Annotated in this window: 57 protein-coding genes, 1 rRNA gene and 1 riboswitch (2 of these 59 running past the window's edge); of the genes, 37 read left to right on the top strand and 21 right to left on the bottom strand. The window is 69.9% G+C overall.

Annotation, left to right across the window (positions count from 1 at the left end; genetic code table 11):
* From rrf to AB0N07_RS28045, 11 genes are all read left to right on the top strand, one after another.
* A 5S ribosomal RNA gene (rrf, locus tag AB0N07_RS27995) occupies positions 1-95 on the top strand; the annotation flags it as partial.
* A 109-nt stretch (positions 96-204) separates the two neighbouring features.
* On the top strand, positions 205-813 hold the full coding sequence (locus tag AB0N07_RS28000) for a CDP-alcohol phosphatidyltransferase family protein (protein ID WP_365839639.1): 609 nt from the start codon (positions 205-207) through the stop codon (positions 811-813).
* A gap of 115 nt (positions 814-928) precedes the next feature.
* Positions 929-3,424, top strand: coding sequence for a mannose-1-phosphate guanyltransferase (locus AB0N07_RS28005; protein WP_365839641.1), 2,496 nt, complete (start codon positions 929-931; stop codon positions 3,422-3,424).
* Positions 3,425-3,531: 107 nt separating this feature from the next.
* Positions 3,532-4,437: a DUF881 domain-containing protein gene (locus tag AB0N07_RS28010; protein ID WP_365839643.1), complete on the top strand. Its 906-nt coding sequence runs from the start codon at positions 3,532-3,534 to the stop codon at positions 4,435-4,437.
* Positions 4,434-4,766, top strand: a complete 333-nt coding sequence (locus AB0N07_RS28015) for a small basic family protein (RefSeq protein WP_003988855.1) — start codon at positions 4,434-4,436, stop codon at positions 4,764-4,766. Before AB0N07_RS28010 ends, AB0N07_RS28015 begins: the two co-directional genes overlap by 4 nt.
* A gap of 5 nt (positions 4,767-4,771) precedes the next feature.
* The gene (locus AB0N07_RS28020; protein ID WP_365839645.1) at positions 4,772-5,626 is read left to right on the top strand and encodes a DUF881 domain-containing protein; all 855 of its coding nucleotides are present in this window, start codon (positions 4,772-4,774) and stop codon (positions 5,624-5,626) included.
* Between the two features lie 61 nt (positions 5,627-5,687).
* Positions 5,688-6,593 carry an FHA domain-containing protein gene (locus tag AB0N07_RS28025; protein WP_365839647.1) on the top strand — a complete coding sequence of 302 codons (906 nt, stop codon included), beginning with the start codon at positions 5,688-5,690 and terminating at the stop codon, positions 6,591-6,593.
* Positions 6,594-6,637: 44 nt separating this feature from the next.
* Positions 6,638-7,375 carry a MerR family transcriptional regulator gene (locus tag AB0N07_RS28030; RefSeq protein WP_365839649.1) on the top strand — a complete coding sequence of 246 codons (738 nt, stop codon included), beginning with the start codon at positions 6,638-6,640 and terminating at the stop codon, positions 7,373-7,375.
* Between the two features lie 85 nt (positions 7,376-7,460).
* Complete coding sequence (locus AB0N07_RS28035) at positions 7,461-7,934, top strand: bifunctional nuclease family protein (protein ID WP_004002801.1); 474 nt, start codon at positions 7,461-7,463, stop codon at positions 7,932-7,934.
* 203 nt (positions 7,935-8,137) lie between these two features.
* Entirely contained in the window at positions 8,138-8,821 is a 684-nt protein-coding gene (locus AB0N07_RS28040; RefSeq protein ID WP_365839652.1) for a MerR family transcriptional regulator, read from the top strand.
* 79 nt (positions 8,822-8,900) lie between these two features.
* Positions 8,901-10,265, top strand: a complete 1,365-nt coding sequence (locus AB0N07_RS28045; protein WP_365839654.1) for a DNA polymerase IV — start codon at positions 8,901-8,903, stop codon at positions 10,263-10,265.
* Positions 10,266-10,405: 140 nt separating this feature from the next.
* On the opposite strand, the gene AB0N07_RS28050 is transcribed toward AB0N07_RS28045, so the two are convergent.
* On the bottom strand, positions 10,406-10,783 hold the full coding sequence (locus tag AB0N07_RS28050; protein ID WP_344405270.1) for a PRC-barrel domain-containing protein: 378 nt from the start codon (positions 10,781-10,783) through the stop codon (positions 10,406-10,408).
* A gap of 113 nt (positions 10,784-10,896) precedes the next feature.
* Positions 10,897-10,992, top strand: a riboswitch (glycine riboswitch).
* 176 nt (positions 10,993-11,168) lie between these two features.
* On the opposite strand from AB0N07_RS28050, the gene gcvP reads away from it, so the two are divergent.
* Positions 11,169-14,054, top strand: a complete 2,886-nt coding sequence (gene gcvP, locus AB0N07_RS28055) for an aminomethyl-transferring glycine dehydrogenase (RefSeq protein ID WP_365839656.1) — start codon at positions 11,169-11,171, stop codon at positions 14,052-14,054.
* A gap of 46 nt (positions 14,055-14,100) precedes the next feature.
* On the opposite strand, the gene AB0N07_RS28060 is transcribed toward gcvP, so the two are convergent.
* Together AB0N07_RS28060 and AB0N07_RS28065 are read right to left on the bottom strand one after the other, a co-directional pair.
* Positions 14,101-14,520: a TOBE domain-containing protein gene (locus AB0N07_RS28060; protein WP_365839754.1), complete on the bottom strand. Its 420-nt coding sequence runs from the start codon at positions 14,518-14,520 to the stop codon at positions 14,101-14,103.
* Between the two features lie 189 nt (positions 14,521-14,709).
* Positions 14,710-15,105 carry a molybdopterin-binding protein gene (locus AB0N07_RS28065; protein ID WP_123963776.1) on the bottom strand — a complete coding sequence of 132 codons (396 nt, stop codon included), beginning with the start codon at positions 15,103-15,105 and terminating at the stop codon, positions 14,710-14,712.
* A 104-nt stretch (positions 15,106-15,209) separates the two neighbouring features.
* On the opposite strand from AB0N07_RS28065, the gene AB0N07_RS28070 reads away from it, so the two are divergent.
* Complete coding sequence (locus AB0N07_RS28070; protein WP_365839658.1) at positions 15,210-15,809, top strand: DUF1707 domain-containing protein; 600 nt, start codon at positions 15,210-15,212, stop codon at positions 15,807-15,809.
* A gap of 72 nt (positions 15,810-15,881) precedes the next feature.
* Here the strand turns inward: AB0N07_RS28070 and AB0N07_RS28075 are convergent, their stop codons facing one another.
* A complete protein-coding gene (locus AB0N07_RS28075; RefSeq protein ID WP_365839660.1) occupies positions 15,882-17,831 on the bottom strand; it encodes an amino acid transporter in 1,950 nt (649 codons plus the stop codon).
* Positions 17,832-18,128: 297 nt separating this feature from the next.
* Positions 18,129-19,703 (bottom strand): Na+/H+ antiporter, encoded by a 1,575-nt coding sequence (locus tag AB0N07_RS28080; RefSeq protein ID WP_365839662.1) that lies wholly within the window; start codon positions 19,701-19,703, stop codon positions 18,129-18,131.
* A gap of 249 nt (positions 19,704-19,952) precedes the next feature.
* Between AB0N07_RS28080 and AB0N07_RS28085 the strand changes: the two genes are divergently transcribed.
* Complete coding sequence (locus AB0N07_RS28085; protein WP_365839664.1) at positions 19,953-21,866, top strand: NAD-binding protein; 1,914 nt, start codon at positions 19,953-19,955, stop codon at positions 21,864-21,866.
* 13 nt (positions 21,867-21,879) lie between these two features.
* On the opposite strand, the gene AB0N07_RS28090 is transcribed toward AB0N07_RS28085, so the two are convergent.
* Entirely contained in the window at positions 21,880-22,335 is a 456-nt protein-coding gene (locus AB0N07_RS28090) for a GPR1/FUN34/YaaH family transporter (RefSeq protein ID WP_365839666.1), read from the bottom strand.
* 283 nt (positions 22,336-22,618) lie between these two features.
* Here AB0N07_RS28090 and AB0N07_RS28095 point away from each other — a divergent pair, with 283 nt between their 5' ends.
* The 4 genes from AB0N07_RS28095 to AB0N07_RS28110 are packed head-to-tail and all read left to right on the top strand — an operon-like array spanning position 22,619 to position 26,851.
* On the top strand, positions 22,619-23,914 hold the full coding sequence (locus AB0N07_RS28095; RefSeq protein WP_365839668.1) for an extracellular solute-binding protein: 1,296 nt from the start codon (positions 22,619-22,621) through the stop codon (positions 23,912-23,914).
* A gap of 6 nt (positions 23,915-23,920) precedes the next feature.
* On the top strand, positions 23,921-24,928 hold the full coding sequence (locus tag AB0N07_RS28100; RefSeq protein ID WP_365839670.1) for a sugar ABC transporter permease: 1,008 nt from the start codon (positions 23,921-23,923) through the stop codon (positions 24,926-24,928).
* The gene (locus AB0N07_RS28105; RefSeq protein ID WP_365839672.1) at positions 24,925-25,746 is read left to right on the top strand and encodes a carbohydrate ABC transporter permease; all 822 of its coding nucleotides are present in this window, start codon (positions 24,925-24,927) and stop codon (positions 25,744-25,746) included. The genes AB0N07_RS28100 and AB0N07_RS28105 overlap by 4 nt, the downstream gene beginning before the upstream one ends.
* A gap of 52 nt (positions 25,747-25,798) precedes the next feature.
* Complete coding sequence (locus tag AB0N07_RS28110; RefSeq protein ID WP_365839674.1) at positions 25,799-26,851, top strand: endo-1,4-beta-xylanase; 1,053 nt, start codon at positions 25,799-25,801, stop codon at positions 26,849-26,851.
* Positions 26,852-26,903: 52 nt separating this feature from the next.
* On the opposite strand, the gene AB0N07_RS28115 is transcribed toward AB0N07_RS28110, so the two are convergent.
* The 3 genes from AB0N07_RS28115 to AB0N07_RS28125 form a co-directional block, all read right to left on the bottom strand.
* On the bottom strand, positions 26,904-27,950 hold the full coding sequence (locus AB0N07_RS28115) for a LacI family DNA-binding transcriptional regulator (RefSeq protein WP_365839676.1): 1,047 nt from the start codon (positions 27,948-27,950) through the stop codon (positions 26,904-26,906).
* Between the two features lie 142 nt (positions 27,951-28,092).
* Complete coding sequence (locus AB0N07_RS28120) at positions 28,093-28,299, bottom strand: DUF5999 family protein (RefSeq protein ID WP_365839678.1); 207 nt, start codon at positions 28,297-28,299, stop codon at positions 28,093-28,095.
* A gap of 385 nt (positions 28,300-28,684) precedes the next feature.
* Positions 28,685-29,269 (bottom strand): hypothetical protein, encoded by a 585-nt coding sequence (locus AB0N07_RS28125; RefSeq protein ID WP_365839680.1) that lies wholly within the window; start codon positions 29,267-29,269, stop codon positions 28,685-28,687.
* Positions 29,270-29,823: 554 nt separating this feature from the next.
* Between AB0N07_RS28125 and AB0N07_RS28130 the strand changes: the two genes are divergently transcribed.
* Positions 29,824-31,341 carry a glutamate-cysteine ligase family protein gene (locus AB0N07_RS28130; protein WP_365839682.1) on the top strand — a complete coding sequence of 506 codons (1,518 nt, stop codon included), beginning with the start codon at positions 29,824-29,826 and terminating at the stop codon, positions 31,339-31,341.
* Here AB0N07_RS28130 and AB0N07_RS28135 read toward each other — a convergent pair.
* A complete protein-coding gene (locus AB0N07_RS28135) occupies positions 31,338-31,781 on the bottom strand; it encodes a hypothetical protein (RefSeq protein WP_365839684.1) in 444 nt (147 codons plus the stop codon). The genes AB0N07_RS28130 and AB0N07_RS28135 overlap by 4 nt on opposite strands.
* 199 nt (positions 31,782-31,980) lie before the next feature.
* Here AB0N07_RS28135 and AB0N07_RS28140 point away from each other — a divergent pair, with 199 nt between their 5' ends.
* Complete coding sequence (locus tag AB0N07_RS28140; protein ID WP_365839756.1) at positions 31,981-32,781, top strand: type II CAAX endopeptidase family protein; 801 nt, start codon at positions 31,981-31,983, stop codon at positions 32,779-32,781.
* A gap of 28 nt (positions 32,782-32,809) precedes the next feature.
* Here the strand turns inward: AB0N07_RS28140 and AB0N07_RS28145 are convergent, their stop codons facing one another.
* On the bottom strand, positions 32,810-33,619 hold the full coding sequence (locus AB0N07_RS28145; RefSeq protein WP_365839686.1) for a PhzF family phenazine biosynthesis protein: 810 nt from the start codon (positions 33,617-33,619) through the stop codon (positions 32,810-32,812).
* 144 nt (positions 33,620-33,763) lie between these two features.
* Between AB0N07_RS28145 and AB0N07_RS28150 the strand changes: the two genes are divergently transcribed.
* Together AB0N07_RS28150 and AB0N07_RS28155 are read left to right on the top strand one after the other, a co-directional pair.
* Positions 33,764-34,549, top strand: a complete 786-nt coding sequence (locus tag AB0N07_RS28150) for a cyclase family protein (RefSeq protein WP_365839688.1) — start codon at positions 33,764-33,766, stop codon at positions 34,547-34,549.
* A complete protein-coding gene (locus tag AB0N07_RS28155) occupies positions 34,546-36,186 on the top strand; it encodes a thiamine pyrophosphate-binding protein (protein ID WP_365839690.1) in 1,641 nt (546 codons plus the stop codon). The genes AB0N07_RS28150 and AB0N07_RS28155 overlap by 4 nt, the downstream gene beginning before the upstream one ends.
* A 59-nt stretch (positions 36,187-36,245) precedes the next feature.
* On the opposite strand, the gene AB0N07_RS28160 is transcribed toward AB0N07_RS28155, so the two are convergent.
* Positions 36,246-37,142, bottom strand: coding sequence for an aminoglycoside phosphotransferase family protein (locus AB0N07_RS28160; RefSeq protein ID WP_365839692.1), 897 nt, complete (start codon positions 37,140-37,142; stop codon positions 36,246-36,248).
* A gap of 144 nt (positions 37,143-37,286) precedes the next feature.
* Between AB0N07_RS28160 and AB0N07_RS28165 the strand changes: the two genes are divergently transcribed.
* Complete coding sequence (locus AB0N07_RS28165; protein WP_344399177.1) at positions 37,287-37,922, top strand: PadR family transcriptional regulator; 636 nt, start codon at positions 37,287-37,289, stop codon at positions 37,920-37,922.
* Between the two features lie 65 nt (positions 37,923-37,987).
* On the opposite strand, the gene AB0N07_RS28170 is transcribed toward AB0N07_RS28165, so the two are convergent.
* Both AB0N07_RS28170 and AB0N07_RS28175 read right to left on the bottom strand, forming a co-directional pair.
* A complete protein-coding gene (locus AB0N07_RS28170; RefSeq protein ID WP_365839694.1) occupies positions 37,988-38,416 on the bottom strand; it encodes an SRPBCC family protein in 429 nt (142 codons plus the stop codon).
* A gap of 116 nt (positions 38,417-38,532) precedes the next feature.
* On the bottom strand, positions 38,533-38,700 hold the full coding sequence (locus tag AB0N07_RS28175) for a hypothetical protein (protein WP_365839696.1): 168 nt from the start codon (positions 38,698-38,700) through the stop codon (positions 38,533-38,535).
* A gap of 219 nt (positions 38,701-38,919) precedes the next feature.
* Between AB0N07_RS28175 and AB0N07_RS28180 the strand changes: the two genes are divergently transcribed.
* The 3 genes from AB0N07_RS28180 to AB0N07_RS28190 all read left to right on the top strand — a co-directional run bounded on the left by AB0N07_RS28180 (position 38,920) and on the right by AB0N07_RS28190 (position 41,645).
* Positions 38,920-39,465, top strand: coding sequence for a Clp protease N-terminal domain-containing protein (locus AB0N07_RS28180; RefSeq protein WP_365839698.1), 546 nt, complete (start codon positions 38,920-38,922; stop codon positions 39,463-39,465).
* A 52-nt stretch (positions 39,466-39,517) separates the two neighbouring features.
* The gene (locus tag AB0N07_RS28185; RefSeq protein ID WP_365839700.1) at positions 39,518-40,516 is read left to right on the top strand and encodes an EamA family transporter; all 999 of its coding nucleotides are present in this window, start codon (positions 39,518-39,520) and stop codon (positions 40,514-40,516) included.
* Positions 40,517-40,685: 169 nt separating this feature from the next.
* Complete coding sequence (locus AB0N07_RS28190) at positions 40,686-41,645, top strand: EamA family transporter (protein WP_365839702.1); 960 nt, start codon at positions 40,686-40,688, stop codon at positions 41,643-41,645.
* 53 nt (positions 41,646-41,698) lie between these two features.
* On the opposite strand, the gene AB0N07_RS28195 is transcribed toward AB0N07_RS28190, so the two are convergent.
* Positions 41,699-42,385, bottom strand: a complete 687-nt coding sequence (locus AB0N07_RS28195) for a pyridoxamine 5'-phosphate oxidase family protein (protein WP_365839758.1) — start codon at positions 42,383-42,385, stop codon at positions 41,699-41,701.
* A 35-nt stretch (positions 42,386-42,420) separates the two neighbouring features.
* On the opposite strand from AB0N07_RS28195, the gene AB0N07_RS28200 reads away from it, so the two are divergent.
* Positions 42,421-43,752, top strand: coding sequence for an aminotransferase class I/II-fold pyridoxal phosphate-dependent enzyme (locus AB0N07_RS28200; protein WP_365839704.1), 1,332 nt, complete (start codon positions 42,421-42,423; stop codon positions 43,750-43,752).
* A 37-nt stretch (positions 43,753-43,789) separates the two neighbouring features.
* Here AB0N07_RS28200 and AB0N07_RS28205 read toward each other — a convergent pair whose 3' ends face one another.
* Entirely contained in the window at positions 43,790-44,779 is a 990-nt protein-coding gene (locus AB0N07_RS28205) for a DMT family transporter (protein WP_365839706.1), read from the bottom strand.
* Positions 44,780-44,852: 73 nt separating this feature from the next.
* Between AB0N07_RS28205 and AB0N07_RS28210 the strand changes: the two genes are divergently transcribed.
* Positions 44,853-45,755: a LysR family transcriptional regulator gene (locus AB0N07_RS28210; protein ID WP_365839708.1), complete on the top strand. Its 903-nt coding sequence runs from the start codon at positions 44,853-44,855 to the stop codon at positions 45,753-45,755.
* Here the strand turns inward: AB0N07_RS28210 and AB0N07_RS28215 are convergent.
* On the bottom strand, positions 45,752-46,219 hold the full coding sequence (locus AB0N07_RS28215; RefSeq protein WP_365839710.1) for a pyridoxamine 5'-phosphate oxidase family protein: 468 nt from the start codon (positions 46,217-46,219) through the stop codon (positions 45,752-45,754). The two genes, AB0N07_RS28210 and AB0N07_RS28215, sit on opposite strands and share 4 nt — an antisense overlap.
* A gap of 143 nt (positions 46,220-46,362) precedes the next feature.
* On the opposite strand from AB0N07_RS28215, the gene AB0N07_RS28220 reads away from it, so the two are divergent.
* Positions 46,363-47,019 (top strand): cysteine hydrolase, encoded by a 657-nt coding sequence (locus tag AB0N07_RS28220; protein WP_365839712.1) that lies wholly within the window; start codon positions 46,363-46,365, stop codon positions 47,017-47,019.
* Here AB0N07_RS28220 and AB0N07_RS28225 read toward each other — a convergent pair.
* Positions 47,006-47,491 (bottom strand): Rieske (2Fe-2S) protein, encoded by a 486-nt coding sequence (locus tag AB0N07_RS28225; protein ID WP_365839714.1) that lies wholly within the window; start codon positions 47,489-47,491, stop codon positions 47,006-47,008. The two genes, AB0N07_RS28220 and AB0N07_RS28225, sit on opposite strands and share 14 nt — an antisense overlap.
* Before the next feature lie 155 nt (positions 47,492-47,646).
* On the opposite strand from AB0N07_RS28225, the gene AB0N07_RS28230 reads away from it, so the two are divergent.
* The 7 genes from AB0N07_RS28230 (at position 47,647) to AB0N07_RS28260 (ending at position 53,778) form a co-directional block, all read left to right on the top strand.
* Positions 47,647-48,411, top strand: coding sequence for a HipA family kinase (locus tag AB0N07_RS28230; RefSeq protein WP_365839716.1), 765 nt, complete (start codon positions 47,647-47,649; stop codon positions 48,409-48,411).
* Positions 48,408-48,857, top strand: coding sequence for a DUF3037 domain-containing protein (locus AB0N07_RS28235; RefSeq protein WP_365839718.1), 450 nt, complete (start codon positions 48,408-48,410; stop codon positions 48,855-48,857). Before AB0N07_RS28230 ends, AB0N07_RS28235 begins: the two co-directional genes overlap by 4 nt.
* A 156-nt stretch (positions 48,858-49,013) precedes the next feature.
* Positions 49,014-49,775: a 3-oxoacyl-ACP reductase FabG gene (gene fabG, locus AB0N07_RS28240; protein ID WP_344399191.1), complete on the top strand. Its 762-nt coding sequence runs from the start codon at positions 49,014-49,016 to the stop codon at positions 49,773-49,775.
* A 13-nt stretch (positions 49,776-49,788) separates the two neighbouring features.
* Positions 49,789-50,550 carry an SDR family oxidoreductase gene (locus AB0N07_RS28245; protein ID WP_365839720.1) on the top strand — a complete coding sequence of 254 codons (762 nt, stop codon included), beginning with the start codon at positions 49,789-49,791 and terminating at the stop codon, positions 50,548-50,550.
* A gap of 212 nt (positions 50,551-50,762) precedes the next feature.
* Positions 50,763-52,346, top strand: a complete 1,584-nt coding sequence (locus AB0N07_RS28250; RefSeq protein ID WP_365839722.1) for an ABC transporter substrate-binding protein — start codon at positions 50,763-50,765, stop codon at positions 52,344-52,346.
* A 104-nt stretch (positions 52,347-52,450) separates the two neighbouring features.
* Positions 52,451-53,134 (top strand): uracil-DNA glycosylase, encoded by a 684-nt coding sequence (gene ung, locus AB0N07_RS28255; protein WP_365839724.1) that lies wholly within the window; start codon positions 52,451-52,453, stop codon positions 53,132-53,134.
* Between the two features lie 122 nt (positions 53,135-53,256).
* A complete protein-coding gene (locus AB0N07_RS28260) occupies positions 53,257-53,778 on the top strand; it encodes a hypothetical protein (RefSeq protein WP_365839726.1) in 522 nt (173 codons plus the stop codon).
* Between the two features lie 27 nt (positions 53,779-53,805).
* Here the strand turns inward: AB0N07_RS28260 and AB0N07_RS28265 are convergent, their stop codons facing one another.
* On the bottom strand, positions 53,806-54,267 hold the full coding sequence (locus AB0N07_RS28265) for a hypothetical protein (RefSeq protein WP_365839728.1): 462 nt from the start codon (positions 54,265-54,267) through the stop codon (positions 53,806-53,808).
* Positions 54,268-54,378: 111 nt separating this feature from the next.
* Positions 54,379-54,891, bottom strand: a complete 513-nt coding sequence (locus AB0N07_RS28270; protein WP_365839730.1) for a DinB family protein — start codon at positions 54,889-54,891, stop codon at positions 54,379-54,381.
* A gap of 184 nt (positions 54,892-55,075) precedes the next feature.
* Between AB0N07_RS28270 and AB0N07_RS28275 the strand changes: the two genes are divergently transcribed.
* Positions 55,076-55,909: the 5' portion of a Gfo/Idh/MocA family oxidoreductase gene (locus AB0N07_RS28275; RefSeq protein ID WP_365839732.1), read on the top strand. The gene runs 72 nt beyond the window's last position; only the first 834 of its 906 coding nucleotides appear in the window; it begins with the start codon at positions 55,076-55,078; the stop codon falls past the right edge of the window.
* Positions 55,905-55,909 carry the 3' end of an apolipoprotein N-acyltransferase gene (gene lnt / locus AB0N07_RS28280; protein WP_365839734.1) on the bottom strand. The gene runs 1,585 nt beyond the window's last position, so the window shows 5 of its 1,590 coding nt (coding positions 1,586-1,590); its start codon lies beyond the right edge, outside the window; the stop codon is at positions 55,905-55,907. The genes AB0N07_RS28275 and lnt overlap by 77 nt on opposite strands.

Below are 55,909 nucleotides of genomic sequence, written 5' to 3' on the forward strand. Positions count from 1 at the left end.
AAACGCCCGGTTACATTCCGAACCCGGAAGCTAAGCCTTACAGCGCCGATGGTACTGCAGGGGGGACCCTGTGGGAGAGTAGGACGCCGCCGAACTCCTTTTAGAGCTCTGGCTCTTGGGTAACAAGCCCAAGAGCCAGAGCTTTTTTGCGTTGAGGTAAGGTCAGGGGGCATCGTTGGCACGTTTCCCACAGGAGGCTCCCGGGTGGAGGTCCAGGAGACCCGCGTCCAGACGGACCGGGTCCTCACCATCCCCAACATCCTCAGCATGGCGCGTCTCGTCGGCGTGCCGGTCTTTCTGTGGCTGATCCTCAGGCCTGAGTTCGGGGGCCCCAAGAGTGACACATGGGCGCTGCTGGTGCTGGCTCTGAGCGGAGTCAGCGACTACCTCGACGGCAAGCTCGCGCGGCGTTGGAACCAGGTCAGCAGCCTCGGCCGGCTGCTCGACCCCGCGGCCGACCGGCTCTACATTCTCTCGACGTTGGTCGGCCTCACCTGGCGTGAGATTCTGCCATTCTGGTTGACCGCTGTACTTCTGGCGCGCGAGCTCGTCCTGCTGGTGATGGTGGGCATCCTGCGCCGGCACGGCTATCCGCCGCCGCAGGTGAACTTCCTGGGCAAGGCGGCCACCTTCAACCTGATGTACGCCTTCCCCTTGCTCCTGCTCAGTGACGGAACCGGATGGATCTCGTCACTCGCTGCTATTTTCGGATGGGCGTTCGCTGGATGGGGTACAACGCTCTACTGGTGGGCAGGAGTCCTCTACGTGGTACAAGTCCGCCGCCTCGTCCGCGCGGACGCCATGGCCGATTGAACTCGCCCATTGCTGCGGCCGTAGTGGCTGGATGGCCCTCGGCGGAAAAGTGCGGGACAATTTGGGCGGGTGAAGTCGGCTAGACCGTCGTCTTTTTGAGGAGGACGCTTCCGACATGAAGGCCGTCGTGATGGCCGGAGGTGAAGGCACACGCCTTCGCCCCATGACCTCAAGCATGCCCAAGCCGCTCCTGCCCGTGGCCAACCGCCCGATCATGGAGCATGTGCTACGGCTGCTCAAAAGGCATGGGCTGAACGAGACCGTCGTAACTGTCCAGTTCCTGGCCTCATTGGTCAAGAACTACTTCGGTGACGGCGAAGAGCTCGGAATGGAGCTCTCCTATGCCAACGAGGAGAAGCCACTCGGTACCGCAGGAAGCGTCAAGAACGCCGAAGAGGCGTTGAAGGACGATGCCTTCCTCGTCATCTCCGGTGACGCCCTGACCGACTTCGACCTCACCGAGCTGATCAATTTCCACAAGGAAAAGGGTGCGCTCGTCACTGTTTGCCTGACGCGTGTGCCGAACCCGCTGGAATTCGGTATCACGATCGTCGACGAAGAAGGAAAGGTCGAGCGCTTCCTGGAGAAGCCCACCTGGGGGCAGGTCTTCTCCGACACGGTGAACACGGGCATCTACGTGATGGAGCCCGAAGTCTTCGACTATGTCGAGCCCGATGTGCCTGTGGACTGGTCCGGGGATGTCTTTCCGCAGCTGATGAAGGAAGGCAAGCCGATCTACGGCTATGTCGCGGAAGGGTACTGGGAGGACGTCGGTACTCACGAGAGCTATGTGAAGGCGCAGGCCGACGTTCTGGAGGGCAGGGTCGACGTCGAGATCGACGGCTTCGAGATGTCCCCGGGGGTGTGGGTGGCCGAGGGTGCCGAGGTGCATCCCGACGCCGTGCTGCGCGGCCCGCTCTACATCGGCGACTACGCCAAGGTCGAATCCGGCGCCGAAATTCGTGAGCACACCGTCGTCGGATCGAACGTCGTCGTGAAGAGCGGTGCGTTTCTGCACAAGGCCGTTGTACACGACAACGTGTACGTGGGGCAGCACAGCAATCTGCGTGGATGCGTCGTCGGAAAGAACACCGACATCATGCGTGCCGCTCGGATCGAGGACGGCGCGGTCATCGGCGACGAGTGCCTCATCGGTGAAGAATCGATCGTTCAGGGCAATGTGCGGGTCTACCCGTTCAAGACCATCGAGGCCGGCGCCTTCGTCAACACCTCGGTCATCTGGGAGTCCAGGGGCCAGGCGCATCTGTTCGGTGCTCGCGGGGTGTCCGGCATCCTGAACGTGGAGATCACGCCCGAACTCGCCGTGCGCCTGGCCGGTGCCTATGCGACGACTCTGAAGAAAGGCTCCACGGTCACCACGGCCCGCGACCACTCCCGTGGCGCCCGTGCGCTGAAGCGGGCGGTCATCTCCGCCCTGCAGGCCAGCGCCATCGACGTACGGGACCTGGAGAACGTACCGCTGCCCGTTGCCCGCCAGCAGACGGCGCGGGGCAGCGCCGGCGGGATCATGATCCGGACCACGCCCGGGGTGCCCGACTCCGTGGACATCATGTTCTTCGACGGGAACGGCGCCGACCTGTCGCAGGGCAGTCAGCGAAAGCTGGACCGGGTGTTCGCGCGGCAGGAGTACCGGCGTGCATTCCCCGGGGAGATCGGAGACCTGCACTTTCCTGCCAGCGTCTTCGACTCGTACACCGGCTCGCTGTTGCGCAATGTCGACACGACCGGGATCACCGAGTCCGGGCTGAAGGTCGTCGTCGACGCGTCGAACGGCAGCGCCGGGCTTGTCCTGCCCAGCCTGCTGGGCAAGCTCGGTGTGGACTCGCTGACCATCAATCCCGGTCTCGACGAGTCGCGGCCCACGGAGTCCGCCGATGTGCGGCGGTCGGGGCTGGTGCGGCTCGGTGAGATCGTGGCTTCGTCGCGGGCCGCCTTCGGGGTGCGGTTCGACCCGGTTGGCGAGCGGTTGTCGCTGGTTGACGAGAAGGGGCGGATCGTCGAGGACGACCGGGCGCTGCTCGTCATGCTGGATCTGGTGGCCGCGGAGCGGCGCAGTGGGCGGGTGGCGCTGCCGGTGACCACGACGAGGATCGCCGAGCAGGTTGCGGCGTACCACGGGACGCAGGTCGAGTGGACGACGACCTTGCCCGACGACCTGACGAGGGTGGGAGGCGACGACTCGACCATCTTCGGCGGTGACGGCAAGGGCGGCTTCATCGTCCCGGAGTTCAGCAGCGTCTTCGACGGTACGGCGGCCTTCGTACGGTTGATCGGGCTGGTGGCGCGGACGCAGCTCACCCTCAGCCAGATCGATGCCCGGATTCCGCGGGCACACGTTCTCAAGCGGGATCTTGCGACTCCCTGGGCCGTCAAGGGACTTGTGATGCGGCGTGTGGTGGAGGCGGCCGGAGACCGCTTCGTGGACACCACCGACGGTGTGCGGGTGGTGGAGACGGACGGGCGTTGGGTGATGGTGCTGCCCGACCCGGCCGAAGCGGTCACCCACCTGTGGGCGGAGGGGCCGGACGACGCCTCCGCCCAGGCCCTGCTCGACGAGTGGTCGGGGGTCGTGGACAGCGCCGGCCGCTGAAAAACGCAGCACGCGCGCGTGCCGGACAGGTGTCCCCAAGGGGGCCTGTCCGGCACGCCGGTGGGGCCATTCGGAGGTAGTGGTCGCGACATGCGACGATGTGCGGCATGCCGCAGCAGCCCCCCATTCGGAGCACACCCACGCGACCCTCGCGTCCGGACGCCTCCATGTCGCTGCTCACCAACGTCATGGACCACAGCCTGGACGACGGCTACGCCGAGGCGTCCGCCAGGAAGAAGGCCGCGGGCGACGGCGCTCTGCCGAAGACTCTTCGGGCCAGGCTCGGCCTGGCCGGCGGGCTGGTGCTCGCGGCCCTCGTCGTGACCGTAGGAGCGGCACAGGCTCGGGTGGCGGCTCCCGTCGTCGCCAAGGAGCGCGAGGAACTGATCAACCGCATCGACCGGGAGACCACGGCGGCGGACAAGCTGGAGGGCTCCGTCGACAAGCTGCGCGACGATGTGAGCGCGCGCCAGCGGGAGGCCCTCAAGAAGAGCGGCAGTGGAGACCGGTCGGAGCTGGTGGGGGTTTTGTCGGGCGCCGTCGAAGTACACGGCCCCGGCGTGAAACTGGTCGTGAACGACGCCAAGGAAGCAACCAGCGGCGGCAACGGCAATCCGCGCGAGACCTCGGACTTCTCCGACACCGGTCGAGTGCGGGACCGTGACATGCAGCGTGTGGTCAACGGGCTGTGGGAGTCGGGGGCCGAGGCCGTTTCGATCAATGGGCAGCGGCTGACGGCGCTCTCGGCGATCAGGGCCGCCGGGGACGCGATACTGGTCGACAACAAGCCGCTGGTTCCCCCCTACACGGTGCTGGCCGTGGGGAACGGCAAGCAACTGAGCAGCAGGTTCCAGAACAGCGCCGACGGGCTGTATCTGCACGCCTTGCAGGAGACCTACGGCATCCGGACCAGCATCTCCGTGGAAGGCGACCTCCGGCTGCCTGCCGCACCGAGTGTGATCGTACGTACAGCACAGCCGACAACCGAGAAGACTGAGAAGGGCACATCGTGATCGCCGTACTGGGCCTCGTAGTGGGAGTCGTGGCCGGCCTGTTGGTCCGGCCTGAGGTTCCGGCGGTCGTCGAGCCTTACCTGCCGATCGCCGTCGTCGCGGCGCTCGACGCCGTCTTCGGTGGTCTGCGGGCCATGCTCGACGGGATCTTCGACGACAAGGTCTTCGTGGTGTCGTTCCTGTCCAACGTGGTCGTGGCGGCGTTGATCGTGTTCCTGGGCGACAAGTTGGGCGTGGGCGCCCAGCTGTCCACCGGTGTCGTCGTGGTCCTCGGGATCCGCATCTTCTCGAACGCCGCGGCGATCCGCCGCCACGTGTTCCGGGCGTGAGGCCGATGAGCGACAACGAAGAGACGCCGGAGAACAGGCTGCGCAAGGAACTTCCCGAGGAGGTCCCCGCGACGGAGCCCGACGTGACGGCGGCAGCTCCCGAGGAGAAGCAGCCCTCTGAGGAGAAGCAGCCCTCTCTCACCGGGCGGCAGCGGCTGGTGAAGGGTCTCTGGCCGCCGCGCGTCACCCGTGCCCAACTCATCGTCGCCGTCCTGCTGTTCGGCCTCGGCTTCGGCCTGGCCGTCCAGGTGGCTTCGAACAGCAACAACGACAGCGCCCTGCGCGGCGCGCGTCAGGAAGATCTCGTTCGCATCCTGGATGAACTCGACAACCGTACACAGCGTCTTGAGGACGAGAAGCAGGGACTGGAGAAGCAGCGCGACGAGCTGGAGAACAGCTCCAACCAGGCCGAGGAGGCCCGCAAGCAGACCGTCGAGAAGGAGAAGCAACTCGGCATTCTGGCGGGCACGGTGGCCGCGCAGGGGCCCGGCATCACGATGACGATCAAGGACACGAAGGGGACGGTCCAGGCGGACATGCTGCTCGACGCGATCCAGGAGCTGCGTGCGGCAGGGGCGGAGGCGATCCAGGTGAACGACGTACGTGTCGTCGCCAACACCTACCTCACCGACTCGGGCAAGAGCGTGAGCGTCGACGGGAACAAGATCAACGCTCCCTTTCGTTTCAAGGTCATCGGCAAGCCGGCGGACCTCGAACCGGCGCTCAACATCCCTGGAGGCGTGGTGCAGACTCTTGAGAAGGAGCAGGCCACTGTTGCCGTCCAGCGGTCGAACAAGATCGTCGTGGACGCCTTGCGAGCTGCGAAGCGGCCTGACTACGCTCGGTCGCCCTCCCAGTGAACAGGCGGTGCATGGCGGACGTCCGGCGAGGGCATGAGGTTGCGGGGGGTCGGCGCACCGAATGGGTGGTGCGTGGTGGAAACTGTCTGGTGGATACGGACGTTGTGAGGATGTCCGGGTCGGCCGGTGTATGCAATCAGGGTTCGTCCTGCCCCACGGGCGGGTCTGTTTCGGTCAAGGGGAATCGCCCGTGAAGTTGTTTGCGAAGTTGTTCGGCAAGAGCGCGCGAGAGGGTAGCGACAATGCGACCGCTCGTCATCGCGCACAGCCTGATGCAGAGGGCCGGCGCCCACTGTTCCGGGACCAGGTCCCTGGTCCGGGCGGTGACATTCCTGGAGGTCAGGGCGCGCCGTCTGTTGACCCTGCGCAGTCCGGGGGCATAGGTTTCGGGCAACCGTCAACCTCAAGTACGGGTGGAGGGTTTTCCCCTATGTCGGCCCTGGTGTGTACGAGGTGCGGTAACCGCAACGCGGAAAGCAGCCGCTTCTGCTCCAACTGTGGCGCCCCGCTGCGGTCCGGCGGCGCGGCCGAGCGGCCGTCCGAGACGACGTCCACGATCTCGATTTCCGGCATCGAGGCCTACGACGCCGAAGTCACCGGTCAGACGCAGGTGCCGGCGCTGTCCCCCGAGGCGCAGGCGGCCGTCGACGCGCTGCCGCTGGGCTCCGCGCTCCTGGTCGTGCGCCGCGGGCCGAACTCGGGCAGCCGCTTCCTGCTGGACGGCGACCTGACCACGGCCGGGCGTCACCCGCAGAGCGACATCTTCCTGGACGATGTGACGGTCTCGCGCCGGCACGTGGAGTTCCGCCGTGGTGCGGACGGCTCGTTCACGGTGGCCGACGTGGGCAGTCTGAACGGCACGTACGTCAACCGCGAGCGGATCGACCAGGTCGCTCTGAACAACGGTGACGAGGTGCAGATCGGAAAGTACCGGCTGGTCTTCTACGCAAGCCAGCGGGGCTACTGACCCTTCCCCCAGACCCCGTACGGGGGGACCCCAAGGGAATGTCCATGCTTCGAACACCGAGCGGCGGTGCCGGGCACGGCACCGCCGGCACGGACAGCGGTCTGATGAGCATCGGCACGGTGCTGAACGTGCTGCGTGACGAGTTCCCCGAAGTCACCATCTCCAAGATCCGTTTCCTGGAGTCGGAAGGGCTCATCGAGCCGCAGCGCACCCCGTCGGGGTATCGCAAGTTCAGCGCGGACGACGTCGAGCGCCTCGGCCATGTGCTGAGGATGCAGCGGGACCACTATCTGCCCCTCAAGGTGATCCGCGAGCATCTGGAGGCCGTGGAGCGCGGTGAGGCAGTCCCGCTGCCCGTCGTGGGACGCCAGCGGGACGGCGAATCGCTCCTCGAAGCGCCGGAGGGCCCCACCGCGGCTCGGATCGGGCGCGCCGAGCTGCTCGCGGCCGCCGGGATCGGCGAGCAGCAACTCGAGGAGTGGGAGTCGTACGGCCTGGTCGCGCCGCTGCCGGACGGGGCGTACGACGCGGAGACGGTGACCGTGGCGTCGCTCGTCGTGGAGCTCGGGCAGTTCGGGATCGAACCGCGGCACCTCAGGGCCATGAAGGCCGCCGCCGAGCGTGAGGCCGGGCTGGTGGACCAGGTGGTGGCCCCGCTGAAGCGCCACCGTAATCCGCAGACCAGGGCGCATGCCGAGGCGCGTACGAAGGAGCTGGCGGCGCTCACGGTGAAGCTGCACGCAGCCCTCGTGCAGACCGCCCTCGGTGTGCGACTGCCCTGAGTTCGGCGCCTCTGCGGAGGCCGGATCGGCCCCCCGTTCCCGGCTCGACTACCCAAACGTCCCGGGCAGGTCCTAGGGTTGCTGTGTGAACGAGCTCGATGTCGTAGGTGTCCGGGTCGAAATGCCCTCCAACCAACCGATCGTGCTCCTGCGTGAAGTGGGAGGCGACCGTTACCTCCCCATCTGGATCGGGCCGGGGGAGGCGACAGCCATTGCCTTCGCCCAGCAGGGCATGGCCCCCGCACGACCGCTGACCCACGACCTTTTCAAGGACGTGCTGGAAGCCGTCGGTCAGGAGCTGACCGAAGTGCGCATCACGGATCTGCGGGAGGGCGTCTTCTACGCGGAGCTGGTCTTCGCCAGCGGGGTCGAAGTCAGTGCCCGTCCGTCCGACGCCATAGCGCTGGCCCTGCGCACCGGAACGCCGATCTACGGCAGCGACGGTGTGCTCGACGACGCAGGCATCGCGATTCCGGATGAGCAGGAGGACGAGGTGGAGAAGTTCCGCGAGTTCCTCGATCAGATCTCGCCGGAGGACTTCGGGACAAGCAGCCAGTGAGTCTCAAATGCCGGCAAGTGCCAGCGGCGAGTGAGAGCGTCCTGCGGCCCCCTCCGAGCGCATTCGGCTAGCCTTTCCCCGCGGTGGGGTGCGGGAAACCACTCTTAGGGTGATTATCACTCGGCGTGCCGAGTGTGGCGATCGTTGACGCACCCCTGGTGACTGCCTACCGTCGAGATGGCAGGTCAAGGACGGAGGTCGGCGTGAGAAGCAGCGGCGACGGTACGGCTGGGGGTGGCCCCGGACGCAGTCTCGGGGAGAGCGGCCCGTACCCTCCCCCAAGCTCTCAACTTCGTTCGAGTTGGGGGGACCCCCATCTCGGTAGCGCGGCCGATCACGCTCCGCAGCGACCGGCGGCCGTGCCGAGCAGCGGAGGGGCGGCGTCCATGGCGTCCGAGCAGATCGGCTATCGCGGTCCGACGGCCTGCGCGGCCGCCGGCATCACCTACCGGCAACTGGACTACTGGGCCCGTACCGGGCTCGTCGAGCCGAGCGTGCGGCCCGCCTGCGGGTCGGGCACGCAGCGGCTGTACAGCTTCCGGGACGTCGTCGTCCTGAAGATCGTCAAGCGGTTCCTGGACACCGGGGTGTCGCTGCAGAACATCCGTACCGCGGTGGTGCACCTGCGGGAGCGGGGCTTCCGGGATCTGGAGCGCATGACGCTGATGAGCGACGGCGCCACGGTCTACGAGTGCACCTCGCCCGACGAGGTCCATGCCCTGCTCCAGGGCGGCCAGGGGATCTTCGGGATCGCCGTCGGTGTGGTGTGGCGGGACGTCGACAGTGCGCTCTCGCAGCTGCACGGCGAGCGGATCGACACCGGTGAGACCCTGGTCGGGCACAACCCGGCGGACGAGCTGGCACGACGGCGGAACCGGGCGGTCTGAGCGGCTTCTCTGCGGCTTCTCCGAGCCCACTGGCGGTCGTGAGGCGGCATTGTCAGTGGCGTAGGGCAGCATCGGAGGTGTGAGAAACGCGCCCACGATCCTGCATCTCGACATGGATGCCTTCTACGCCTCGGCGGAGCAGGCATCCAAGCCGAGTCTGCGCGGGAAAGCCGTGATCGTGGGTGGGCTCGGGCCGCGCGGGGTGGTCGCCACCGCTTCGTACGAGGCGCGGGTCTTCGGGGTGCGGTCGGCGATGCCGATGGCGCAGGCGCGGCGGCTGGCACCGAACGCCGCGTATCTGGTGCCGCGCTTCGGTTTCTACCGGTCGATCAGCGAGCAGGTCATGGGGCTGCTGCACTCGCTGTCGCCGCTGGTGGAGCCGTTGAGCCTGGATGAGGCCTTCGTGGACCTGGAGGCCGGGGAGGCGGCCTGGGACGCGGCGTCGGCGCGGCTGGTGGGGGAGAAGCTGCGAGCCGACATACGGGCGGACACGGGGCTCACCGGGTCCGTGGGCCTTGCCGCCTGCAAGATGCTCGCGAAGATCGCCTCCGAGGAGGCCAAGCCGAACGGGCTGGTGCTGGTCGAGCCCGGGACCGAGCGGGCGAAGCTCGGGCCGATGTCGGTGCGGATGCTGCCAGGGGTGGGGCCGGCCACGGGGGACCATCTGCGGCGGGCCGGCATCACCACGGTCGACGAGATTGCCGAGGCAGGTGAGGACGAGCTCGTCCGGCTGCTGGGCAAGGCCCACGGGCACGCGTTGTACGCCATGGCGCTGGCGCACGACGACCGGCCCGTGGTGGCCGAGCGGGAGGCCAAGTCGGTGTCGGTCGAGGACACGTACGACGTGGACATCCACGACCGGGTGAGGGTGGGGCTGGAGGTGCAGCGGCTGGCCGACCGGTGTGTGCGGCGGCTGCGAGGTGCGGGTCTTTCGGGGCGGACCATCGTGCTGAAGGTGCGACGCTACGACTTCTCGACGCTGACTCGTTCCGAGACGCTGCGCGGGCCCACGGACGATCCGGCGGTGGTGCGGGAGGCTGCCGCCCGGCTGCTGGAATCGGTGGACACGACGGGGGGTGTGCGGTTGCTGGGGGTGGGGGTGAGCGGGCTGGCCGACTACACGCAGGAGGATCTGTTCGCGCAGGCAGCGGGGGCCGGCACGGAACATGTGGCGGACGAAGCGGACGAGGAGCCCGTCGAGGAGCAGAAGGTGGCTGTCGAGCGCCGGTGGCCCGCCGGGCACGATGTGCGGCATGCCGAGTTCGGGCACGGGTGGGTGCAGGGAAGTGGGCTCGGACGGGTGACCGTGCGGTTCGAGACGCCGGATTCGGAGCCGGGGCGGGTACGGACGTTTCGCACCGATGACCCTGAGCTGGAGCCGGCGGACCCGTTGCCGTTGGTGGCGGCGAGACCCGGGGCCACCGTGCACGGGGTCGGCGCCTGACCGGGGAGGGCGCTGGTCCGCGCGGGGGCCGGGCGCGGTTGGGCCAGTGCCGCAACGAGGCTGGGGCCCCCACGCCACTGAGTCAGTGGGGACGAGGGCGTGCCGGGGTCCGCGGCGCCGAGCTGATCCGGGCGAGGGGCCTAGGCGTCCGCGTCCTCCGTGCCCGCGAGCTTGCCGAAGTCGTGGTCCGGGAAGGGGGAAGGGGCGGGGATGTCCAGACCGTAGTGGTGGTAGAGCTGGAGCTCCTGTTCGGGGGAGAGGTGGCGGCCGACGCCGAAGTCGGGGGCGTCCTTGATGAGGGACCGGTCGAAGGGGACGTGGAGGGTGCCCTCGATCAGTTCGCTGGGTTCCAGGGGGACGAAGGCGTCCCGGGAGAACAGGCCGGTGCGTATGGCCGCCCACTCCGGCACGCCGGTCGCATCGTCGAGATAGACCTCGTCGATGGTGCCGAGCTTGGTGCCGTTGCGGTCGAACGCCTTGCGGCCGATCAGGTTGCGCGGATCGATGTCGGTCTGCACGGGCCCTCCACTTGGTCGCAACTCATTCGTAAGCACTACAAAAGAGCAGATTGGTGATGGCGGCCACTCGAAGGATGGGATGTTGTGCTCGCTGGTAGGCTGACAGCGGCTGCTGACCCCGTGCGGGAGAGTCCTCCAGACATCATCGGAGGCGCCGAAGGAGCAAATCCTCCCCGGAATCTCTCAGGCTCACGTACCGCGCGGACGAGGTCACTCTGGAAAGCAGGGCGGGTGTCGATGGCTTCCGCTCTCACCGACGGTGAAAGCCGGGCGCCCTCGGGCGATCCGGTGAAGCTCTCAGGTTGAGATGACAGAGGGGGAGGCCGTCCGGGTACCCGTGCCGTGGTGCCCCTCGAAGGTCGTGTCAGACCAGGAGGCCTCCGCAATGACCGCCCATCGCATTCCGCTCTCCGAGCTCGAACAGGGAATCCCGTTCGAGCAGCGCCACATAGGCCCCGACCACGAGGCGCGGGCCAAGATGCTCGCGCACGTCGGATACGGCTCGCTGGACGAGCTCACCGCCGCCGCGGTGCCGGATGTGATCAAGAACTCGGATGCGCTGGAGCTGCCGGGTGCGCGTACCGAGGCCGAGGTGCTGGCCGAGCTGCGTTCGCTCGCCGACCGGAACCAGGTGCTCGACTCCATGATCGGGCTCGGGTACTACGGGACCTTCACTCCGCCCGTCATCCTGCGCAATGTGATGGAGAATCCCGCCTGGTACACGGCCTACACGCCCTACCAGCCCGAGATCTCGCAGGGGCGGCTCGAGGCCCTGCTCAATTTCCAGACCATGGTCGCCGACCTGACCGGGCTGCCCACCTCCGGTGCCTCGCTGCTCGACGAGGGGACGGCCGCCGCCGAGGCCATGGCACTGTCCCGGCGCATGGGCAGGAACAAGAAGGGCCTGTTCCTGATCGACGCGGACGTGCTGCCGCAGACCATCGCCGTGATCGAGACCCGCGCCGAGCCGACCGGTGTGGAGGTCGTGGTCGCCGACCTCGGCGACGGCATTCCGGCCGAGGTCGCCGGGCGTGAGATCAACGGCGTGCTCGTCCAGTACCCCGGCGCCTCCGGTGTCGTACGCGATCTCAAGCCGCTCATCGACCAGGCGCACGAACTCGGTGCGCTCGTCACCGTCGCCGCCGATCTGCTGGCGCTGACGCTGCTGAAGTCGCCCGGAGAGCTCGGTGCGGACATAGCGGTCGGGACCACGCAGCGCTTCGGTGTGCCGATGGGCTTCGGCGGGCCGCACGCCGGCTACATGGCCGTGCACGAGAAGTTCGCGCGCAGCCTGCCCGGGCGGCTCGTGGGTGTGTCCGTGGATGCGGACGGGCACAAGGCGTACCGGCTCGCGCTGCAGACCCGTGAGCAGCACATCCGGCGGGAGAAGGCCACCAGCAACATCTGCACGGCCCAGGTGCTGCTCGCCGTCATGGCGGGCATGTACGCCGTGTACCACGGGCCGGAGGGGCTCAAGGCGATCGCGCGGTGCACCCACCGGTACGCCACGATCCTTGCCGCGGGGCTTCAGGCCGGTGGTGTCGAGGTCGTGCACGGCTCCTACTTCGACACGCTCACCGTGCGGGTGCCGGGCCGCGCCGCCGAGGTGGTGGCCGCCGCGCGGGAGAACGGAGTCAACCTTCACCTGGCCGACGCCGACCACGTGTCGATCGCCTGCGACGAGACCACCGCGCGGGCCCAACTGGGCGCAGTGTGGACCGCGTTCGGGGTCGAGGGCGACATCGAGGCGCTGGACGCGGCGACCGAGGACTCCCTGCCCGCCGGACTGCTGCGCACCGACGACTACCTGACCCACCCGGTCTTCCAGCAGCACCGCTCCGAGACCGCGATGCTGCGCTACCTGCGCAGGCTCGCCGACCGTGACTACGCGCTCGACCGGGGCATGATCCCGCTGGGCTCCTGCACCATGAAGCTCAACGCGACCACCGAGATGGAGCCGGTCACCTGGCCCGAGTTCGGGCAGCTGCACCCCTTCGCCCCCGCCGAGCAGGCGCAGGGCTACCTCACCCTCATCCGTGAGCTCGAGGAGCGGCTCGCCGAGGTCACCGGGTACGACAAGGTGTCCCTGCAGCCCAACGCCGGATCACAGGGCGAGCTGGCCGGACTGCTCGCCGTACGCGGATACCACCGGGCCAACGGGGACGAGCAGCGGACCGTGTGTCTGATTCCGTCGTCCGCGCACGGTACGAACGCCGCCAGCGCCGTGATGGCCGGGATGAAGGTCGTCGTCGTGAAGACCGCCGAGGACGGTGAGATCGACGTCGAGGACCTGCGGGCGAAGATCGAGCAGTACCGCGACGAGCTGGCCGTGCTGATGATCACGTACCCCTCCACGCACGGTGTGTTCGAGGAGCATGTCGCCGACATCTGCGCCCAGGTACACGAGGCCGGCGGGCAGGTGTACGTCGACGGCGCCAACCTCAACGCCCTGGTGGGGCTTGCCAAGCCGGGTCACTTCGGCGGTGACGTCTCGCACCTCAACCTGCACAAGACCTTCTGCATCCCGCACGGCGGGGGCGGGCCGGGCGTCGGGCCGGTCGGTGTGCGGGCGCACCTGGCGCCGTATCTGCCGAACCACCCGATGCAGCCGGCCGCAGGACCGGCGACGGGTGTCGGGCCGATCTCCGCGGCTCCCTGGGGTTCCGCGGGCATCCTGCCGATCTCGTGGGCGTACGTCCGGCTCATGGGCGGCGAGGGGCTGAAGCGGGCCACTCAGGTGGCCGTGCTGAGCGCCAACTACATCGCCAAGCGGCTGGAGCCGCACTACCCCGTGCTCTACACCGGCCCGGGCGGGCTGGTCGCGCACGAGTGCATCATCGATCTGCGGCCGCTGACCAAGGCGACCGGCGTGAGCGTCGACGACGTCGCCAAGCGGCTCATCGACTACGGATTCCACGCGCCGACGATGTCGTTCCCGGTGGCCGGCACGTTGATGATCGAGCCGACCGAGTCCGAGGACCTGATCGAGCTTGACCGGTTCTGCGAGGCGATGATCGCCATCCGTGCGGAGATCGAGAAGGTCGGGGCGGGCGAGTGGCCGGCCGAGGACAACCCGCTGCGGGGCGCGCCGCACACCGCCGCCGCGCTCGGTGGGGAGTGGGAGCACGCGTACTCGCGTGAGGAAGCCGTCTTCCCGGCCGGGGTGTCGGCCGCCGACAAGTACTGGCCGCCGGTGCGGCGGATCGACCAGGCATTCGGTGACCGGAACCTCGTGTGTTCGTGCCCGCCGCTGGACGCGTACGACGACTGACGCAGTGGTCGTGGAGGAGGGCCCCGCTTCGGCGGGGCCTTTCCCGTTATGCCGTCGCGAGTGAGATCTCCGTCGACTTGATCAGGGCCACGACGGGTGTGCCGGTGGTCAGGGCGAGGTCCGTGACGGCGTCCTTGGTGATCGCGGAGGTCAGTTCGCCGCCGTCGACGGCGACCTTAACGGAGGCCATCGCACCGCCGGTGGTGACGTCGGTGACCGTGCCGGGCAGCTGGTTGCGGATGGACAGGCCCCCGACCGGGGCGGTGGCCAGGGAGACCTCCGTCGACTTCACCAGGGCGCGTACGGCGCTGCCCGCGGTGAGGCCGAGTTCCTCGGCTGACTCGAGGGTGATCGCCGCGGTGATCTCCTGGCCGCCGGTCAGGCGGACCTTGACGGTGGCCATGACCTCTCCGGAGGTGATGGCGGTGACCGTGCCGGGGATCTGGTTTCGGATGCTCAGGCTCATGGGGCTCATGGGGAACGCCTCGCAGGGGGTGGGGGATTGAGGGCTTTGTGCCCGGGCCCACGGTAGCCCCGGTGGGGTGTTATGCACGGTACGCGCGTGTCTGCGTCGTCTTGGCCGCCGCCCGGCCCCTGGCGCCCAGGTAGAGAATCGCGTGAGGCAGGGTTCGCCGTAGGGGAGTTGTTTCGTGAGTCAGGTGCGGTCGATGTGGACGTTGGTCGACTTCACGCGGGCGGTGGCCTCCATGCCGACCTCGAGGCCGAGTTCCTCCACGGCCTCGCGGGTCAGGAGTGAGACCAGGCGGTGCGGGCCGGCCTGGATCTCGACCTGGGCCGCCACGTCGCCGAGCTTGATGGCGGTCACGATGCCGGGGAAGGCGTTGCGGACCGACGTGTAGGAGGTCTCCTCCTCGGCGCTGCCCGCCTTGGCGAGCTCGACGGAGAAGGCGGCCAGGTCCCGGCCGTCGATGAGCCGTCGGCCGCCCTCGTCGCGATGGGTCGCGACCCGGCCGGCGTCGGCCCAGCGGCGTGCGGTGTCCGGACTCACGCCGAGCAGTCGTGCGGCCTGGCCGATTGTGTAGCTCTGCATGCGGTCACGATAGGGCCGGGAACGGGCCCTGGTGGACGTGGGGTTGAGCGTTTCGTGTAACGCGATATAGCGTTAGTTCGGTGACGGGATTCGGGGGTGTGGGTATGTCGGCAGGGATTTCAGGCAGGGGCGGGGCGTCGCTGGATCTGCGGGCCTCGCATGCGGAGCGGGACCGGGTCGTGGAGGTGCTGCGGGTCGCGGCCGGCGACGGTCGGCTGACCGCGGATGAGCTGGACGAGCGGGTGGAGGCGGCCCTGACCGCCCGGACGCTGGGCGAACTCGCCGTTCTGACGGTGGACCTGCCGGGATCGGCCGCGGAGCTCGCCGGCAAGGCCGTCGACCGCATCGAGCAACGCGGCGCTTCCGCGCGGCGCGATGGCGGCTGGGTGGTACCGCGGCGGCTGGAGATCGACTCGGAGTGGGGTGAGGTCACGCTCGACTTCACCGACGCGGTGATCACGCACGACACCCTGCACATCGAAGTGGACCTGCGCGGAGGCGCACTGAAGCTGCTGACCCGGCCGGGCGTCGTGGTGGACACCGACTCGCTGGTGCTCGAGTACGGGGGCGTCAAGAACCGCTCGGCGGGCGGCTCGGGCGTGCCCCTGGAACTGCGCGTCGAGATTCATGGCCGTATGAACTTCGGTCAGGTGGTGGTACGTCCGCAGCGGCGTGGGTTGCTCAGGAGACGCCCGAGGTCCTGAGTATCGGGTTCGTGATCATCTGCGGCGCCACGACGGCTCACGCTTGCAGTCGTCCAGGGACACGGACCCGTGTCAGCCGGTGTGGACGCGTGGTCGGCGTGCGCGGTCCGGTTCCGCTTCGCGCAGGACCTCTCGGGTGACCGGGGCGACCTCGCCCTGGCCGAGGAGGAAGAAGCGCAGGAAGTTGGCGAAGGGGTTGCCCTCGGTCCACTCGAAGTAGATGTGCGGGGTGCACCGGGTGGTGTCGCGGACGTGCAGGAGCAGGGCGGCCAGGGCGTTGGGGATGGAGGAGGACTCCAGGGTCAGCACCCGGTAGCGGTCGTGCAGGACCTCGCCGCGCACCGTGAGGCCCGCTTCGAACTCGGAGGGGTCGACGACCGTGACCTCGGCGAAGACGAAGTCCTCGCCGGGGATGTCGTTGTCGTTGCGGATCTGCTCGATCTTGTCGCGGTACTGGGCCTTGTCCCGCTGGTCCGGTTCGTTGGCGATGAAGCGGATCTTGCGGCTGGCCATGTCCCGGATGAATCGTTCCGCCATGTCGTCCAGCTCGACGTGCGTGACGCGCAGTTCGAAGGCGCGGGCCAGCCGGGACAGCAGGGAGACCAGGATGATGCCGGCGATGAAGCAGGCGCCGATCTTGACGCCGTCCGGACGCTCGATGACGTTGGCCACCGTGACGTAGAGCAGGACCGCCGAGACGGCACCGAAGCCGATGGCCCAGCCCCGCTGCTGGGCGCGGCGGGCGGCGATGGTCACCGCGATCGCGGCCGAGGACATCAGGACCAGCACGCCGGTGGCGTAGGCGCCGCCCTGGGCGTCGACGTCGGCGTTGAAGATCCAGGTGACCAGGAAGCCGATCAGGGTGAAGACGACCACCATGGGGCGGACGGCGCGGGCCCAGTGCGGTGCCATGCCGTAGCGGGGCAGATAGCGCGGCATCAGGTTGAGCAGGCCGGCCATGGCGGAGGCGCCGGCGAACCACAGGATGGCGATGGTCGAGACGTCGTAGACCGTGCCGAAGGCGTTGCCCAGGTATTCGTGCGAGAGGTAGGCGAGGGCGCGTCCGTTGGCCTGGCCGCCGGACTTGAACTCCTTCTCCGGGATCAGCACGGTGGTGATGAAGCTCGTCGCGATCAGGAACACGCTCATGATCAGCGCTGCGGCCGTGAGGAGCTTCTTCGTGTCGCGGATGCGGCCCTGCGGGTTCTCCTCGGTGTCGCCCGGGTCGCCCTGGACGTGCGGCATGACCGCGACGCCCGTTTCGAAGCCGGAGAGGCCGAGCGCGAGCTTGGGGAAGACCAGCAGGGAGACGCCGATCATGGCGAAGATGTTGCCGTGTTCAGTGGTCAGGGCGCTGGTCCAGTCGGTGACCAGATGGCCCGCGGTGATCACGTGGTACATGCCCACGGCCACGACGACGACGTTGAGGCCGAGGTAGACCACCACCAGCGCGACCGCGACGCCGATCGCCTCCAGGAAGCCCTTGAGGAACACCGCGCCGAGCAGGGCGACCAGGATGAGGGTGATCAGCATCTGCTTGTCGTGCAGGGTGCTGGTCAGGTGGGGGTTCTCGACGAGGTGGGTCGAGGCGTCCGCGGCCGACAGGGTGATGGTGATCAGGAAGTCGGTGGCGGCGAAGCCGAGCAGGGTCAGGACGAACAGCTTGCCCTTCCAGAACGACAGCAGCCGCTCCAGCATCGCGATCGAGCCCTCGCCGTGCGGGCTCTCCTCGGCGACCCGGCGGTAGACCGGCAGCGCACCGGCGAGTGTCACGATCACGAGGACGATGGTCGCCACCGGCGACAGGAGGCCGGCGGCCAGAGCCGCGATGCCGGGCTGGTAGCCGAGAGTCGAGAAGTAGTCGACGCCGGTCAGGCACATCACGCGGTACCAGCGCTGACCCTTGTGCGCGGGCTCCGGCTGGGCGTGCGGCGCCTGCTGGATGCCCTTGCCCATGTCGGACAGGCCCTCCAGCATCCAGGCGCGCAGGCGACTGGGAGGCGGGTGCTCGGTCGTGGCCATCGGCGTGCTCCTGAGGTGCGGCTCAGCGTGTGGATTCCGGCCATCACGCGGACGGCCGCACCAGCGTAAGCGGAGAGTGACGCACGGGCCCACGGATGAGGGGGGTGACGGCGTCAAGCTTCCGTTAAGACTCGCTGCTCAGCTGGAGCGGCGCCCGGGAAGGGCGCTTCTGGGGTGGTTCGCTGATGTTTGGGTCATCCGGGAGGAGAGGGCTCGCTGATCGGGACCGGATACCCAGCGTCATGGCGCGCGGGACGGCGACATCGGTGCACTGGTCGATCGCGCGGCCGGCGTGGCTCAGATGTCCGTCAGGCGGGCTTCCTCCAGGTCCAACGACCGCTGCAGCCTTCTGCGCGTCGTGTCGCTGATGGCGTGTTCGTCGTAAAGGCGCTGCAGTTCCACCGCCTCGAAGGCGATGACGTCGCGGCGCAGCTGGCGGTAGACCAGGTCGGCGGATTCGACGGGGGCGCTTTGGCCGGTGTGGTCGGTGAGGCGGTCGCGGGCGTCGTCCAGGCGGGCGGTGAGCCCTCGGCGGAGGCGGTCGAGAACGACCTCCGGGGCGGCCTGCAGCTCGGAGAGTTCCTCCAGGCGGCGGATGCCCGCGTCGGCGAGGCGGCAGCGGGCCGCGGCCTCCTCGCGCTCGGTGTGGTCGGGTTCGAGGGCGATGCCGGAGCGGCGGACCACGGGGGCCAGGGTGAAGCCCTGCACGACGAGGGTGACGACCACGACCGAGGTGGTCAGGACCAGCACCAGGGGGCGGTCCGCGAGCGCCGCGCCGCTCTTGGTGGTCTCCGGGATGGAGAGGGCCGCCGCCAGGGGGACGACGCCCCGGGTGCCCGCCCAGGTCAGCACCATCGGGACCCGCCAGTTCATGGGGCGGATGCCGCCCTTGCGCTGCACCACCGCCGACAGCGGGGCCACCCACAGCAGCCGTACGGCGATCAGGGTGCCGGCGACCGCGAGCGCGTACAGCGGCCACGCGCGGTCGCTGTGGGACAGCGCCTGCACCTGGGCGGGCAGGGCCAGGCCGATGAGCGAGAACACCGCGCTCTCCAGCAGGAACACCACGGTGCCGTACACCGCGTGCAGCTGGAGCCGGATGTGTGCGTTGGTGAGCTCCTCGCCGCGTCCGCCCAGGACGACTCCGGCGACCACGACGGAGGTGACGCCGGAGGTGTGGGCCGCCTCGGCCAGGACATAGGCGGCGTACGGCGTGACCAGGGCGATCACTGTTTCCAGGACGGGGTCCTCGGTGCGCCGCCGGATGAGCGTGACGACGTGGGCCACGGCCGCGCCGATCAGTGTGCCGCCGCCCGCAAGGACGGCGAACTCGCCGCCCGCCGCGCCCCAGTTCGCCGCCGCGGACGCCACGGCCACGCTCACCGCGACCCGGAACAGGACCAGCGAGGTGGCGTCGTTGAACAGGCTCTCCGCCTGGACCAGGACCTGGACCCTCGGTGGCAGGGCGAGGCGTCTGCCGAGTGCGGTGACCGCCACCGGGTCGGTGCTGGCCAGGACCGCGCCCAGCACCAACGCCATCGGCCACGACAGCGGCGTCACCAGCGAGGCCACCGCGCCGACCGCCGCCGCCGACGCCAGGACCAGCCCGATCGCGAGGATCCCGACCGGCTTCCACACCGCCCGTAGCTCACGCCAGGACAAATCCTGCGCGCTCGCGTACAGCAGCGGCGGCAGCACGACCAGGCCGATGATCTCGGGGCTGGTCTTGATCTCGGGGGTGCCCGGCAGCAGGGCCACGGCGAGGCCGGCGACGACCAGGAGGGACGGTGCGGGGATGCGCCGGCGGTGGGCGAAGGTGGCCACGACGGTGGCGAGTACGACCAGTGCGAGTACCGTCCCTACGCTGCGCATGCCTTCCCCTGGGGCCTTCACGGGAGCCACCCTGACTCCGGCCGACCAGACTTCCCGGCACACCGCTTTCACCCTATCCGTCCCCCGCACGTCAAGACAGTGCCGGCGCTCTTGACGCGGGCCGTGGCGGTCGGCCGGGTCGGTGCGGCGGAAAGAGGCGCATGGTGTTGGCATGTTCTTGGCGAAATCTTGGATCCTGGGCGGCGCCCCGCCGGAACTGCCCTCGCGAGCTGCGGCGTTCTGCCTGGTGTGACGTCGACTCTCCCGCTCCGCATACCGCCCGGCCAGAGATCCCAGCACATGGTGATCTGCGGCGACGACGCTCTCGCGCACCGGCTCGCCGTCGAACTGGACGCCGTGTGCGGCGAGATCGTCACCGTCGTGCTGCCGTCCGCGAGCGACGAGCGCGGCGCGGAGATCGCCGCGCTGCACGAGGACCCGCACTCCCCGGTCGAGCTGCACCTCTCCGTCCGCCCCGACGAGCGGGCCCTGCGGACGGCGGGTGTCGAGCGGGCCGCCGCGCTCGCCCTGACCTACCGGGACGACCAGGTCAACATGACCGCGGCGCTGCTCGCCCGGACCATCAACCCCTCGGTGCGGCTGGTGGTCCGCATGTTCGACCGCGAGCGCGGCCGCCATCTTGAGCGGCTGCTGGACCGGGCGGCGGGGCTGTGCGAGGACCCCGCCCAGGACACCTCCACCACGGTGCTCTCCGACGCCGACACCGCCGTACCGGAGCTGGTGGCAGCCGCCGCCGTGGGCCACGGGCACACCCTCCAGGTCGAGGGCAAGGTGTTCAGAGGTGTCGTACGGCCCGCGGGGTCCCCGTCGAACGCCACCGACCTGGCCACTCTGGCCGTCCTGTCCGGCGCCCACCAGGACGACCCGGCCAGCCAGGACAGCGCGGAGACGCCCGGCGAGGAGGGCACCCAGCTGCTGCCCGACACCCGGACCGCCCACCATCGGCAGTCAACGCACGGCCGGCTGATGCTGGAGGAGGTCACCCACCACGCCTTCGAAACGGCCGCCCGCGCCCGGCGCCTGCACCCTCGACGGTGGCTTCGGGCACGGCTCGCGCATCTGCCGTGGAAGGTCTTCGCCTCTCACCAACTAGCAGCCGTCTATGGGGCGTTGACGGCGGTCGTCCTCGCGCTGGCGACCGCCACCGCGCTCTTCGCCGACGAGCATCCCTGGTGGAAGAACTTCTATCTGCCGCTGCTGGACATCTTCACCATGGGTGACCCGGCCACCGAGGAGTCGGTCGCCCGGCGGGTGCTCCAACTCCTGGCCGGTTTCGTGGGGTTGGCCGTACTCCCGCTCGTGGTCGCCGCGACCATGAACGCCACCGAGGCCTTCCGCACCGCATCGGCGAGCCATCCGCCCGACGACGGCGTGAACGGCCACATCGTGCTGGTCGGTCTGGGGATGGTCGGCACCCGGGTGCTGGACCGGCTGCGCGCCACCGACCACCAGGTGGTGGCCATCGAACGCGACCCGCGCGCACGCGGCGTCGCCCTCGCCCGCCAACTCGGCACACCGCTGATCCTGGAGGACGCCACCGCCCCGGGTGTGCTCGAACTGGCCCGCGTCCGGCAGAGCGGCTCGCTGCTCGTCCTCACCCGTGACGACGGTCAGAACCTCGACATCGTCATGGCCGTGCGCGAGACCAACCCCGCCGTGCGGGTGGTGACGCGCCTGTACGACGACGCCTTCGCGGCCACCGTCCAGCGCACCCTGCGCGCCTCCTACCCGGACGCCCTCACTCGGAGCAGAAGCGTTTCCGCGCTGGCTGCGCCCTCGTTCGCCGCCGCGATGATGGGCCGCCATGTGCTGGGGGTGATGCCGGTGGAGCGGGGCTCGCTGCTGTTCACCTGCGTGGACGTGGACGGGCACCCGGAGCTGGAGGGACGCTCCGTGCACGAGGCGTTCCGGGAGAACGAATGGCGGGTGCTGGCCGTCGGGGCCGCTGCCGGGCCGCTCCCCGCGGCGGAGGCCGTGGACGGCCTCACGGGACCGCATCCGGGCCGGACGGGCTTCGACTGGCGTCCCGCGCAGTCACGGATCCTGCGGGCGGGCGACCGTGTCGTCCTGGCGACGACACGGCGCGGCTTGGACATCCTGATGACAGGGGTGCCGCCGCATTCCGCGGACCGGCGGCAGTGATCCGTCCAATCGCTCATATGCACCGTGAACACAGCCCCAGGCCGGCAGGAACAGACCGGTCGCCTGATGCGCGGTGGAGACCGGCAGGGTGCCCGCGACGAACTTCGCGTGGGCCGCGTACGCCGGCCGGAAGGAGCCGAAGGGGGGCGAACGCGGTGGCGGCGAAGGTGTTGCCCTTGCGGAACTCCCGCATGCCGGCCGGCAACTGGGCGAGCCCGCCGTGGAAGAGGGCGAGCGGGAGGGTCACGGCGGCCGGCTTCTTGTCGGTGATCAGGTCCGCGTCGAGGGCACTGAGGACGAACGTCGTCGGGGCGAAGGCGCCGAGACCGGGCGGGCCGGCGTCGGCGATGGGTTCCCGGGTTCGAGGTCGGCGTGCCCGTCTCCGCTTCCATCTGTGATATGGATCACAGGGATGCGTGATCAGTGGTGCACCACGAGTGCCCCCTTGGCGGCCGGTGGACGCACGCATCGACGAACGGTGGGCCCAGTGCGCTGAACCGTCGCGGTTGCTTCGTAAGGTTCGCCACGGACGCCGAATGTTTCGTGCCTCCTGGGTGCGGAGCGTATGCGGCGGAGATCAATGCACCGCAATGCCAGAGGCGTTGCCCGCAGATTCACCGCGTACAAGGGGTTGCCACCGTTTGGGAGCTGTCTCTAGGGTGCGGCAACAACGCAGCTTTCTGGATCATCTCCGAAACTTTCGGTCCCAGCGGACGGTCGTGGACGCGCCGTCCCTACCCAAGGAGCGCATGATGGGCGACCGGGCACTGTCCCGCCGCGGCTTCCTGGCGGCCTCCGCCGCGGCCGGTCTGGGCATGACGGCACTGAGCGGATGCGGCGGAGACTCGGGCGGAGGGTCGTCGGACGGGACGACCACCATCGAGTGGTGGAACATCTCCACCACCGAGCCGGCAAAGACCGTGTGGGCCGCTCTGGCCAAGAAGTTCGAGGCCCAGAACCCCAAGGTCAAGGTAAAGATCGTCCAGCTGGAGAACGACGCCTACAAGTCGAAGATGACGGCGCTGACCGCCTCCGGGAAGCTCCCCGACATCTTCCACACCTGGGGCGGCGGCGTACTCAAGCAGCAGGTCGACGCCGGGCTCGTCGAGGACCTCACCGACAAGACCAAGCCGTGGGCCGACGCCCTGCTGCCGGTCGCCAAGAAGCCGTACATCCTCGACGACAAGACGTACGCGATCCCGTTCGACATCGGCATGGTCGGCTTCTGGTACAACAAGGCGCTCTTCCAGCAGGCCGGCATCAGCACGCCCCCGACCACCTGGAGCGGCTTCCTCGACGCCGTGCGCAAGCTGAAGGCCAAGGGCATCACGCCGCTCGCCCTCGCGGGCAAGGAGAAGTGGCCCGGCATGTACTACTGGGCCTATCTCTCGATGCGCACCGCCGGCATCGACGCGCTGCAGAAAGCCAGCGACACCAAGGACTTCACCGCCCCGGGGTTCGTCCAGGCGGGGCAGCACCTCAAGGATCTGGTCCAGCTCCAGCCGTTCCAGAAGGGGTTCCTCGGCGCGGCCTACTCCACGCCCACCGGAGAGGCCGCGACCGTCGGCAACGGCAAGGCGGCCATGGAGCTGATGGGCCAGTGGGCCCCGAGCGTGCAGGCGGACCAGGGCAAGGGACTCGGCAAGGACCTCGGCTTCTTCCCGTTCCCTGCGGTCGAGGGCGGAAAGGGCACCATCACCGAGGTGTTCGGCGGGGGCGGCGGACACGCCCTGCGCAAGGGCGCACCGCAGGCGGCCGTCGACTTCCTGAAGTTCTTCGCCTCCAACGCCACCGACATCGAACTGGTCAAGAAGACCAATACCATCCCGGTCGTCCCGGCCGCGGAGAGCGCCCTGTCCGACCCCAACATCAAGGCCGTACAGGCACAGTTGAAGGCCGCCACCGGCTTCCAGCTCTTCCTCGACCAGGCATACGCCCCCGCCGTCGGACAGGAGGTCAACGACAGCGTCGCCGCGCTCATCGCCGGCTCCAAGTCCCCCGAGCAGGTCACGCAGTCGATCACGAAGACCGCGAAGGAAGAGCAGTAACCGGCGATGACTTCCACGTCCTCCACGTTCCTTCCGGACAAGCGGAGCGGACCGAGCGTCGAACTCCCGCCTCCCGCCGCGGACTTCGCGCGGGGGCGGGCCCGGCGGCGCCTGCTCAACTGGCTCACCGCGGTCGGCTTCCAGGTGCCCGCCCTGGTGCTGTTCATCGGTCTTGTCCTGCTGCCCATGCTGTTCGCCCTGTACACGGCCTTCTTCCGCTGGGGCGGCTTCGGGATGCCCTCCGACTACGCGGGCACGGACAACTTCACCCGGCTCTTCCAGGACGACGTCTTCCTGGGCGACCTGTGGCGCTGTCTGGTCCTGGTCGTGCTGTCCCTCGCGCTGCAGCTGCCGTTCGCGCTCGCCATGGCCGTGGCGCTCAACCAGCGGCTGCGCGGCCGGGCCGTGTACCGGATGCTGTTCTTCGCGCCGTACGTCCTGTCCGAGGCCATCACCGGCGTGCTGTTCAGCATGGTCTTCGCGCCGGGCGACGGGCTCGCCGACCACGTCCTGGGCGCCGTCGGCCTCGACGGGCTGGGCGGCGAGTGGTTCGCCGATCCCTCCTACGTCATGGCGACCCTGTTCCTGGTCATGACCTGGAAGTACTTCGGCTTCCACATGATGCTCTACCTGGCCGGACTCCAGTCCATCCCGGCGGAGTTGACGGAGGCGGCGCTGATCGACGGCGCCGGGCCCTGGCAGCGCTTCCGCAATGTCACGCTGCCGCTGCTCGCGCCCACCCTGCGCATCAGCGTCTTCCTCTCCGTCATCGGGGCGATCCAGCTCTTCGACCTGGTGTGGGTGATCACCCAGGGCGGCCCCGACCACCACTCCGAGACGATGGCCGTGACCATGTTCCAGTACGGCTTCAAGCGCTACCAGGTCGGCTACGCCAGCGCGATCAGCGTGGTCATGTTCGCCATCTGCCTCGTCTTCGCCCTCGCCTACCAGCGGTTCGTGCTCCGCCGCGACCTCGAAGGGGCCACCACGAACATGAGGGGAGACGGCGCATGAAGACCCTGCGCAAACTGCCGCTGCACGTCGTCCTCGTCGCCGTCGGCGCGGTGATGGTCGTCCCTCTGCTGTACGCCGTGCTGTCCGGCTTCAAATCGACCGCCGAGCTGTCCCGCAACCCGTTCGGGCTGCCCGAGCACTGGCTGACCGGCAACTACACCGACATCCTCGGCGGCGGCGACTTCTGGCGGCTGCTGGGCAACAGCACCCTGGTCGCGTTGGCGACGACCGTGCTGGTGGTCGGGGCGTCCGCGCTCGCGGCCTTCTCCTTCGCGCGGTTCGCCTTCCGTGGCCGGGAGGTGCTGTTCACCCTCTTCACGATGGGGCTGATGTTCCCCTTCGCGGTGGCCGCCCTGCCGCTGTTCCTCCTCCTGCGCTACCTCGGCCTGCTGGACAACCCGCTCGGCGTGATCCTTCCGCAGGCCGCCTTCGCGCTGCCGATGACGATCATCATCCTGCGCGGCTTCTTCCGGCAGATCCCGGGCGAGCTGGAGGAGGCGGCCACCCTCGACGGGTGCAGCGCCTTCGGGTTCTTCTGGCGGGTGCTGCTGCCGATGGCACGGCCGGCGCTCGGCACGGTCTCGGTACTCGCCGTGGTCGCCAGCTGGAACAACTTCATGCTGCCGCTGCTGGTGTTCACCGACTCCAAGTGGTGGACGCTGCCCCTCGGCGTCGCGCAGTTCCAGGGCCAGTACTCGTCGGAATACGCGCGCGTCTTCGCCTACCTCGTCCTCGCGATGGTTCCCGCCCTCGCCTTCTACTCGGTCGCCGAGCGGCAGCTCGTCGGCGGCCTCACCGCCGGTGCCACCAAGGGATGAGGCGCACCGGCGTCCGTACGGCCCCGCACCCCACACCGTGAGGAGTCGCACCATGCGCAAGACCACCCGTCTCAGACTCGCCGGAGGCCTCGCCGCCGTCCTGATCGCCGCCGGGATCGCCACCGGCCCCGCGGCCCAGGCGAGTCCGAAGCAGCCGACGCTCGCGGAACTGGCCCAGCGCCACGGCCGCTACTTCGGCAGCGCCACCGACAACCCCGAACTCACCGACAGCGCCTACACGGCCCTGCTCGGCAGCGAGTTCGACATGATCACGCCCGGCAACGGCATGAAGTGGTACGCCACCGAGCCCCAACAGGGCGTCTTCGACTGGACGAACGGCGACCAGATCGTCGACCTGGCCCGCAAGAACCACCAGCGGGTCCGCGCCCACACCCTGGTCTGGCACAGCCAGCTGCCCGACTGGCTCACCGGCCGCGCATGGACCGCGGACGAGCTCAGGGCCGTACTGAAGAAGCACATCCAGACCGAAGTACGGCACTACCGCGGCAAGGTCTACTCCTGGGACGTCGTCAACGAGGCGTTCAACGAGGACGGCACCTACCGCGAGACGCTCTGGTACAAGACGCTCGGCCCCGGCTACATCGCCGACGCGCTGCGCTGGGCCCACCAGGCCGACCCGCACGCCAAGCTCTACCTCAACGACTACAACATCGAGGCGGTCGGCCCGAAGAGCGATGCCTACTACCAGCTGGCGAAGGACCTGAAAGCCCGGAAGGTCCCGCTCGACGGCATCGGACTCCAGGCCCATCTGGCCCTCCAGTACGGCTATCCGACGACCCTGGAGGACAACCTGCGCCGCTTCTCCCGGCTCGGCCTCGACACCGCGCTCACCGAGGTCGACGTACGGATGATCCTGCCCGCGACCGACGAGAAACTGGCGCAGCAGGCCCAGTGGTACCGGGACCTGACCGGGGCGTGTCTCGCGGTGCGGCGGTGCGTGGGCATCACCATCTGGGACTACACCGACAAGTACTCGTGGATCCCGGCGGTCTTCCCCGGTGAGGGCGCGGCGCTTCCGTGGGACGAGCAACTGCAGCCCAAGCAGGCCTACTTCGCGATCAGGGCGGCGCTGGGCGGCAAGTAGAGAACGCCCCGGCGGTGCAGTGGGGAGCACCGCCGGGGTCGGTACCCCCGGCTCAGGGCGCCGGGGGTGCCGTGCTCGACCGCACCACCAGCTCCGTGCCCAGCTCCACCCGCGGTGAGTCGGGCTGTTCACCACGGGCCAGGCGCAGCACCGTGCCGACGGCCAGCTTGCCCATGTCGGCCAGTGGTTGGCGCACCGTCGTCAGCGGCGGGGCCGACCAGCGCACCTCCGGAAGGTCGTCGAAACCGACCAGGCTCATGTCCTGCGGCACCCTGAGGCCCCGCCGGCGCAGTGCCTCGATCGCGCCGAGTGCCATCTGGTCGCTGGCCGCGAACACGGCCGTGGGCGGTTCGGGCAGGTCGAGGAGGGTGTTGCAGCCGGTGAAGCCGGACTCCGGGTGGAAGTCGCCGGGGACGACGAGGGCTTCGTCGACCGAGAGCCCCGCGTCCTCCAGCGCGGCGCGATGGCCGTCGAAGCGGGCCCTGGAGCACAGCAGCCTGGGCGGTCCCGCGATGAGGCCGATCCTGCGGTGGCCCAGGGACAGCAGGTGCCGGGTGGCTGCCATGCCGCCCGCCCAGTTGGCGGCACCGATGGTGGGGATGTCGAGGGAGGGGGAGCCCGCCGGGTCGACGACCACCAGGGGGACACCGAGGGCGCACAACTCCTCGTGCAGGACCGGTTCCAGCGCCGAGGTGACCAGGATGACGCCGGTCGACGCGCGGACCCGCAGATTGCGCATCCACTCGCGGGCGTCACCGGAGCGGCCGTGGATCGCCGACACCACGGTGCCGACCCCGGCCGCGTGCGCTGCCTCCTCGACGCCCCGGATGATCTCCACCGCCCAAGGGCTGTCGAGGTCGTTGAAGACCAGGTCGAGCAGAGCGGCACCGGAGGCGGGAGCGGCGGCGCGCCTGCGGTGGCCGTGCCGCAGCAGCAGGTCCTCGATCCGGGCGCGGGTCTGCGGCGAGACGTCCGAGCGGCCGTTGACGACCCGGGACACGGTGGGCACCGAGACCCCGGCCTCCCGGGCGATCTCCGTGATCGTGACCTTGCCGCGGACCTCGGACGGCGTCTCGGGCCCGGTCTTGCCTGTCGTCAATTCCGCACCTCCGGCGACGTGACCGGCACACGCAACTACGCGTAGTGATTGCCCCCGCACATGCGTCGGGGCCGGTTCGCAGGGTGTCCTTGCGACCGGCCCCTCAAGTCTCCGGGCGGTGTGGCGCACCGCCCGGTGCCGCTCAGGCGGCGGTCATCACGTGGCCGGCGCCCAGCGGGCGGTGCGGCGCGATGATCTGGCCGTCGGGCAGGAGCTCACCGGTGTCCTCGAAGAGCAGAACGCCGTTGCACAGCAGGCTCCATCCCTGCTCCGGGTGGTGCGCCACAAGTCGGGCGGATTCCCGGTCGGCGGAGTGGGCTGTCGGACACGGTGGCTGGTGCTGGCACATTGATGGGATCTTTCGCTGTGTCGTGATGTGTGAGATGGCTGTCTTGTCTGTCCCGCGGCTTGAAGCTCCGTTCATGGCCGCCCCCCGTAGTGATAAGTCGGTCCAGTCCCAGTGTTGCCCCACGGACGTCAATCCGCAGGGATTTCGCAGCACCGCTTCTCACAGGTTGAGGACGCATCCCCCGCATGGACGGTTCAGTCCAACTGCACTGTCACTTCGGGTGGTTCCCGGTGGCCGGATGGGGCTAGTCCTTCCAGGTCGGGTGCCTTTTGCAGCTCGTAAGAGCAATTGACTGCTCGTACGAGCGAATTGCCGGGCCGAAAAGCGTCGCACCCCGCCCCGGAATTCCGGGGCGGGGTGCGAATGGTGTGGCGAGGGGCGATGGTCAGGCGGGCGAGCCCAGTAGCGGGACGGGAGTCGCCCGATGGGTCAGCACCGGGAGCAGTTCGGCGACGCGGTGCGGGCGGTGGGCGGCGATGCCGGGCGGCGCCGGCGCCAGCGGGACCAGCAGGTCCGTGGCTGCGGGGTGGCCCGTGGCGCCGTCCGCGGTGCAGTCGCCGTGCAGCCACAGTGTGAGCATGTACAGGCTGGGTACCGAGAGGAGGCGCGGCTGGTAGGGCTGGCTCATCGTCTCGGCCTGGCGCAGGGCGCGTTCGGTGGAGGCGATGTAGGGGCCCTCGAAGAAGTGCGAGAAGGCCCAGCCGTCGGGGGTCAGCATGGTGTCGGCGGCGGCCACCGAGCGCTCGCCGCAGCGGATCAGGAAACGCCACCCGGCAAGCCTGGTGGCGGACACGCCCGCGGGGCTGAGTTCGTCCAGTACGTGTACGGGCAGCGGGAGTTCGGGGGTGGCGGGGCCCTGGGACCGCAGCAGGGAGGGAGTTCGGGCCTCGCGGACCGCGGTGGGGGAACCGAGCGCGGTCAGGACGGTACGAAGGGCGGGCGCGGGAGCCGGGGGGACATGCAGCGGCATGGTGGGTCGCCTCTCATTCGACAGGCACAGTGGCGCGAGGGCGGGGGCGGACGGCGCTGTCTGCTCACGGGGCCAGAGGGGCGGGGGCCGGGGCCTGGGAACGAGGAGTGTGGCTGAGGCCTGCCGCACGTCACCTCGACGGCAGGTTCCATGACCGCGGGCGCCGACTCTCTGTCTTGTTCGCGGAGTTTATACGACATGTGTTCAGACGATGTTTCGTCTAGCCGTTTCCGGTGCACCCGGCAAGGGTGTATCCGGTCGGCGATATGCAGGAATCATCCCGATTCCGCTGCTACCTTGCGCCGATGACCTCGGGGAATAGCCGGGGAGCGGTCGGCCAATTCTCGTCGGCGTTTTTCACGAGTTCGTCGTCGGCCCGAAACTGCGCTGTGCCCCATGCCCGGTGAATGTGCCAACGGTCATGCTGATCAGAGTAGCGGGCGACGTCCGTGCGCGGGGACGTTATCGATCGCCGCGGCTGGGCATCATCCCACGTGACCCCGACACCGGGCGGCCGGAACTTCGGGCCGCCCCACGCGAGGAGGGACGCTTCGATGGGGGAGAAGGTCGTGGCAGGCCGGTTCGACCTGTCCGATCGGCAGCACTACCGCGACAAGCTCCGCAGGTGCCTGACGGGGCTGGAGCGGCTCCTGGACGAGAAGCGGTTCGATCGCCCGAAGAACCTCATGGGACTGGAGATCGAACTGAATCTTGCCGGTGGCGACGGCATGCCGAAAATGCTCAATGCGCAGGTTCTCGAGCGGATCGCAAGCCGTGATTTCCAAACAGAACTCGCCATGTTCAACCTGGAAGTCAACATTGCCCCACATCGATTGGGCGGGCGGGTATTCGACCGGCTCGCCGAGGAACTGACCACCTCGCTGGCATATGCCCACCGAAAAGCGGGGGAGCTCGACGCGGGAATCGTGATGATCGGCATTCTGCCGACACTCGACCGGGACGACCTGGTCTCCTCCAACCTCTCCGACGTCGACCGCTACGCGCTGCTCAACGAGCAGATCGTGGCCGCGCGCGGCGAGGACTTCGTCCTCGACATCGACGGCGTGGAGCGCCTCACCTGCACCTCGAAGTCGATAGCGCCGGAGGCCGCCTGCACCTCCGTACAGCTGCACCTCCAGGTCACTCCGGGCCGCTTCGCCGACGTCTGGAACGCCGCGCAGGCCGTCGCCGCCGCGCAGATCGCCGTCGGCGCCAACTCGCCCTTCCTGTTCGGCCGCGAGCTGTGGCGCGAGTCCAGGCCCCCGCTGTTCCAGCAGTCCACCGACACCCGGCCGCCGGAGCTGCAGGCGCAGGGCGTGCGACCGCGCACCTGGTTCGGGGAGCGCTGGATCTCCTCGGCGTACGACCTGTTCGAGGAGAACCTGCGGTTCTTCCCGGCCCTGCTGCCGATCTGCGACGACGAGGACCCGCTGCAGGTCCTCGACGAGGGCGGTGTCCCCAAGCTCGCCGAACTCGTCCTGCACAACGGCACCGTGTACCGCTGGAACCGCCCGGTCTACGGCATCGCCGACGGCGTCCCGCACCTGCGCGTCGAGAACCGCGTCCTGCCCGCCGGACCCACCGTCACCGACGTCATCGCCAACGCGGCCTTCTACTACGGCCTCGTCCGCGCCCTCTCCGAGGAGCCTCGGCCCGTGTGGACCCGGCTGCCGTTCGAGGCGGCCGCCGCGAACTTCGACGCCGCCTGCAAGCACGGCATCGACGCACGCCTGGAATGGCCGCGGCGGGGCCGGTACGGCGGCACCGTGCAGGTCGACGCGGTGAGCCTCGTACGCGACGAACTGCTGCCGCTCGCCGAGGCGGGACTGGACGCGTGGGGGGTCGAACGCGCCGACCGGGACCTCTACCTGGGTGTCATCGACGAGCGCTGCCGGCGCCGGGTGAACGGTGCGACGTGGCAGGCGGCGACCTTCCATCGGGCCCTGGAGACCGGGCTGTCGCGGGATGCCGCGCTGGCGGCGACGACTCGGAGGTACAGCGAGCTGATGCGGGTGGGGGAGCCGGTGCATACCTGGCCCGTTGGGCTGCCGGAGCCCGTGCCTGCGCGCTAGCCGCGCTCTGCCGATTGCGCCGCTGTGGGGCGTCTTTTGTCTGCGGCGCCGTAGCGGCTGGTCGCGCCGCGCGGCGGAGCCGCATATCGATGCAGCCCCGCGCCCCCGAAGGGGCGCTGCCGCACCGCACCGGATTTCGCCGAGGCCTCCTGGCCGTCGCCCCTCGGCCCCGCCGCCACGATCGCCTTCAGCATCACCGACTGGATCTGTGACGGGTTGCTCACCGACTGGCCCGGGCCGCCCGTCGCCTCCGCTGTCTGTTCGGCCTCCTGGCGGTCTCCGTCGGGGCCCACGGCGATGCCGAACGACAGCAGCCCGCTCTTGACCGCGCCCGCCGTGCCGACGGCGACGGCGAGGACGAGCACCGTCGCCACGGCCACCGTGCGCGGCCGCGCACGTGGACGGGGGGCGCTGCCGCCCGCCCCATACTGATCGGGCAAGCTGTGACGTCCCATGACGGTGCCCCTCCCTGTTGAACCTCGTGCCGGACTGCGGCCGTATGGCAGGCAGAAGGGGGAGGTACGCCCCGTACGGCGTCCGTCCCCCCCGACGGCCTGGCGCACGATCCTCGTAAGTTCTTTCGAGACCCTGGTGGCGTGGCGGTGGGGATGAGGCTGGATGACTCAACTGGAGGCAGGTGTGCAGGCAGAGGCGGGCCCGGTGGCCGATTCCTTTCCGCCGGAACGGCCCTCGCGACGGATTCTCCGTGACGAGACGCTGCTCGTTCTGGGGCTTTCGCTCGGTGCGAGTGGTGTGTCCGCCCTGATCAGTTTTGTCGGATCGGTCACGAAACCAGGGGGGCTCAAGGAGCAGGCCGCCACCCTCAACGCCTCGGCCGCGCCGGGCCGCCCCTGGCTGGATCTGGCCTGGCAGCTGTTCGGGATCGCCACGGCCCTGGTGCCCGTCGCGCTCGTCGCGCACTTCCTGCTGCGCGAGGGCAAGTCACTGCGCACCATCGGCTTCGACCGCACCCGGCCGTGGCCCGACCTCGGCCGCGGCGCCGGGGTCGCGGCCGTGATCGGCAGCACCGGAATCGCCTTCTACCTGGCCGCACGCGGGCTCGGCTTCAACCTCACGGTGGTGCCGGAGGCGCTGCCCGACGTGTGGTGGAAGTACCCCGTGCTGGTCCTCTCGGCGATGCAGAACGCGATCCTCGAAGAGGTCATCGTCGTCGGCTATCTGCTGCGCCGGCTCGGGCAGTTGGGCTGGACACCGGGGACCGCACTGGTGGCCAGTTCCGTACTGCGCGGCTCGTACCACCTCTACCAGGGCATCGGCGGCTTCGTCGGCAACATGGTGATGGGTGTGGTCTTCGTCTACCTGTACCGGCGCTGGGGCCGGGTGGGCCCCCTGGTGGTGGCGCATTCCCTGCTCGACATCGGAGCGTTCGTGGGGTACGCGCTGCTGGCCGGGAAGGTGGGCTGGCTGCCGACGGCGTGAGCGCCGGCAGCCGGGAACGCTAGGCTAGCTAGGCGAGCAGCTCGCCCTCGATGACCGTGACCGCGCGCCCGCTCAGCAGCGTGCGGTCGCCGTGCAGCTGTGTGCGGACGCGGCCGGAGCGGGGCGAGGCCTGCAGGCCGGTGAGGTCGGGGCGGCCGAGCCGCTCGGACCAGAACGGCGCGAGGGCCGTGTGGGCGCTGCCGGTGACCGGGTCCTCGTCGATGCCGGCGTTCGGAAAGAAGCAGCGGGAGACGAAGTCGTAGCCCCGGGCCGGGTCCTCGGCGCGGGCGGTGGCAATGATGCCGCGCTCGGAGTAGGCACCGAGCGCCTTGTGGTCCGGGGTGAGGGCGTGGACCGTCTTCTCGTCGGCGAGTTCGAGGAGCAGGTCACCGACGTTCGGACCGGTGTCGAAGGCGGCGCGCGGCTCGGCGCCCAGCGCTTCGGCCACGCCGTCCGGGACCTCGACCGGTGTGAGCGGCGCCGTCGGGAAGTCCAGGGTGATCGAGCCGTCCTCCTGGGGCATGGCGATGAGGACGCCGCTGCGGGTGGCGAACCGCACCGTCCCCTCGTGGGCGCCGGTGGTGTGCAGCACATGGGCGGTGGCCAGTGTGGCGTGCCCGCACATGTTGACCTCGGTCGCGGGCGTGAACCAGCGCAGCGCCCAGTCGGCGTCCTTGCCCTCGGGCAGTCGGTGCGCGAACGCGGTCTCGGCGTGGTTGACCTCCAGGGCGATCTTCTGGAGCCGGTCGTCGTCGGGGAAGTCGTCGAGAAGCAGTACGCCGGCGGGGTTGCCGGCGAAGGGGCGATCGGTGAAGGCGTCGACGATTCGGATTCGCATGACTTCGACGCTAGGGCGGAGTGGATTCTTCCACCAAGGCCAATCCGGGTCCGGTGGACCGATTTCCGGGCCGCGTGCCTCAGCGGAGCGCCTCTCTGCTGACACCCTGTCGTTGACCGTTCAGCCTTTGCCCAGGAGGCCGTGATGTCCCAGCCGTCCGTGCTCGCCGCTCTGCTCACCGGGCTGCAGGGGGGATCGATCGAAGTCGTCGACCTCACCTCGCCGCTGTCGTCGACCACACCGGTGATCCAGCTGCCGCCCCAGTTCGGCCAGACCCAGGTCTTCGAGCTGGAGGAGATCAGCCGGTACGACGACCGGGGACCGGCCTGGTACTGGAACAACTTCCGCAGCGGTGAGCACACCGGCACCCACTTCGACGCACCCGTCCACTGGGTCACCGGGAAGGACCTCGCCGATGTCGCCTCGGTACCGGCGGGCCGGCTGATCGCCCCCGCGGTCGTACTCGACTTCTCCGAGCACGCCGCCAAGGACCCCGACTTCCTGGTCGAGGTCGACCACATCAAGGCCTGGGAGGCGGACAACGGGCCCTTGCCCGAAGGGGGTTGGCTGCTGCTGCGCACCGGCTGGGACGCCCGCTCGCAGTCGCAGGAGGCATTCCTCAACGCCGACGAGAACGGCCCGCACACCCCCGGCCTGTCAGCGGAGTGCGCCCGTTGGGTCGCCGAGGAGACCCCGGTGCTCGGCCTCGGCACGGAGACGGTGGGCACGGACGCGGGACGGGCGCACTCCTTCGACCCCGCCTTCCCCTGCCACTCCTACTTCCTGGGCGCCGACAAGTACGGGCTGACCCAACTGCAGAACCTCGGCTCCCTGCCCCCGACCGGCGCCGTCGTCATCGCGGGACCGCTGCCGATCGTCTCGGGCTCCGGATCACCCGCACGCGTCCTCGCCCTGGTGGAGCGGTCGTGAAGGTCGCCGAAGCCGTCGGGCGGGCCCTGGTCGCGTCGGGGATCGACCATGTCTTCGGCGTGGTCGGCTCCGGCAACTTCCATCTGACGAACGCCATGGTGGCGGCGGGCGCGCGGTTCGTCGCCGCACGGCACGAGGGCGGCGCGGCGACCATGGCCGACGCGTACGCCCGCACGAGCGGGACGGTCGCCGCGCTCAGCGTCCATCAGGGCCCGGGCCTGACCAACGCCCTGACCGGTGTCACGGAGGCCGCCAAGAGCCGTACCCCGCTGCTGGTGCTGGCCGCCGAGGCGACCGCACAGCGCTCCAACTTCCGTATCGACCAAGCCGTGTTGGCGCACTCCGTCGGTGCCGTCACCGCGCGCGTGACGACGGCGCACGACGCGGTCGAACAGGCCCGCGCGGCCCTCCAGCGGGCCCGGCACGAGCGGCGCACGGTCCTGCTGAACCTGCCGCTGGAGGTGCAGGCCCTCGACGTGCCCGACGGGGCTCTGCCGGGCGCGCATGTCATGCCCGTACGAGAGCCGGTCGAACCGTCCGAGGCCGCGGTGGCGGAGCTGGTACGCGCCCTGGAAGGGTCCCGGCGGCCGGTCTTCGTCGCCGGCCGTGGCGCGCGCGCCACCGGCAGCCGCGACGCGCTCCTCGCCCTGGCCGACCGGTACGGCGCGCTCCTGGCGACCTCGGCAGTGGCCCGCGGCCTGTTCCACGCGAGCCCCTACTCGCTGGACGTCTCCGGCGGCTTCGCCTCGCCCCTCGCGGTCGAACTCATCCAGGGCGCCGACCTGATCGTCGGCTGGGGCTGCGCCCTGAACATGTGGACCATGCGGCACGGCAGCCTGATCGGCCCGGACGCGACCGTCGTTCAGGTCGACGACGACCCGGAGGCGCTCGGGGCGCACAGAGAGGTCACGCTGGGCGTCGCCGGCGACGTGGACCGCACGGCACGGCGGGCACTGGAGGCCGGCGGCGAGAACCGCAGCGGCTACCGCACGCCCGACGTCGCCGAGGCCCTCGCCGCACGGGTCCGGTGGCGGGACGTGCCGTACGAGGACGAGGGCACCCGGGAGCGGATCGACCCGCGGACGCTGAGCATCGCGCTCGACGACATCCTCCCCGCCGAGCGGGTCGTCGGCGTCGACTCCGGAAACTTCATGGGCTACCCGAGCGCGTATCTCTCGGTGCCGGACCACAACGGGTTCTGCTTCACCCAGGCCTTCCAGTCGATCGGCCTGGGCCTCGCGGCCACGATCGGCGCGGCCCTCGCCCAGCCCGGCCGGCTCCCGGTGGCCGCGCTCGGCGACGGCGGCGCGCTGATGAGCGCCGTGGAACTCGACACGGTGCGCCGGCTCGGGCTGGCGATGGTGGTCGTCGTCTACAACGACGAGGCCTACGGAGCGGAGGTGCACCACTTCGGCCCCGACGGCTTCCCGCTGGACACGGTCACCTTCCCGGAGACGGACATCGCCGCCGTGGCCCGCGGCTACGGCTTCGAGGCGGTCACCGTCCGCACGCCCGCCGACCTCAAGGCCGTACAGGACTGGGTCGCCGGACCGCGCTCGGCACCCCTGCTGATCGACGCCAAGGTGACCCGCGAGCACGGTTCCTGGTGGCTGGAGGAGGCGTTCCGCGGCCACTGAGAGCCGCACGGTCCATGCGGACCCGGCCCCGACCCGGGGTCGGGCCCACGAGTGGGGCGTCACTCCATCGACTCCAGAATGCGGTCGAGCGTCCGGCGCCCCATTCTGCTCATCGCAGGATTGCTCTCGAGGTAGTACCAGACGAGGCCCACCACCTGTTCGAACGCCCATGCCTTGCCGCGCTCCCACTCCAGATCGTCACATCCCAGTGTCCGCCGGAGCACGTCCCGCGGGCCCGGCTGCAACAGGTGCCAGGCACTGATCAGGTCCAGCGCGGGGTCGGCGGGGCCGAAGCCGCCGGTGTCGAGTACGCCGCTGAGCCGGCCTCCCGCGACCAGTACATTGCCCGGGATCAGGTCACCGTGGCTCATCACGTCCGCACCCGTGCGCGGCAACTTCCGAAAGTGGCTCCACGCCTGGCGCAGTCGGTGCACGTCGAGCAGCCCCTCACTCTCCTCGAAGCACGTCGCCATCCACTCGTCGTGGTGGGTGAGAACGCCGCCGCGACTGTCGCCGCTGAAGAGCCGCCCCCGCGTGTCGGCCTTCCGCAGGGTCGCGATGAAGTCCGCGAGGTCCTCGGCAAAAGCGTCCGACCCACTCGGGTCGGCATCGGAGGCGACCGTTCCCGGCAGCCACGTCTGGACCGACCAGGGCATGGGGTAACGCGCTCCGGGCTTTCCCAAGGCAACGGGTTCCGGGACGGGGATGCGGGACACCCGCGCCAGCTCCGCGCTCGCCCGGGCTTCCTGTTCCAGAACCGCCCGCGCCTCGGCAGCATCTGCCAGACGCAGTGGGAAACGCGCAGAGAGATCGTTCCCGATGCGGAAGATGGCGTTGACCGTCCCGGTCGACGACAGGGGCCGGACCGTCTTGCCGCTCCATTGAGGGAACTGGTCTTGGATCAAGGTCGCGACGATCTCGCAGGTCACGTCCACTTGGTCGTCATGCATGGCCATGACAGCCAGTCTCCATGCGTCAGAGTCCAGAGATCAACTGGGATTCGCGTCCGTCAAGGCGCTCCATCGGGTCTTGCCATGCGAAGTGTTCCGATATATCGTTGACGCATCGCGACAGATCAACGATGGAATGGAGTGATTGCGATGCGTTCCCATGGATTCGAACGTGGACACGGTGGACCCGGCCCTCGCGGGCGGGGTGGTTTCGAGGGCCGGCGCGGTGCCTTCGGCCCCTTCGGGCCGGGTGGACCCGGCGGTGGTCCGGGCGGCTTCGGCTTCGGCGGACCCGGCTTCGGCCCGGGCCCCTGGGGGCCACGAGGGCGCGGCGGACCGAGGGGCAGGGCACGGCGAGGTGACGTACGGGCATCGATCCTCGCCCTGCTGAAGGACCGGCCCATGCACGGTTACGAGATGATCCAGGAGATCGCCGAGCGCAGCGGCGGGGCGTGGAAGCCCAGCCCCGGCTCGGTGTACCCCACCCTCCAGTTGCTGGAGGACGAGGGCCTGATCACCAGCGCGAGCGAGGGCGGCAAGAAGCTCTTCTCGCTCACCGAGTCCGGCCGTGCCGCGGCCGACGAGGGCCCGGACGCGCCCTGGGAGGAGGCCTCCCGAGGCATCGACTTCGAGGCGCTCGGTGAGATCCGCCAGGCCGGCTTCGGTCTGATGGAGGCCTTCGGTCAGGTCTGGAAGACCGGCAACAAGGAGCAGCGCGAGAAGGCGCTGACGGTCATCAACGAAGCCCGCAAGAAGCTGTACCTGATCCTCGCCGACGAGGACTGACGGTTCTTACGGCGACGAAGGCGCCTCGCGGACCGGTCCGCGAGGCGCCTTCCCGTGTCTGGCGGTCAGGACACCAGCCCGGAGAGCTTGCGCAGCGACTCGTTCAACGCGGCGGTCCCGGAGTCCTTCAGTCTGCCTGCCATCAAAGTGACCGCGGCGCCCGTGAACTCGCCGTCGATGCGGACCTTCGTGGCCTCGCCCTCGGGGGTCAGGGTGTAGCGCGTGGCCAGGTTCACGGCCATCGGACCCTTGCCCTTGATGGCGAACACCCGGGCCGGTTCAAGTTCCGAGATGGTCCACTCGACCTCGGCGGGGAACCCCATCAGCTTCATGTTCTCCTGGAAGGTCCCGCCCACTTCGAGCGCCGCCGGGCCGCCCTGCGGGAAGCTGGTGTGGGTGGCGTTCCACTCGCCGTACGTGGGCCAGTCCATCAGCTGTGCCCACACCTTCTCGGCCGGCGCCTCGATCCGTGCCTCCGCGTTGATTTCGGGCATGCGACCACCTCTTCATGTCGGGCTGTGGTGTCGCGGAACGTAGCCGCAGGGCCTGGAACATTCAATACTGATGAACAGTCAGGAATTGTGGTGCTTCCCGGTGCGCCCCCGAGCGGTCAGTCGACCCGGCGTATCACAGCGGCGTCGAAGAGATCCCAGGCGCGCGGGAGGGCGCTCTCGTCGTGGCAGTGCCAGGCGTCCCAGAACAGGTCGGCGGGCAGCGCGTCCTCCGGGGCGTCCACCCGGTACACGTACTGCTTGCCGTCGACGGCAAGCAGGGACACCAGCCAGCACCTGCTCTCCACGCACTTCCTGGACGTGCGACGGGGCGCTGTGGTTGCCCGCCGAGCGCGTGGCAAGACGGCGCGCGCCCCCAGGGGCAGAACGGCCGGATCTCATCCGTAAGGAGGAGATTCCTGTCGGCCGGGTCCACTCCCTGTGGGACGCGAAAATGCTCCCCCGCGGGGACGACCGGAGGCGGGGAGGTTGATGAGGTAGGGGTTGTGCAACCCCGTATTCCCCGGCAGTCGGTCGGCGAACAGGCCCTCGGTCCCCGCGTGGACAACGATGCCAGGCTCAGTGCCGAACTGGCAGCGGTGGTCTCCGGTGCCCGCCGCCGGGCGGTGCGCGACAGGGACCGGCACATCGACACGGCCCATCTGCTGCACTCGCTCCTGGAGCAGGACCCCGAGGTGCGGGCCGTCTTCGACGACGGGCCCGAGATCGCCCGGCTGCTCGGCTACCTGGTGCAGCGCAGCATCGGTTACGGCCTGCGCTGGCAGGGCTCCGTCGAGGACTCCGGCGCCGTACCCGTGGTCGCGGAGGCCGAGGGCTTCTCGCCGCTCGCCGCGCGCGCGATGGGCCACGCCTGCGAGTGCGCCGCCGTCCGTGGTGCCGAACCGGCCCGCGGCATCGACCTCCTCGCGGCGATCGTCGTGGACCCGCAGGCGCGGGCCGTCGAGGTCCTCGACCGGGCCGGGATCGAAACGGCCACCGTGCTCGCACGCATCGAGAACCGACTGGCGCAGCCGCGGCGGTCCAGTCGCTGAGACAGGTGTCATCTGGTGTGACGCTCATGTCCTCGCCTGTCATCATGGGCCCGTGCACACCTCTGAAAGCAGCCAGGGCGGCCCCGGCAAACGTGTCGGACTCGGACTCGCCCTCGCCTCCGCGGCCGCCTTCGGAGGATCCGGGGTCGCGGCGAAACCCCTGATCGAGGCGGGACTCGACCCGCTGCACGTGGTCTGGCTGCGCGTGGCAGGCGCTGCCCTGGTGATGCTGCCGGTCGCCGTGCGCCACCGCGCGCTGCTGCGCCGCCGCCCGGCGCTGCTCGCCGGGTTCGGACTGCTGGCCGTGGCCGGTGTGCAGGCCTGCTACTTCGCCGCGATATCCCGCATACCCGTCGGGGTGGCGCTGCTCGTCGAGTACCTCGCGCCGGCGCTGGTCCTGGGCTGGGTGCGGTTCGTGCAGCGGCGGCCGGTGACCCGCGCCGCCGCGCTCGGCGTGGTCCTCGCAGCCGGCGGGCTCGCCTGTGTGGTCGAGGTCTGGTCGGGGCTGAGCTTCGACGCCGTCGGCCTGCTGCTCGCCCTCGGCGCCGCCTGCTGCCAGGTCGGCTACTTCGTCCTGTCCGACCAGGGCAGCGACGCCGGCGACGACGCACCCGACCCGCTCGGCGTCATCGCCTACGGCCTGCTGATCGGCGCCGTCGTCCTGACCGCCGTGGCCCGCCCGTGGGCCATGCACTGGTCCGTGCTGACCGGCACGGCGCACATGGACGGCACCCCGGTCGCCGCCCTGCTCCTGCTGGCCTGGATCGTCCTGATCGCCACCGTCCTCGCGTACGTCACCGGTGTGCTGTCGGTGCGCCGGCTCTCCCCGCAGGTGGCAGGCGTCGTGGCGTGCCTCGAAGCGGTCGTCGCGACGGTCCTGGCCTGGGTGCTGCTGGGCGAGCACCTGTCGGCGCCCCAGATCGTCGGCGGTACGGTCGTCCTGGTGGGTGCGTTCATCGCCCAGTCCTCGGCACCTGCCAAGGGATCTGCTCAGCCGGTGGCGAGCGGCGGCCCGGAAAGGGAGTTGTCGTCCCGCGAAGGCGCCGCCTAGGGTGCTGATCATGCATTCGAACGCACTCGTTCTTCCGCCTCCGGCCGCCTGAGGCGGGCCCTCCGGAAACCACGCCCGGCCCGGTGCCGGGCCAAACGGTGCTGCCCGCAGAAGAAGTCCACGGCCCGGCCGATGCCGGGTCCCTTCCGAAACTTCTGCGGAGACCTTCGTGTCGTCGAATGCTGCTTTCGGCCTGCCCGTCGGGCGAGGCCTGTTCTATCTGATCGTCGCCGGTGCCGCCTGGGGCACCGCGGGCGCGGCCGCCTCCCTGGTCTACCGGGCCAGTGACATGGGCTGTGCCGCGCTCTCCTTCTGGCGCTGCGCGGCCGGCCTCGTCCTGCTGCTCGCCGCCCGCCTGCTGCGTCCGCGCGGGCGGACCGCCGTATGCGAACCGCTCCGTCGCAAAGCGCTGCGGGTCGGTGTCTCCGGCCTCGGGCTCGCCGTGTTCCAGACCGCCTACTTCGCGGCCGTGTCCGCCACCGGACTCGCCGTCGCCACCGTCGTCACGCTCGGCACCGGCCCTGTGCTCATCGCGCTGGGCGCCCGGCTGACGATGGGGGAGCGGCTGGGCCGCGGCGGCCTGACCGCCGTCGCCGGAGCCCTGGCGGGGCTGGGCGTGCTCGTCCTCGGCGGCGGCGGAGCGACCGTGCGCCTGTCGGGCGTGCTGTCGGCCCTGCTGTCCGCGGCCGGGTACAGCGTGCTGACCCTGTTCACGCGCTGGTGGGGCAGGGACGGTGAGGTCGACGCCTCCAGTACGTCGATGGGGGCGTTCGCGGTCACCAGCCTCTGTCTGCTGCCGTTCGCCCTGGCCGAGGGGATCGTCCCGCACACGGCGCATCCGGCCCGGACCGTGTGGCTGCTGGCGTACCTCGCCACCGTCCCCACAGCTCTCGCCTACGGCCTCTACTTCGCGGGTGCGGCCGCCGTCCGGTCGGCCACCGTGTCCGTGATCATGCTCCTGGAACCGGTCGGCGCGGCGGCCTTGGCGGTCGCGCTGCTCGGCGAACGGCTCACTCCGGCCACCCTCGCGGGCACGCTGCTGATGCTGGGCTCGGTGGCCGGCCTGGCACTGGCGGAGGCACGCGGCACGGTGGTGGAGGATCCGCTGCCGGAAAGCCCGTCCGTCTGAGGACGAGACCGTTCAGACCGATGACGGAGGGCCGGGGGCAGAGCCCCCGGCCTTCACGGCACCGCCAGGTAGTCCGGAAGCGCGGTGCCGGGTGCCAGGTCCCCGTCCGGCACGGGTGCTTCGTACCCCTTCCGCAGCGGGACGACGCCGGCCCAGTGCGGCAGGGCCAGGTCCTCGGGCTCGTCGTTCACCCCGCCCGTGCGGAGCTTGGCGGAGACCTCGTTCAGATCCAGGCGGATCACGGCGGTGGCGGCCAGCTCCTTCTTGTTCGCGGGCCTGGAGTCGGCCGCCCGGCCCGGTACGACGTGGTCGACCAGCGCGTCCAGGGCGGCCCGCTTCTCCTCCGGGTCGGTCACGTCATGGGCGATGCCGTGCACCACCACGGACCGGTAGTTGATCGAGTGGTGGAAGGCCGAGCGGGCCAGGATCAGCGCGTCGACATGCGTGACGGTCAGGCACACGGCCAGCCCGGGGTCGGCCTTGCCGGTCATCCGCAGGGGGCGCGAGCCCGTCGAGCCGTGCACGTAGAGCCGGTCGCCGACCCGCCCGTAGAGCGTGGGCAGCACGACCGGCGCCCCGTCCCGCACGAAGCCCAGATGGCAGACGTAACCCTCGTCGAGTATCGCGTGCACCAGCTCCTTGTCATAGGACGCCCGGTCCGCGGAACGGGTGGGGACGGTGCGGTCGGTCGGCGTGTAGGCGGCGGGCTGCGACGTCGGTTGCTGCTGGGTCCCCTGCATTGCGATCTCCATTGCACTAGTGCATAATAGTCTTTGTGCTAGAAGGATATCGGATCGAAGGGCGGCGCGCAGCGGAGATTGCGGCGAGCGTCGAGCGTGCGGTGGGGTCCGGCGAGCTGGAACCGGGTCAACTACTGCCTCCGATGCGGGAGTTGGCGGTCGAGCTGGGCGTGAATGCGAACACGGTCGCGTCCGCGTACCGGATCCTGCGGGAGCGCGGGGTCATCGAGACGTCCGGGCGTCGCGGCAGCAGGGTGCGGTCCAAGCCGGCCACCACGGGGCGCGACCAGGTCCGGATGGATGTGCCTGCGGGCGTGCGGGACGTGGCGAACGGCAACCCCGACCCGGCGCTGCTGCCCTCGCTGGCGAAGGTGTTCGCGGCGGCGGGCGAGCAGGGCGACCGGGAACCCGTGCTGTACGGAGACGCGCTGGTCGAACCGGAGCTGGAGCGGCTCGCGCGCGCGGACCTGGACGCCGACGGGGTGCCGCACGGACCGCTGACGGTCGCATCCGGCTCACTGGACGCCATCGAGCGCGTGCTCGCGGCGCACCTCAAACCGGGGGACACCGTCGCCGTGGAGGACCCCGGCTGGGGCAGTCTGCTCGATCTCGTCCCGGCGCTCGGCCTGCGCACGGCCCCGGTCGGCGTCGACGACGAGGGCCCGCTCCCCGACGACGTACAACAGGTACTGGCGGCCGGCGCCCGCGCCCTGATCGTCACGGACCGAGCCCAGAACCCGACCGGCGCCGCGGTGACCGCCACGCGTGCGCGTGCCCTGCGCGCCGTGCTCCGCGACCACTCGGACGTCCTCCTCGTCGAGGACGACCACGGCCACGGCATCGTCGACCTCCCGCTGCACCCCCTGGCCGGCATCACCCGGCACTGGGCCTTCGTGCGCTCGGTCGCCAAGGCGTACGGCCCCGACCTGCGCCTCGCCGTCGTCACCGGCGACACGACCACGGTCGACCGGGTGAGCGGCCGGCACCGCCTCGGCCCCGGCTGGGTCAGCCACCTCATCCAGCGGGCGGTGGTACGGCTGTGGGCCGACGGAGCGCTGGACAGCGGCGCGGTCGCGGCGGCCTACCGCACCCGCCGCGACCTCCTGATCGACGCCCTCGCCCGACGCGGCGTCGAGGCCCACGGCCGCACCGGCCTCAATGTCTGGATCCCCGTACCCGACGAAACCACCGCCGTAGCCGCGCTCCTGCATGCCGGGTGGGCAGTGGCCCCGGGCGCCCGCTTCCGCATGAGCGCCCCACCGGGCATCCGTATCACGGTGGCGACCCTGGCGCCGGAGGAGGTCAACCTCCTGGCGGATGCGATTGCCAGGGCTCTGGGGCCGTCACCGACCCGAAGCTATGTCTAGGCGGGAGTGCGCTCCCCTTCAGGGGCGCGAGGCTGTATCAATGTGCGGCTCCGCCGCGTGGGCGCGCCCGGCCGCCGACAACCTGCACGCGCACGCCCTCCTCAACCCCCAATCCCTTGGGCGCACTTGAACGAACCCGCGCCTGCGTGAGCGCAGCCCCGGCGAGAACAGTCACCGCCCCCACAGGCGTGGACCACCGCAACGACTCCCCGAGAACGGCAACACCCGCGCCCGTAGCGATCACCGGAATGAAGTACGTGACCATCTGGGCCGTGGTGGGCCCGACTTCGGCGACCACTCCGTACTGGATGAGAATCGCAAGCCCCGTCCCGAGCACCCCCAACGCGGCGACGGCAACCAGCGGCACCACCGGAAACCGCGCCGGGAACGTGGTGAACAGCGGCGTGACGACAGCCAGTTGCACCGCGGCCAGCAGCAACTGCGCCCCCGTCATGGACAGATGGGAGTGGCCGGCCCCGGCCAGCGTACGGCGGACGTAGATCCAGCCGACGGGGTAGCTGAGCGAGGCCAGCAGTGCCATCGCCGTGCCGGTGGCGTCCAGCCCGTGGAAACCCTGCCACGCACCGAGGACCGTCAGCACGCCCAGGAAGCCGAGGCCGAGGCCCGCCACCCGCACGCGGCTCGGGCGGTCCTCGGAGAGGGCGACCAGGGAGAGTGCCATGCCCCACAGCGGTGAGGTCGCGTTGCAGATGCCGGCCAGGGTGGACGGGATGGTCAGCTCCGAGTAGGCGAACAGGGAGAACGGCAGCGCGTTGAGCAGAAAAGCGGCGACCGTCAGATGCCCCCACGTGCGCGCCCCGCGCGGCAGGCGCTCCCGCTTCACCGCCATGGCCGCCGCGAGCACCGCCGTCCCGAACACCAGCCGTCCGAGCGTGACCTGGAAGGGCGCGTAGGCCCCGGTGCCCACCTTGATGAGCAGAAAGCTGAATCCCCAGATCAGCGAGAGGGCGCCGAAGCGAAGACGCCAGTCGAGGGCGGGGCGGGTGCGGGGTACGGGGATGCTCATGGGCGCAACGATGATGCACGCCACCTCGTAGCACAATCGAGAATTTGCGCGGGTACCTCGTAGCATTGCTTACATGTTGAATCTGGAGCGTCTGCGCACCCTCGACGCCCTCGCCCGGCACGGCTCCGTCAGCGGGGCCGCCGAGGGGCTGCATGTCACGACGTCGGCCGTCTCCCAGCAGCTGGCCAAGCTGGAGCGGGAGGTCGGCCAGCCGCTGCTGGCCAGGAACGGGCGGGGCGTGCGGCTCACGGACGCGGGCCGGCTGCTCGCCGAGCACGCGGCCCGCATCCTGTCGCAGGTCGAGCTCGCCCAGTCCGACCTGGAGGCGCACCGCGGGGAGGTGGTGGGGGAGCTGCGGCTGGCGGCGTTCCCGACCGCGGCGCGCGGTCTGTTCCCGGCCGCGCTGTCCCAGCTGCGCAAGGCACATCCCGGGCTGCGCGTCACCTCGCGGGAGACGGAGCCCGAGCCCGCCGTCCTCGCCGTGATGCGCGGCGACTTCGACCTCGCCGTCGTCCTGGACTGGTACAACAGACCGCTGCCCATGCCCGACGGGCTGGTCAAGGCCGTCATCCTCGACGACACCGCGGACATCGCGATGCCTGCGGATCACCGTTACGCGGAGCGCGCCGAGGTCGACCTGGAGGACTTCGCCGACGACGAGTGGATCACCTGGGGCGAGAACGAGTTCTGCCACGAGTGGCTGATCCACACCCTGCGCTCCAAGGGCATCGAGCCGCGCGTCGCCCACCGCGCCGAGGAGCATCCCACTCAACTCGCGCTGGTCAGCGCGGGGTTGGGCGTGTGCGTGGCGCCGAGGCTGGGGCGCGGGCCGCTCCCGGAGGGGGTGCGGGCCGTCCCCGTGCGGCAGTCGGTGCGGCGCCAGATCTATGCCGTGTGGCGTGCGGACGCCGACCGCCGCCCGTCGATCCGGGCGGCGGTGGAGGCGCTTCAGGATGCGGGACGCGAAGTGGGCTAGGCAGGGCCCAGCTTGCGGAAGTCCCAGGACACGATCTTCTCCGGGGTCAGCCGCACCCAGGCGTGCCGGCCGTCGTGCGGCATCTCCTCCAGGTTGAAGTTCTTGCGGGCGAACAGGGTCTCCGGGACGTCGAGTTCGGCGCACAGTTCCCCGATGCGGGGGAACTCGCCCACGAACTCCACCGTTCCGGACAGCTCGACGCCGCGCAGCTCGTCGTACTCCTCGCCGGTGTCGACCACGATCGCGACCCGCGGATCGCGCCGCAGGTCGGTCCAGCGCTTGCTGCGCACGACGGAGTACAGCCACATCGAGTTGCCGTCCCAGGCGAACCACAGCGTGCTGACGTGCGGCGCTCCACCCGCGGACACGGTGGCCACCCGGCAGGTGCGCTGGGTGGCGAGGAACTCGTCCAGCTCACCGGGCATCATCATGATCTTGCGGCCCCGACGCTGAGTGACGGTCATGCGGCCCCCTCTTCTCTCACGTCGTGTCAGAGGAACTCCAGTGATCCTCTGACATCACGTCAGAAAAGGATGGGACGTCTTCCGTCCGTACGCAATGGCCGTTACGCTCGCCCGCTCCGGACCGCCGCCGACGAGGGAGAACCGTGCCGTCGTACGAACAGCTCAGCGAACTCCTCGACCCGGCGAGCACCGTGCTGCTGACCGTCGAGTGCCAGCAGGGGGTCGTCGGCCCGGACGGCGCGCTGCCCGAACTCGCCCGCGAGGCACGCTCCTCGGGAGCCCTCGCCAACGTCGCCCGGCTGGTGGCGGCCGCGCACGAGAGCGGGATCCAGGTCGTCCACGCCATCGCGGAGCGCCGTCCCGACGGCCGCGGCGCGAGCCGCAACGCCCGCCTCTTCCGCGCCGCCGAACGCCTCCCCGTGCAGCAGCTGTCCGGCACGACGGCGGTGCGCGTCGCCGCCCCGATCGAGGTCACCGAGGCGGACCTCGTCGTACGACGGCTGCACGGACTGTCCCCGGTCCAGGGCACCGACGTCGACGCGCTGCTGCGCAACCTGGGCTGCCGCACACTGGTCGTGACCGGGGTCTCGGCCAACGTGGCGATCCCGAACGCCGTCTTCGACGCCGTGAACCGCGGCTACACCGCCGTCGTGCCGTCCGACGCCATCGCGGGAGTGCCCTCCGACTACACCCCCGCGATGATCCGCCACACACTCGCACTGGTCGCCACGATCGCGACCACGGACGAGGTGCTGCGCTGCTTCAAGCGGCCCAGGCGTACGCGGATCACGCCAGTGTGATCGAGTCCCCGCTCACGGTGATCTTCTCGGCGGGCAGCGGCTGCGTCGCGGGACCCTTCTTCACGCTGCCGTCGGTCACGGAGAACTCGCTCTTGTGGCACGGACAGATGATCACGCCATTGGAGATCTCGGACACCGCGCAGCCCTGGTGCGTGCACTTCGACGAGAACGCCTTGTACGTGCCCGCCGTCGGCTGGGTGACCACCACGCCCTGGTCCTTGAAGATCTTGCCGCCGCCCGCCGGGATGTCGGCCGTCTTGGCCAGCGCGGTGCCGCCGCCGGAGCCGGACGATGCGCTGGAGCTGCCGCCGCCCGCGTTGGCGCCCGCCTGGGTGTTCGAGGACGAGGAGTCGGAGGACCCGTTGTCCGATCCGCACGCGGTCAGCGCGACGGCGAGCCCCGTCGCGCCCACCGCCGCCACGACGGTACGGCGGCCGGGTGCCGGAACGGGATGGAGCGGTTCGCTGGTCATGCTGACGTTCCCTTCCATGCAGGCTTCGAAGATCTGTCCAGGGGTACGGTCGCCGAGCAAGGGTTGTTCAGACGACGTCGAGAGCTTGACGGGTTCGGGATCAGGGGGAGGTAAGCCAGAGCTGTCGTTTTGCTGTCGGCCAGTAACCTGGGGCGATGCTCAAGGAAGTCATCGTGACCCGCTACATCACGCCCCTGCGGGAGGGCGGATCGCTGCCCGCGCTCGTCGAGGCCGACGACTTCGGGGCCTACGTCCTGAAGTTCACCGGCGCGGGACAGGGCCGCAAGACACTGGTCGCCGAGGTCGTCTGCGGCGAACTCGCCCGCCGGCTCGGCCTGCGGGTGCCGCGGCTCGTGACGGTCGACCTGGACCCGGTGCTGGGGCTCGGCGAGCCGGAGCAGCAGGTGCAGGACCTGCTGCGGTCCAGCGGCGGCACCAACCTCGGGATGGACTTCCTCTCCGGCGCCCTCGGTTTCGACCCGCTCGCCTTCTCGGCGAGCCCCGAGGAGGCAGGCCGGATCGTCTGGTTCGACGCCCTGGTGAACAACGTCGACCGCTCCTGGCGCAACCCCAACCTGCTGATGTGGCACGGTGATCTGTGGCTCATCGACCACGGCGCCACCATGATCTGGCACCACAACTGGCCCGGCGCCGAGGCCTCCGCGGGGCGTTCCTACGACGCCTCGGACCACGCCCTCGCCCGCTTCGCCCCCGATCTCGCGGGCGCCGCCGCCGAGTTGGCGCCCCGGGTCACCGAGGAACTCCTCACCGAGGTCACCGCCGAGATCCCGGACGCCTGGCTGGCCGGCGAACCCGGCTTCGGCACCCCGGACGACCTCCGGCGGGCCTACGCGCGGCCGCTGCTGGCCCGGGCCGCCGTCGTCCACGAGCGTGTCACCGGGATCGAGGAGGGCAAGTGAGCGAGCGCCACATCCACATGGCCGGCTCGGTGGTCGAGCGGCACATCATCCGCGGCGGCCAGGGCGGCGACCGTGACGTCTTCGAGTACGCGCTGCTGCGCGTCGTACCGCGGGTGGAGCGCGGCGAGTGCATCAACGCCGGCGTGCTCGTCTACTGCCGTGCCAAGGCCTACGTCGGCGCCCGCACCCACCTCGACGAGGCGCGGCTGCTGGCCCTCGACCCGGCGGCGGACGTGGCCGGCGTCCGGGCCGCCCTCGGGGCCGTGGAGCGCGTGTGCGGGGGCGGGGAGGCGGCGGGGCAGGCCGCGGGCGACGACGCCGGACGGCGCTTCAGATGGCTGATTGCGCCGCGTTCCACGGTTCTCCAGCCCGGGCCGGTGCACACTGGGCTCACCGCCGATCCGGCGGCCGAGACGGAGCGCCTGCTCGAGCTGCTGGTGAGGTAATGGATCACACCCGCCCGCGTGCCGTTGACACCGAGTGCCAGGCCTTCTAGCGTCACGTCTGCCGAAGGTACTAAGCGGTCGCTCACTGAGCGGGCGTACTGACGACGGACGTACTTTCAAGCGGGCGTACTTTCTCGAGGGCGAGGAGAAGCAGCAATGTCCACCACTGAGCAGCGGGTCGCTGTGGTCACCGGCGGAGCGCGCGGCATCGGCGCCGCCACCGCCGTACGGCTGGCCGCCGAGGGTCGCGCGGTCGCCGTGATCGACCTCGACGAGGCCGCCTGCAAGGACACCGTGGAGAAGATCACCGCGGCGGGCGGCAAGGCCCTCGCGGTCGGCGCGGACGTCTCCGACGAGGCGCAGGTCGAGGCCGCGATCGCGCGGGTCGTGGAGGAGCTGGGCGCGCCGACGATCCTGGTCAACAACGCGGGCGTGCTGCGCGACAACCTGCTGTTCAAGATGAGCGTCTCCGACTGGGACACCGTCATGAACGTCCATCTGCGCGGCGCCTTCCTGATGTCGAAGGCCGTCCAGAAGCACATGGTCGACGCGGGCTTCGGCCGGATCGTCAACCTGTCCTCGTCCTCGGCGCTCGGCAACCGCGGCCAGGTGAACTACTCCGCGGCCAAGGCCGGTCTGCAGGGCTTCACCAAGACCCTCGCCAAGGAGCTCGGCAAGTTCGGCATCACCGCCAACGCCGTCGCCCCCGGCTTCATCGCCACCGACATGACCGCCGCCACCGCTGCGCGCGTGGGCATGGGCTTCGAGGACTTCAAGGCCGCGGCCGCCACCCAGATCCCGGTGGCGCGGGTCGGCGAGCCGGACGACATCGCCAACGCCATCGCCTTCTTCACGGGCGAGGCGGCCGGGTTCGTCTCCGGCCAGGTGCTGTACGTCGCCGGCGGACCGCTCGACTAGGAGAACACGGACCATGACTGAACTGCCCGCCCTCTCCGGCAAGGTCGCCCTCGTCACGGGCGCCAGCCGGGGCATCGGCTACGGCGTCGCCGAGGCGCTGGTCGCCCGCGGTGACCGTGTCGCCATCACCGGCCGCAACGAGGACGCCCTCAAGGAGGCCGTCGACAAGCTCGGCGCCGAACGCGTCATCGGCATCGCCGGCAAGGCGCACGACCTGGAGCACCAGACCGAGGCCGTCGAGCGCACCATGGGGGCCTTCGGCCGCGTCGACCACCTGGTCAACAACGCCGGGACCAACCCGGTGTTCGGCCCGATCGCCGACCTCGACCTGGACGTGGCCCGCAAGGTCTTCGAGACCAACGTGATCTCCGCGCTCGGTTTCGCCCAGAAGACCTGGCACGCCTGGCAGAAGGACAACGGCGGCACCATCGTCAACATCGCGTCCGTCGCCGGCATCGCGCCGTCGCCCTTCATCGCCGCGTACGGCGTCAGCAAGGCCGCGCTGATCAACCTGACCCAGCAGCTGGCGCACGAGTTCGCGCCCAAGGTGCGGGTCAACGCGATCGCCCCGGCTGTCGTGAAGACACAGTTCGCCAAGGCCCTGTACGAGGGCCGGGAGGCGGAGGCGGCCGCCGCCTACCCGCTGGCCCGGCTCGGCGTGCCCTCCGACATCGGCGGCGCCGCCGCGTTCCTCACCTCCGAGCAGTCCGCCTGGGTCACCGGCCAGACGCTCGTGGTCGACGGCGGCATCTTCCTCAACGCCGGCGTCGCCTGACGCAAGCGGTTGCAATCGTAACGATCGGGTGCACAAGGGCGCCGTTTCCTTGACGGAAACGGCGCCCTTGTCGTCGTTCAGGAGGGGGACGGCGGAATGACAACGTCGTCAAAAAGAAGCTGATCAACGCCCCTGTACCGACCGGGTTCAACCCTCGTGACACTGCGGTATGGTCTGCCGACCCTTGGTACGGCAGATCGAGGAGCGAGCGCGTGTTCAACCGGAACCGAGGCCTGTGGCAGGCGGCGGCCATCGCGTCCATATCGTCGCTGATGGCGGGATGCGGAGTCCTCTCTGCGGACTCCTCCGACGGCAAGGGCCCCATCGTGGTCGGGACGACCAGCGCGCCCAGCACTCTGGATCCCGCAGCTTCCTGGGACCAGTCCTGGGAACTGTTCCGCAACATTTACCAGACGCTGCTCAGCTACCCCGCCGGAGCGACCACTCCGCAGCCGGACGCGGCGGACAGCTGCCGCTTTTCCGACAGCTCGAACACGACGTACACATGTGAGCTGCGCGAGGGCCTGAAGTTCTCCAACGGGCACCCGCTCGACGCCAAGGCCGTCAAGTACTCCATCGACCGGATCCTGAAGATCAACGTCAACGGCGGGCCCGCCGGACTGCTCGGCAGTCTCGCCCGGGTGCAGGCGCTGGGCGACCGGGAGATCGTCTTCCACCTCAACAAGCCCGACGCCACCTTCCCGTTCGTGCTCGCCACCCCCGCCATGTCGATCGTCGACCCCGCGGAGTACCCCGAGAGATCCCTGCGCAAGGGCGACAGCATCGACGGCTCCGGGCCGTACACACTCCAGTCGTACGAGGACGGCAAGAAGGCCGAGCTCGTCAAGAACGGCACTTACCAGGGCTACGCCGAGCGCAAGAACGACGCGGTGACCATCCGCTACTTCCAGGACTCGTCCACCATGGTCACCGCACTGAAGGACAAGCAGGTCGACGTCGCCTTCCGCGGCCTCAACGCGAACGACATCGTCGACCTCCAGCGCCATGACGCGAGCGGGAACCTCCAGCTCATCGAGGGCGCCGGCATCGAGATCAACTACCTGGTGTTCAACCCGAAGGACCCCTGGGCCGCGAAGGTCCCCGTCCGCAGGGCGATCGCCCAGCTCGTCGACCGCGGCGCGATCGCACACAAGGTCTACAAGGACACCGTCGAGCCGCTCTACTCCATGGTCCCCAAGGGCCTGACCGGGCACACCACCGACTTCTTCGACGACTTCGGCAACCCCAGCACCTCCAAGGCCCGCAAGATCCTCGCCGACGCAGGCATCACCCAGCGTGTCCCGCTCACCCTCTGGTACACCACCGACCGCTACGGCTCCTCCACCAAGCTGGAGTTCGCGGAGATCAAGCAGCAGCTGGAGGACTCCGGCCTGTTCACGATCACCCTGAAGAGCCGCCCCTGGAACACGTACGTGAAGGGCTACCAGAACGGCGAGTACCCGGTGTTCGGGCGCGGCTGGTTCCCCGACTTCCCGGACCCCGACAACTTCATCGCGCCGTTCGTCGGCAACCAGAACGCACTCGGCACGCCCTATCCGGCGCCCGAGATCACCGGGAAGCTGCTGCCCCGCTCCCGCAGCGAGAGCGACCGCGCCAACGTGGTCTCGGACTTCGAGCAGGCCCAGCAGATCCTGGTGAACGACGCACGGCTGCTGCCGCTGTGGCAGGGCAAGCAGTACGTGGCCGCGAGCGACGACATCTCCGGTGCGGAGCAGGCGCTGGACCCGTCGACGATCATGCTGATGGGTGAGCTGTCCCGCAAGACCAGCTGGTAGGCGGTGCACTTCCGAGAGCGCGGGGCCGTTGTCAGTGGTCGCCTGTAGGTTCTGTCCCTGGAAGCGACCGCACCCGGTTTACCGCACATCGTAAGGAAGTTGACGTGACCGACATCGCCATGCTGCCCGAGTCCTGGCGCGGGGTCCTGGGCGACGAACTGCAGCAGCCCTACTTCAAGGAGCTCACGGAGTTCGTCGAGGAGGAGCGGGCGAAGGGTCCCGTGTACCCGCCGCGCGAGGAGGTCTTCGCCGCGCTGGACGCCACACCGTACGACCAGGTGAAGGTCCTGGTCCTCGGGCAGGACCCGTACCACGGCGAGGGGCAGGGCCACGGCCTGTGCTTCTCGGTCCGCCCGGGCGTCAGGACCCCGCCGTCGCTGCGCAACATCTACAAGGAGATGAAGGAGGAGCTCGGCCTGCCGGTCCCGGACAACGGCTATCTGATGCCGTGGGCCCGGCAGGGCGTGCTGCTGCTCAACGCGGTGCTCACGGTGCGCGGCGGCGAGGCCAACTCGCACAAGGGCCGCGGCTGGGAGAGGTTCACCGACGCCGTGATCCGCGCGGTGGCCGACCGGCCCGACCCGGCGGTCTTCGTGCTGTGGGGCAACTACGCGCAGAAGAAGCTCCCGCTGATCGACGAGACCCGGCACGTGGTGGTCAAGGGCGCCCACCCCTCCCCGCTGTCGGCGAAGAAGTTCTTCGGCTCCCGTCCGTTCACGCAGATCAACGAGGCTGTGGCCCTCCAGGGGCACCAGCCGATCGACTGGACCATCCCGAATCTGGGCTGACGACCCCGCCGGGCCGGTTCCGCACCGGATCGGCCCGGTGCCGCCTGACCGGGATTGCCGCGGGCGGCGGTTAGCGTCGGTCGGGACAGCCGACCAGCCGGCGAGTGTGTGCGGAGGACGTGGTGGCCAACGGACAGGAGCAGGCGGCGCAGGACGCCGTGATGACGCGGATCGGGCAGGTCGTCATGCTGCATCACGCGGGCGACCGCGAGGAGGCCCGGCACCGCTTCCTCCAGCTGTGGGCGGAGATCGGCGAGCACGGCGATGCCCTGCACCGCTGCACGCTGGCCCACTACATGGCCGACACCCAGGACGACCCCGCGGACGAACTGGCGTGGGACCTGCGGGCGTTGACCGCGGCCGAGGAACTCACGGACGACCGCCTCGCCGAACACGAAGGAACCCTGGCGGTGCGCGCGCTCTACCCCTCGCTGCATCTGAACCTGGCGGCCGACTATGTGAAGCTCGACCGCAGCGGCGCCGCCCGCACCCATCTGCGCCATGCCCGCAGCGCGGCCGAGGCGCTGGCGGACGACAGCTACGGGGACGGGGTGCGGGCGGCGATCGGGCGGCTGGAACTGCGGCTGGGGGAGAGGGGCCCGGACGGCGACGGTCGGTGGGGGCCGCCACGCCAGCGGCCGTAGAGCCTCTCCGGAGCGGCTACGGCCGCCTCAACTGCCGTACGCCTGTTTGCAGATGACCGCCTCCGGGCTGTCGGACCGCCAGCCTCCGTACATCCGGCCGAGGGCGCACATGTCCGTTTGCTTCGGGACCGGCTTGGGCATGTTCGGGACCTCCACGTGCGGCCGCCGATGGTGCCTGGGCTCCGGGTGCGGCGGCCGGGGACGGGGCCGCGGGCGCGAGTGCGGCGCCTCCGGTTGCGCGGCCGGCGGACCCTGCCGCGCGGGCGGCTTGCGCTCCGGCCGTGCGGACGGGGCGGTCCCCACCAGCGCCTCACGGGCCGGCGCCTGCACGATCTGCGGGGTCCCCTGGTCGTCCGGATACGGCGCCGACGGCGGGGACGCTGCAGGAGGCGGCCCGGACGCGGGCGGGCGCTGGATCGTCACACAGCCGGCGAGGGCCGAGACGGCCACGGTGACCAGGAGCGTTGCGGTGGTCGTCGTTCGATGCACCCGCGCAACGATGTCGGGTCGGCGGCTTCGGCGGCAGCGTATGAGCGAAGGATGCCCCGCGCGGGTGATCTCCCGCCCCGTACGGGGGCCGGGGGCGTGCTCCGGGTGACGTCAGTCGCCCGTGGTGCCGTCGAGGCGTTCTCGGAGCAGGTCGGCGTGGCCGTTGTGGCGGGCGTACTCCTCGATCATGTGGGTGTGGATCCAGCGCAGGTTGAAGTGTTCGCCGGTGCGCCGGTGCTTGCCCCTGGAGGTGTCGTCCAGGGCGAAGCGGGCCGCGGTGCGTCGTGCGGCCTCGATCTCGGCCTGCCAGGTGGCGTACGCCTCCGCCCAGGTGTCGGCCTCGGTGAGGTGGAACTCGCCGTCCGGGTCCTCGTCGCTGTAGTAGATCGGGGCCGCGTCCTCGTCCGCGAGCACTCGGCGGTACCAGGACCGCTCCACCTCCGCCATGTGCCGCACCAGCCCCATCAGGGACAGCGTGGACGGCTCCACGGCGGCGGTCCTGAGCTGCGCGTCGGTCAGGCCCTCGCACTTCCGGGCCAGGGTCTGGCGGTGATAGTCCAGCCAGCCGTCCAGCATGGTGCGTTCGTCGGCGGTGGTCGCGGGTTCACGGCGCTCTGTCGTCATGACCGCATCCTTTCCCAACGGATCCGAACCGACCACGCGTTTTCAGCGGCCCGGTCGTGGCCGCGGCCGGTATCCACTCCGCCGTACTACGCTGCCGCCCGCGACCCTCGTCGGCCGGTGGCCGCCGCAGCAGCCGTATGCTTCCGGCAGGACCCGGCAGGCAACCGCTAGAGGAGACCACCCCGTGAAGGTCGGCTGCATCGGACTCGGCGACATCGCGCAAAAGGCCTACCTTCCGGTGCTCGCGGGCCTCCCCGGGATCGAACTGCAGCTGCACACGCGTACGCCCGAGACGCTCGACCGGGTCGGCGACAGCCTCCACCTCCCGGTGGACCACCGGCACGCCACCCTGGACGCGTTGCTCGCCCAGGACCTCGACGCCGCCTTCGTGCACGCGCCCACCATCACGCACCCGGAGATCGTGACCCGGCTGCTGGAGGCGGGGGTGCCGACCTACGTCGACAAGCCCCTCGCCTACGAACTCGCCGAGTCCGAGCGGCTGGTGGCGCTCGCCGAGGAGCGCGACCTCTCGCTCGCGGTCGGCTTCAACAGGCGTTTCGCACCCGGGTACACGCAGTGCGCCGAGCACCCGCGCGAGCTGATCCTCATGCAGAAAAACCGCATCGGGCTGCCGGAGGAGCCGCGCACGATGATCCTCGACGACTTCATCCACGTCGTGGACACGCTGCGCTTCCTGGTGCCGGGGCCCGTCGACGACGTGACGGTACGCGCGCGCGTGGAGGGCGGTCTGCTGCACCATGTGGTGCTGCAGCTGGCCGGGGACGGGTTCACCGCGCTGGGGGTGATGAACCGGCTCAGCGGTTCGGCGGAGGAGATCCTCGAGGTGTCCGGTCAGGACACCAAGCGGCAGGTCCTCAACCTCGCCGAGGTGATCGACCACAAGGGGCAGCCGACCGTGCGCCGGCGCGGCGACTGGGTGCCGGTGGCCCGGCAGCGCGGCATCGAACAGGCGGTGCTGGCCTTCCTCGACGCCGTGCGGGCGGGGAAGGTGCTCAGC

The organism is Streptomyces sp. NPDC051172 (assembly GCF_040682555.1).
GTDB lineage: Bacteria > Actinomycetota > Actinomycetes > Streptomycetales > Streptomycetaceae > Streptomyces.

Excerpts from the sequence above, each read along its gene's own strand:
- AB0N07_RS28005 (WP_365839641.1), top strand. The coding sequence starts at position 929 with ATGAAGGCCGTCGTGATGGCCGGAGGTGAAGGCACACGCCTTCGCCCC.
- AB0N07_RS28010 (WP_365839643.1), top strand. The coding sequence starts at position 3,532 with ATGCCGCAGCAGCCCCCCATTCGGAGCACACCCACGCGACCCTCGCGT.
- AB0N07_RS28020 (WP_365839645.1), top strand. The coding sequence starts at position 4,772 with ATGAGCGACAACGAAGAGACGCCGGAGAACAGGCTGCGCAAGGAACTT.
- AB0N07_RS28025 (WP_365839647.1), top strand. The coding sequence starts at position 5,688 with ATGGGTGGTGCGTGGTGGAAACTGTCTGGTGGATACGGACGTTGTGAG.
- AB0N07_RS28030 (WP_365839649.1), top strand. The coding sequence starts at position 6,638 with ATGCTTCGAACACCGAGCGGCGGTGCCGGGCACGGCACCGCCGGCACG.
- gcvP (WP_365839656.1), top strand. The coding sequence starts at position 11,169 with ATGACCGCCCATCGCATTCCGCTCTCCGAGCTCGAACAGGGAATCCCG.
- AB0N07_RS28060 (WP_365839754.1), bottom strand. The coding sequence starts at position 14,520 with ATGAGCCTGAGCATCCGAAACCAGATCCCCGGCACGGTCACCGCCATC.
- AB0N07_RS28065 (WP_123963776.1), bottom strand. The coding sequence starts at position 15,105 with ATGCAGAGCTACACAATCGGCCAGGCCGCACGACTGCTCGGCGTGAGT.
- AB0N07_RS28070 (WP_365839658.1), top strand. The coding sequence starts at position 15,210 with ATGTCGGCAGGGATTTCAGGCAGGGGCGGGGCGTCGCTGGATCTGCGG.
- AB0N07_RS28075 (WP_365839660.1), bottom strand. The coding sequence starts at position 17,831 with ATGGCCACGACCGAGCACCCGCCTCCCAGTCGCCTGCGCGCCTGGATG.
- AB0N07_RS28080 (WP_365839662.1), bottom strand. The coding sequence starts at position 19,703 with ATGCGCAGCGTAGGGACGGTACTCGCACTGGTCGTACTCGCCACCGTC.
- AB0N07_RS28090 (WP_365839666.1), bottom strand. The coding sequence starts at position 22,335 with ATGCGTGCGTCCACCGGCCGCCAAGGGGGCACTCGTGGTGCACCACTG.
- AB0N07_RS28095 (WP_365839668.1), top strand. The coding sequence starts at position 22,619 with ATGGGCGACCGGGCACTGTCCCGCCGCGGCTTCCTGGCGGCCTCCGCC.
- AB0N07_RS28100 (WP_365839670.1), top strand. The coding sequence starts at position 23,921 with ATGACTTCCACGTCCTCCACGTTCCTTCCGGACAAGCGGAGCGGACCG.
- AB0N07_RS28105 (WP_365839672.1), top strand. The coding sequence starts at position 24,925 with ATGAAGACCCTGCGCAAACTGCCGCTGCACGTCGTCCTCGTCGCCGTC.
- AB0N07_RS28110 (WP_365839674.1), top strand. The coding sequence starts at position 25,799 with ATGCGCAAGACCACCCGTCTCAGACTCGCCGGAGGCCTCGCCGCCGTC.
- AB0N07_RS28120 (WP_365839678.1), bottom strand. The coding sequence starts at position 28,299 with ATGTGCCAGCACCAGCCACCGTGTCCGACAGCCCACTCCGCCGACCGG.
- AB0N07_RS28125 (WP_365839680.1), bottom strand. The coding sequence starts at position 29,269 with ATGCCGCTGCATGTCCCCCCGGCTCCCGCGCCCGCCCTTCGTACCGTC.
- AB0N07_RS28130 (WP_365839682.1), top strand. The coding sequence starts at position 29,824 with ATGGGGGAGAAGGTCGTGGCAGGCCGGTTCGACCTGTCCGATCGGCAG.
- AB0N07_RS28145 (WP_365839686.1), bottom strand. The coding sequence starts at position 33,619 with ATGCGAATCCGAATCGTCGACGCCTTCACCGATCGCCCCTTCGCCGGC.
- AB0N07_RS28150 (WP_365839688.1), top strand. The coding sequence starts at position 33,764 with ATGTCCCAGCCGTCCGTGCTCGCCGCTCTGCTCACCGGGCTGCAGGGG.
- AB0N07_RS28160 (WP_365839692.1), bottom strand. The coding sequence starts at position 37,142 with ATGGCCATGCATGACGACCAAGTGGACGTGACCTGCGAGATCGTCGCG.
- AB0N07_RS28165 (WP_344399177.1), top strand. The coding sequence starts at position 37,287 with ATGCGTTCCCATGGATTCGAACGTGGACACGGTGGACCCGGCCCTCGC.
- AB0N07_RS28170 (WP_365839694.1), bottom strand. The coding sequence starts at position 38,416 with ATGCCCGAAATCAACGCGGAGGCACGGATCGAGGCGCCGGCCGAGAAG.
- AB0N07_RS28195 (WP_365839758.1), bottom strand. The coding sequence starts at position 42,385 with ATGCAGGGGACCCAGCAGCAACCGACGTCGCAGCCCGCCGCCTACACG.
- AB0N07_RS28205 (WP_365839706.1), bottom strand. The coding sequence starts at position 44,779 with ATGAGCATCCCCGTACCCCGCACCCGCCCCGCCCTCGACTGGCGTCTT.
- AB0N07_RS28210 (WP_365839708.1), top strand. The coding sequence starts at position 44,853 with ATGTTGAATCTGGAGCGTCTGCGCACCCTCGACGCCCTCGCCCGGCAC.
- AB0N07_RS28215 (WP_365839710.1), bottom strand. The coding sequence starts at position 46,219 with ATGACCGTCACTCAGCGTCGGGGCCGCAAGATCATGATGATGCCCGGT.
- AB0N07_RS28225 (WP_365839714.1), bottom strand. The coding sequence starts at position 47,491 with ATGACCAGCGAACCGCTCCATCCCGTTCCGGCACCCGGCCGCCGTACC.
- AB0N07_RS28230 (WP_365839716.1), top strand. The coding sequence starts at position 47,647 with ATGCTCAAGGAAGTCATCGTGACCCGCTACATCACGCCCCTGCGGGAG.
- fabG (WP_344399191.1), top strand. The coding sequence starts at position 49,014 with ATGTCCACCACTGAGCAGCGGGTCGCTGTGGTCACCGGCGGAGCGCGC.
- AB0N07_RS28245 (WP_365839720.1), top strand. The coding sequence starts at position 49,789 with ATGACTGAACTGCCCGCCCTCTCCGGCAAGGTCGCCCTCGTCACGGGC.
- AB0N07_RS28270 (WP_365839730.1), bottom strand. The coding sequence starts at position 54,891 with ATGACGACAGAGCGCCGTGAACCCGCGACCACCGCCGACGAACGCACC.